58 protein-coding genes (2 of these 58 running past the window's edge) are annotated in these 54652 nt (G+C 73.2%); 34 read left to right on the top strand and 24 right to left on the bottom strand.

Annotated elements, in window-relative coordinates; translation table 11 throughout:
* The 3 genes in view from AMK31_RS28390 to AMK31_RS40075 are tightly spaced (at most 26 nt apart) and all read left to right on the top strand, a layout consistent with a single transcriptional unit that may run on beyond the window.
* Positions 1-1405: the 3' portion of a PASTA domain-containing protein gene (locus AMK31_RS28390; RefSeq protein WP_079186960.1), read on the top strand. The gene continues 98 nt to the left of window position 1, outside the view; the window shows 1405 of its 1503 coding nt (coding positions 99-1503); its start codon lies beyond the left edge, outside the window; the stop codon is at positions 1403-1405.
* Positions 1406-1431: 26 nt separating this feature from the next.
* Positions 1432-3249: a serine/threonine-protein kinase gene (locus AMK31_RS28385; RefSeq protein ID WP_073943524.1), complete on the top strand. Its 1818-nt coding sequence runs from the start codon at positions 1432-1434 to the stop codon at positions 3247-3249.
* A gap of 13 nt (positions 3250-3262) precedes the next feature.
* Positions 3263-3433, top strand: coding sequence for a hypothetical protein (locus AMK31_RS40075; protein ID WP_107468745.1), 171 nt, complete (start codon positions 3263-3265; stop codon positions 3431-3433).
* A 15-nt stretch (positions 3434-3448) separates the two neighbouring features.
* On the opposite strand, the gene AMK31_RS28380 is transcribed toward AMK31_RS40075, so the two are convergent.
* The 4 genes from AMK31_RS28380 to AMK31_RS28365 are packed head-to-tail and all read right to left on the bottom strand — an operon-like array spanning position 3449 to position 7500.
* Complete coding sequence (locus AMK31_RS28380; protein WP_073943523.1) at positions 3449-4654, bottom strand: histidine kinase; 1206 nt, start codon at positions 4652-4654, stop codon at positions 3449-3451.
* On the bottom strand, positions 4651-6363 hold the full coding sequence (locus AMK31_RS28375) for a sodium/solute symporter (protein WP_073943522.1): 1713 nt from the start codon (positions 6361-6363) through the stop codon (positions 4651-4653). The genes AMK31_RS28380 and AMK31_RS28375 overlap by 4 nt, the downstream gene beginning before the upstream one ends.
* Positions 6364-6381: 18 nt before the next feature.
* On the bottom strand, positions 6382-6741 hold the full coding sequence (locus AMK31_RS28370; protein WP_073943521.1) for a hypothetical protein: 360 nt from the start codon (positions 6739-6741) through the stop codon (positions 6382-6384).
* Positions 6742-6744: 3 nt separating this feature from the next.
* Positions 6745-7500, bottom strand: a complete 756-nt coding sequence (locus AMK31_RS28365; RefSeq protein ID WP_073943520.1) for a LytR/AlgR family response regulator transcription factor — start codon at positions 7498-7500, stop codon at positions 6745-6747.
* 111 nt (positions 7501-7611) lie between these two features.
* On the opposite strand from AMK31_RS28365, the gene AMK31_RS28360 reads away from it, so the two are divergent.
* The 5 genes from AMK31_RS28360 (at position 7612) to AMK31_RS28340 (ending at position 12175) form a co-directional block, all read left to right on the top strand.
* Positions 7612-8121, top strand: a complete 510-nt coding sequence (locus AMK31_RS28360; protein WP_073943519.1) for an Lrp/AsnC family transcriptional regulator — start codon at positions 7612-7614, stop codon at positions 8119-8121.
* A 118-nt stretch (positions 8122-8239) separates the two neighbouring features.
* On the top strand, positions 8240-9064 hold the full coding sequence (ddaH, locus tag AMK31_RS28355) for a dimethylargininase (protein ID WP_073943518.1): 825 nt from the start codon (positions 8240-8242) through the stop codon (positions 9062-9064).
* Positions 9061-10287 (top strand): ornithine--oxo-acid transaminase, encoded by a 1227-nt coding sequence (rocD, locus tag AMK31_RS28350; protein ID WP_073943517.1) that lies wholly within the window; start codon positions 9061-9063, stop codon positions 10285-10287. Before ddaH ends, rocD begins: the two co-directional genes overlap by 4 nt.
* A gap of 72 nt (positions 10288-10359) precedes the next feature.
* The gene (locus AMK31_RS28345; RefSeq protein ID WP_073943516.1) at positions 10360-11079 is read left to right on the top strand and encodes a lysophospholipid acyltransferase family protein; all 720 of its coding nucleotides are present in this window, start codon (positions 10360-10362) and stop codon (positions 11077-11079) included.
* A gap of 58 nt (positions 11080-11137) precedes the next feature.
* Positions 11138-12175, top strand: a complete 1038-nt coding sequence (locus tag AMK31_RS28340) for an NAD-dependent epimerase/dehydratase family protein (RefSeq protein WP_198948588.1) — start codon at positions 11138-11140, stop codon at positions 12173-12175.
* 59 nt (positions 12176-12234) lie between these two features.
* Here AMK31_RS28340 and AMK31_RS28335 read toward each other — a convergent pair whose 3' ends face one another.
* The 8 genes from AMK31_RS28335 to AMK31_RS28300 form a co-directional block, all read right to left on the bottom strand.
* A complete protein-coding gene (locus AMK31_RS28335) occupies positions 12235-13863 on the bottom strand; it encodes an alpha/beta hydrolase (protein WP_073943514.1) in 1629 nt (542 codons plus the stop codon).
* 131 nt (positions 13864-13994) lie between these two features.
* Entirely contained in the window at positions 13995-14756 is a 762-nt protein-coding gene (locus tag AMK31_RS28330) for an urease accessory protein UreD (protein ID WP_073943669.1), read from the bottom strand.
* Complete coding sequence (gene ureG, locus AMK31_RS28325; protein ID WP_073943513.1) at positions 14753-15430, bottom strand: urease accessory protein UreG; 678 nt, start codon at positions 15428-15430, stop codon at positions 14753-14755. Before ureG ends, AMK31_RS28330 begins: the two co-directional genes overlap by 4 nt.
* Positions 15431-15587: 157 nt before the next feature.
* Complete coding sequence (locus tag AMK31_RS28320) at positions 15588-16262, bottom strand: urease accessory protein UreF (RefSeq protein WP_073943512.1); 675 nt, start codon at positions 16260-16262, stop codon at positions 15588-15590.
* Positions 16262-17983, bottom strand: a complete 1722-nt coding sequence (locus tag AMK31_RS28315; protein WP_073943511.1) for an urease subunit alpha — start codon at positions 17981-17983, stop codon at positions 16262-16264. Before AMK31_RS28315 ends, AMK31_RS28320 begins: the two co-directional genes overlap by 1 nt.
* Complete coding sequence (locus AMK31_RS28310; RefSeq protein WP_073943510.1) at positions 17976-18287, bottom strand: urease subunit beta; 312 nt, start codon at positions 18285-18287, stop codon at positions 17976-17978. The genes AMK31_RS28315 and AMK31_RS28310 overlap by 8 nt, the downstream gene beginning before the upstream one ends.
* Before the next feature lie 10 nt (positions 18288-18297).
* Positions 18298-18600, bottom strand: coding sequence for an urease subunit gamma (locus tag AMK31_RS28305; protein ID WP_010355509.1), 303 nt, complete (start codon positions 18598-18600; stop codon positions 18298-18300).
* 135 nt (positions 18601-18735) lie between these two features.
* The gene (locus AMK31_RS28300) at positions 18736-19365 is read right to left on the bottom strand and encodes a TetR/AcrR family transcriptional regulator (protein ID WP_073943509.1); all 630 of its coding nucleotides are present in this window, start codon (positions 19363-19365) and stop codon (positions 18736-18738) included.
* 111 nt (positions 19366-19476) lie between these two features.
* On the opposite strand from AMK31_RS28300, the gene AMK31_RS28295 reads away from it, so the two are divergent.
* On the top strand, positions 19477-20481 hold the full coding sequence (locus tag AMK31_RS28295; RefSeq protein WP_073943508.1) for an ABC transporter permease: 1005 nt from the start codon (positions 19477-19479) through the stop codon (positions 20479-20481).
* Positions 20482-20512: 31 nt separating this feature from the next.
* On the opposite strand, the gene AMK31_RS28290 is transcribed toward AMK31_RS28295, so the two are convergent.
* A complete protein-coding gene (locus AMK31_RS28290) occupies positions 20513-20800 on the bottom strand; it encodes a type II toxin-antitoxin system Phd/YefM family antitoxin (RefSeq protein WP_073943668.1) in 288 nt (95 codons plus the stop codon).
* A 72-nt stretch (positions 20801-20872) separates the two neighbouring features.
* Here AMK31_RS28290 and AMK31_RS28285 point away from each other — a divergent pair, with 72 nt between their 5' ends.
* The 3 genes from AMK31_RS28285 to AMK31_RS28275 all read left to right on the top strand — a co-directional run bounded on the left by AMK31_RS28285 (position 20873) and on the right by AMK31_RS28275 (position 22866).
* Positions 20873-21520: an ATP-dependent Clp protease proteolytic subunit gene (locus AMK31_RS28285; RefSeq protein ID WP_073943507.1), complete on the top strand. Its 648-nt coding sequence runs from the start codon at positions 20873-20875 to the stop codon at positions 21518-21520.
* 7 nt (positions 21521-21527) lie between these two features.
* Positions 21528-21836, top strand: coding sequence for a hypothetical protein (locus tag AMK31_RS28280; RefSeq protein WP_073943506.1), 309 nt, complete (start codon positions 21528-21530; stop codon positions 21834-21836).
* 556 nt (positions 21837-22392) lie between these two features.
* The gene (locus AMK31_RS28275; RefSeq protein ID WP_073943505.1) at positions 22393-22866 is read left to right on the top strand and encodes a C40 family peptidase; all 474 of its coding nucleotides are present in this window, start codon (positions 22393-22395) and stop codon (positions 22864-22866) included.
* A gap of 68 nt (positions 22867-22934) precedes the next feature.
* Here AMK31_RS28275 and AMK31_RS28270 read toward each other — a convergent pair whose 3' ends face one another.
* A complete protein-coding gene (locus AMK31_RS28270; protein ID WP_073943504.1) occupies positions 22935-23393 on the bottom strand; it encodes an ATP-binding protein in 459 nt (152 codons plus the stop codon).
* A 213-nt stretch (positions 23394-23606) separates the two neighbouring features.
* Between AMK31_RS28270 and AMK31_RS28265 the strand changes: the two genes are divergently transcribed.
* A complete protein-coding gene (locus AMK31_RS28265; protein ID WP_073943503.1) occupies positions 23607-24467 on the top strand; it encodes a helix-turn-helix domain-containing protein in 861 nt (286 codons plus the stop codon).
* A gap of 10 nt (positions 24468-24477) precedes the next feature.
* Complete coding sequence (locus AMK31_RS28260; protein ID WP_073943502.1) at positions 24478-24699, top strand: DUF397 domain-containing protein; 222 nt, start codon at positions 24478-24480, stop codon at positions 24697-24699.
* Between the two features lie 42 nt (positions 24700-24741).
* Here AMK31_RS28260 and AMK31_RS28255 read toward each other — a convergent pair whose 3' ends face one another.
* A complete protein-coding gene (locus AMK31_RS28255) occupies positions 24742-25869 on the bottom strand; it encodes an 8-amino-7-oxononanoate synthase (RefSeq protein WP_073943501.1) in 1128 nt (375 codons plus the stop codon).
* A gap of 147 nt (positions 25870-26016) precedes the next feature.
* Between AMK31_RS28255 and bioB the strand changes: the two genes are divergently transcribed.
* The 4 genes from bioB to AMK31_RS28235 all read left to right on the top strand — a co-directional run bounded on the left by bioB (position 26017) and on the right by AMK31_RS28235 (position 30085).
* Positions 26017-27252: a biotin synthase BioB gene (gene bioB, locus AMK31_RS28250; protein ID WP_073943500.1), complete on the top strand. Its 1236-nt coding sequence runs from the start codon at positions 26017-26019 to the stop codon at positions 27250-27252.
* A complete protein-coding gene (locus AMK31_RS28245; RefSeq protein WP_073943499.1) occupies positions 27245-28525 on the top strand; it encodes an adenosylmethionine--8-amino-7-oxononanoate transaminase in 1281 nt (426 codons plus the stop codon). The genes bioB and AMK31_RS28245 overlap by 8 nt, the downstream gene beginning before the upstream one ends.
* 1 nt (position 28526) lies before the next feature.
* Positions 28527-29249, top strand: a complete 723-nt coding sequence (gene bioD, locus AMK31_RS28240; protein ID WP_073943498.1) for a dethiobiotin synthase — start codon at positions 28527-28529, stop codon at positions 29247-29249.
* A 155-nt stretch (positions 29250-29404) separates the two neighbouring features.
* Complete coding sequence (locus AMK31_RS28235; protein WP_073943497.1) at positions 29405-30085, top strand: class I SAM-dependent methyltransferase; 681 nt, start codon at positions 29405-29407, stop codon at positions 30083-30085.
* Between the two features lie 15 nt (positions 30086-30100).
* Here the strand turns inward: AMK31_RS28235 and AMK31_RS28230 are convergent, their stop codons facing one another.
* Entirely contained in the window at positions 30101-30475 is a 375-nt protein-coding gene (locus AMK31_RS28230) for a fic family toxin-antitoxin system, toxin component (RefSeq protein WP_073943496.1), read from the bottom strand.
* Positions 30476-30478: 3 nt separating this feature from the next.
* Complete coding sequence (locus tag AMK31_RS28225) at positions 30479-30697, bottom strand: antitoxin (protein WP_073943495.1); 219 nt, start codon at positions 30695-30697, stop codon at positions 30479-30481.
* Positions 30698-30859: 162 nt separating this feature from the next.
* On the opposite strand from AMK31_RS28225, the gene AMK31_RS28220 reads away from it, so the two are divergent.
* The 9 genes from AMK31_RS28220 (at position 30860) to mug (ending at position 41152) form a co-directional block, all read left to right on the top strand.
* Positions 30860-31684, top strand: coding sequence for an ABC transporter ATP-binding protein (locus AMK31_RS28220; protein WP_073943494.1), 825 nt, complete (start codon positions 30860-30862; stop codon positions 31682-31684).
* A 3-nt stretch (positions 31685-31687) separates the two neighbouring features.
* Positions 31688-34255: an ABC transporter permease gene (locus AMK31_RS28215; protein WP_073943493.1), complete on the top strand. Its 2568-nt coding sequence runs from the start codon at positions 31688-31690 to the stop codon at positions 34253-34255.
* Positions 34256-34303: 48 nt separating this feature from the next.
* Positions 34304-35194, top strand: a complete 891-nt coding sequence (locus tag AMK31_RS28210) for an LLM class F420-dependent oxidoreductase (RefSeq protein ID WP_073943492.1) — start codon at positions 34304-34306, stop codon at positions 35192-35194.
* 56 nt (positions 35195-35250) lie between these two features.
* Positions 35251-35679, top strand: coding sequence for a GNAT family N-acetyltransferase (locus AMK31_RS28205; RefSeq protein ID WP_073943667.1), 429 nt, complete (start codon positions 35251-35253; stop codon positions 35677-35679).
* A 198-nt stretch (positions 35680-35877) separates the two neighbouring features.
* A complete protein-coding gene (locus AMK31_RS28200; RefSeq protein WP_073943491.1) occupies positions 35878-37203 on the top strand; it encodes a hemolysin family protein in 1326 nt (441 codons plus the stop codon).
* A complete protein-coding gene (locus tag AMK31_RS28195) occupies positions 37200-38213 on the top strand; it encodes a hemolysin family protein (RefSeq protein ID WP_073943490.1) in 1014 nt (337 codons plus the stop codon). The genes AMK31_RS28200 and AMK31_RS28195 overlap by 4 nt, the downstream gene beginning before the upstream one ends.
* Positions 38214-38276: 63 nt before the next feature.
* Positions 38277-39074 carry an SGNH/GDSL hydrolase family protein gene (locus AMK31_RS28190; RefSeq protein WP_073943489.1) on the top strand — a complete coding sequence of 266 codons (798 nt, stop codon included), beginning with the start codon at positions 38277-38279 and terminating at the stop codon, positions 39072-39074.
* Between the two features lie 73 nt (positions 39075-39147).
* Positions 39148-40590, top strand: a complete 1443-nt coding sequence (gene purB, locus AMK31_RS28185) for an adenylosuccinate lyase (RefSeq protein WP_073943488.1) — start codon at positions 39148-39150, stop codon at positions 40588-40590.
* 13 nt (positions 40591-40603) lie between these two features.
* Positions 40604-41152, top strand: coding sequence for a G/U mismatch-specific DNA glycosylase (gene mug, locus AMK31_RS28180; RefSeq protein ID WP_073943487.1), 549 nt, complete (start codon positions 40604-40606; stop codon positions 41150-41152).
* 11 nt (positions 41153-41163) lie between these two features.
* Here mug and AMK31_RS28175 read toward each other — a convergent pair whose 3' ends face one another.
* Genes AMK31_RS28175 through AMK31_RS28165 form a run of 3 tightly spaced genes read right to left on the bottom strand, consistent with a single transcriptional unit; the run spans position 41164 to position 43285 of the window.
* A complete protein-coding gene (locus AMK31_RS28175; RefSeq protein WP_073943486.1) occupies positions 41164-41595 on the bottom strand; it encodes a hypothetical protein in 432 nt (143 codons plus the stop codon).
* A gap of 41 nt (positions 41596-41636) precedes the next feature.
* The gene (locus tag AMK31_RS28170) at positions 41637-42362 is read right to left on the bottom strand and encodes an ABC transporter permease (protein ID WP_073943485.1); all 726 of its coding nucleotides are present in this window, start codon (positions 42360-42362) and stop codon (positions 41637-41639) included.
* A gap of 2 nt (positions 42363-42364) precedes the next feature.
* Positions 42365-43285, bottom strand: coding sequence for an ABC transporter ATP-binding protein (locus AMK31_RS28165; RefSeq protein WP_073943484.1), 921 nt, complete (start codon positions 43283-43285; stop codon positions 42365-42367).
* A gap of 108 nt (positions 43286-43393) precedes the next feature.
* Between AMK31_RS28165 and AMK31_RS28160 the strand changes: the two genes are divergently transcribed.
* The 3 genes from AMK31_RS28160 to AMK31_RS28150 all read left to right on the top strand — a co-directional run bounded on the left by AMK31_RS28160 (position 43394) and on the right by AMK31_RS28150 (position 46490).
* Entirely contained in the window at positions 43394-44548 is a 1155-nt protein-coding gene (locus tag AMK31_RS28160; RefSeq protein WP_073943483.1) for a sensor histidine kinase, read from the top strand.
* Between the two features lie 14 nt (positions 44549-44562).
* Positions 44563-45231 (top strand): response regulator transcription factor, encoded by a 669-nt coding sequence (locus AMK31_RS28155; RefSeq protein WP_073943482.1) that lies wholly within the window; start codon positions 44563-44565, stop codon positions 45229-45231.
* A 101-nt stretch (positions 45232-45332) separates the two neighbouring features.
* A complete protein-coding gene (locus AMK31_RS28150) occupies positions 45333-46490 on the top strand; it encodes an ROK family transcriptional regulator (protein ID WP_073943481.1) in 1158 nt (385 codons plus the stop codon).
* 99 nt (positions 46491-46589) lie between these two features.
* Here AMK31_RS28150 and AMK31_RS28145 read toward each other — a convergent pair whose 3' ends face one another.
* Together AMK31_RS28145 and AMK31_RS28140 are read right to left on the bottom strand one after the other, a co-directional pair.
* Positions 46590-47351 (bottom strand): GntR family transcriptional regulator, encoded by a 762-nt coding sequence (locus AMK31_RS28145; protein WP_073943480.1) that lies wholly within the window; start codon positions 47349-47351, stop codon positions 46590-46592.
* Positions 47352-47597: 246 nt separating this feature from the next.
* A complete protein-coding gene (locus AMK31_RS28140) occupies positions 47598-48479 on the bottom strand; it encodes an RNA polymerase sigma-70 factor (RefSeq protein ID WP_073943479.1) in 882 nt (293 codons plus the stop codon).
* Between the two features lie 165 nt (positions 48480-48644).
* Here AMK31_RS28140 and AMK31_RS28135 point away from each other — a divergent pair, with 165 nt between their 5' ends.
* Complete coding sequence (locus AMK31_RS28135; RefSeq protein WP_073943478.1) at positions 48645-49475, top strand: alpha/beta fold hydrolase; 831 nt, start codon at positions 48645-48647, stop codon at positions 49473-49475.
* Positions 49476-49690: 215 nt separating this feature from the next.
* Here AMK31_RS28135 and AMK31_RS28130 read toward each other — a convergent pair whose 3' ends face one another.
* Positions 49691-50572 carry an esterase/lipase family protein gene (locus tag AMK31_RS28130; RefSeq protein WP_073943477.1) on the bottom strand — a complete coding sequence of 294 codons (882 nt, stop codon included), beginning with the start codon at positions 50570-50572 and terminating at the stop codon, positions 49691-49693.
* Positions 50573-50585: 13 nt separating this feature from the next.
* On the bottom strand, positions 50586-51092 hold the full coding sequence (locus tag AMK31_RS28125; RefSeq protein WP_073943476.1) for an SRPBCC family protein: 507 nt from the start codon (positions 51090-51092) through the stop codon (positions 50586-50588).
* Between the two features lie 416 nt (positions 51093-51508).
* Here AMK31_RS28125 and AMK31_RS28120 point away from each other — a divergent pair, with 416 nt between their 5' ends.
* From AMK31_RS28120 to AMK31_RS28110, 3 genes are all read left to right on the top strand, one after another.
* On the top strand, positions 51509-52162 hold the full coding sequence (locus tag AMK31_RS28120) for a hypothetical protein (protein WP_073943475.1): 654 nt from the start codon (positions 51509-51511) through the stop codon (positions 52160-52162).
* Positions 52163-52208: 46 nt separating this feature from the next.
* Positions 52209-54029, top strand: coding sequence for an NAD(P)/FAD-dependent oxidoreductase (locus tag AMK31_RS28115; protein ID WP_241842739.1), 1821 nt, complete (start codon positions 52209-52211; stop codon positions 54027-54029).
* 218 nt (positions 54030-54247) lie between these two features.
* A protein-coding gene (locus AMK31_RS28110) for an RNA polymerase sigma factor (protein ID WP_241842738.1) crosses the window boundary here: on the top strand, positions 54248-54652 show its 5' portion. It continues 45 nt past the right edge of the window; only the first 405 of its 450 coding nucleotides appear in the window; its start codon is at positions 54248-54250; the stop codon falls past the right edge of the window.

Genomic DNA, 54652 nt, shown 5'->3' with positions numbered 1-54652 from the left:
GGCGGTGGCGGCGGGTGTGCCGTCCACCGCGCCGTTCTTCGACGAGGACGCGGGGCTCGGGCATGACGCCGACGTGCGTTCACGACCGGCGCCCGGCGGGCTTCAGCAGGGGGACGCACCGGGTCTGTACGGCGGTACGAAACAGCCGGAGATCTGTGATGTGGAGCGGCTGGAGGAATTCCTCACCGACCCCGGTAATGACCGCAAGGCACAGGCCTGGGCAACCGCGCTGGACCTCACCACCGGCGAGATACCGGATTTTCTCGACCGGCTGACACCGGTTCTTCTCCGTACCGACACGCTCGTGAAGAACCACGACTACAAGAAGGAAAAAGCGGTTCCCTTCGACGCGCTCCTCCAGGCCGGAATAGCGATCCTCGTCGATGAGCGGGGACTTCCGGCGGTGAAGTGCTCGTGCGGTAATCCGCTGCGGCCCTTCGAAGGAGACGCCCGGAAGATATCGGTCCGCTTCGAGGACGGCAACGACGAGTGGCGGGACTTCGACCGCTCGTCGGTGGTCGCCGTCCGGCCCGCTCCACAGGTGCTGGACCGGCTGGTGCTCGTCGACGTCGAGGACCCCGGCCGGGGCATCCACCGGCCCGCCGGCACCACCGGCGAGGACGACTCCTCCTTCGACGCGCGGGGCTCGCGCACCGTGCCCGACGTGTCCGGGACGACCTTCGGGCGGGCGAGCCGGCTGCTGGCGGGGGCGGGGCTCGCGGTCTCGGTCGGCGGGGGCGGGGGCGGGCTGCCGCCCGGCGACGCCCGGGTGACGGGGTCGGACCCGGCGGCGGGGACGAGGCTGCCGTTCGGGGAGTACGTGACGCTGAGCGTGGCCGGGGGCGGTACGGGGAGCGGACCCGGTACGTCCCCGGCGGCACCGGACTCGCCGACGGACTCGGCACCCGGCTCGGCGCCGGGCTCGCCGCAGGAGCCGGGGGTCACGGGTTCGGGCGGCTCCGCGCCGGCGGGGGGATCGTCCGGCCCGGTGTCGACGCCCCCGTCGGAACCCGGGTCCCCGTCCTCGTCCGGGCCTCCGGCGTCCTCGTCCTCCACGGCCCCGCAGGAGCCGCCGTCACGGCCGCCGTCCTCGCCGGACCCGGCGGACCCGTCGTCACCGCCGCCGTCCACCGACGACCCGGCGCCGAGCGATCCGCCCGCAAGCCACAAGCCCACAAGCCAGGCGCCCACGAGCCAGGCACCCACGAGCCAGGCACCCCCCAGTCAGCAGCCCACGAGCCAGGCACCCCCGAGCCAGCCGCCGCCCAGCCAGCAGCCCACGAGCCGGCCGCCGCCCGGCCAGGCCTCTTCCCCCGCCCCGCCGAGCGGCCCGGGGACCAGCGGTGTGCCCGTGCCGGGCACCCGGCCCGGCACCGCCGGACCCACCGCCACCGCCACTCCGTAGTCCTCCGCCAAACCGGGAGTCACCGGATGCCCTCAGGATCACCGACGCCGGGAGTGGGCCGGGTCATCGCCGGCCGTTATCTGCTGCTGCACCGGCTGGGCAGCGGCGGGATGGGACATGTGTGGCTGGCCCACGACCAGAGACTGGTCTGCGAGGTGGCGCTCAAGGAGATCGTGTTCCGGGATCCGGCCGAGGCGGACCACGAGCGGGAGGCGCGGGTCGCCCGGGCGCGGGCGGAGGCCCGGCACGCGGCCGGGCTGCGGGGACATCCCCACGTGGTGACCGTGCACGACGTGCTGGAGCACGAGGGGCTGCCGTGGATCGTCATGGAGTACGTGGCGGGCGCCGTCGACCTGCGGGACCTGGTCGCCCGGCGCGGGCCGCTCGCCCCGGCGGAGTGCGCCCGGATCGGCCTGGCCGTGCTGGACGCGCTGACCGCCGGGCATGAGCGCGGCGTCATGCACCGGGACGTGAAACCGGCGAACATCCTGCTCGCGCCGGACCGCACGGGGGCGCCGTACGGGCGCGTCCTGCTCACCGACTACGGCATCTCGGTGCAGCCGGACGCCGGTGAACCGCGCTACACGCTGGCGTCCGCGCTGGTGGGCACCGCGGGCTATCTGGCGCCGGAACGGGCCACCGGCGGGCCGCCCACTCCGGCGGCCGACCTGTTCTCGCTGGGCTGCACGCTGTACCACGCCGTCGAGGGGTGCGGGCCCTTCGAGCGGGAGTCACAGCTGGCGGAGCTGGCCGCGGTCGTCGCCGAGGAGCCGCGGCCGCCGGTGCGCGCGGGCGCCCTGGAGCCCGTACTGCGGGAACTGCTCGCCAAGGATCCCGCGCGGCGGACAGGGGCACCGGAGGCGGAGGCGGCGCTCGCCCGGATCGTCACGCCGGAGCCGGCGGGGTACGGCCGGACGCAGACCGATCTCGGATCGCAGCCACCGTGGAGCCCGGCGCCGGACGGCCCCGGGTCCGGGCCCGCCGAGCCGGCGCCGCCCGCCCCGTCCGCTGCGCCGCGCAGGCCGCTCCCCCGGGCCCTGCGGGCGGCGCTCGCGGGCGGGCTGGGGACGGTGCTGGCGCTGGGCGGGGTCTGGTACGCGACCGCCGACCGGTCCGCCGCGGGACCGGGCACGGCCTCGGCGCCGTACGGCGACGCCGTGGGGCTCGCGCGGGCGCTGCGGGACGGGGACTGTGTGCTCGCGGACTGGCCCGGCGCGCGGTTCACCGGCACGCCCCGGCTGGCGCTGGACCCGAGCTGCCGGGACTCGGTTCCGGACGGGCAGGTGATGGGGTTCGTCCCGGCCGCGTCCGCCGCCGAGGCGCGGGAGCTGGGGCCGCAGCGGTGCGAGGAGCTGACCCGGGAGACGCGTCAGCGGCTGGCGGACGTGCGGAGCCTGGCCGTCGTACCGGCCGAGGACGGGTTCGAGGCGGCCGGGCGGCGCACCGCGTGTCTGCTGCTGGGGGCGCACGGGCCGGTGTACGGGCCGATCGGCGGGCACCGGAAGCCCGGGGCGGCGTTCACGGACACGGCGACCATGCAGAAGCGGGACTGTCTGCGGGTCCGCTCGCCGCGCGACGTGCGGCTGGTGGCGTGTACGGGGCGTTACGACGAGCAGGTGCTGGGATTCACCCGACTGGACGAGGGCGTCACGCTGGCCCAGGCCCGCACCCGGTCGGACGCCGCATGCGCCCGGGACGTGCCGCCGAGCGACTACGGCTTCGACCCGTCGGCCTACGAGGCGGGGTCGTGGACCGGCCAGGGAGCCTGGAAATCCGCCACTCATTTCGTCGTCTGCACCGTACGGAAGCAGAACGGGGGCACCATGGAGGGGGACGAACCATGAGGAGGGTGTTGCGATGCCCGGTTCAACGGACGGCTCCACGAAGACCATGGGGGTGCTCACCGTCGGTGGGCTCGTCATGGTGACGGCCTACACGGTGGCGCTCGGCAGCAACGGCTGGCTGTGGTTCGGCTGGGTCGTGCTGGGCCTGATCACCCTGGGCATGGTGGCCACCCGCAGCACCTGACCCCGACCCGCTTCCCTACTCGCGGGCCAGGCCGCCCGCCGAGTGGACGCCCGGCTGGTACTTCGGCAGCCGGGCGGTGACCTTCATGCCCGCGCCGACCGCGGTCTCGATCACGAGGCCGTGGTCGTCGCCGTACACCTGGCGGAGCCGGTCGTCGACGTTGGACAGTCCGATGCCGCCGGACGGGCTGACCTCGCCCGCGAGGATGCGGCGCAGCAGTTCGGGGTCCATGCCGGCGCCGTCGTCCTCGATGACCACCAGGGCCTCGGCGCCCGCGTCCTGGGCGGTGATGCCGATGCGGCACCGGCCCGCCTTGCCCTCCAGGCCGTGCTTGACGGCGTTCTCCACCAGCGGCTGGAGGCAGAGGTAGGGCAGGGTGACGGTCAGGACCTCGGGGGCGATCTGGAGGGTGACGGAGAGCCGGTCGCCGAAGCGGGCCCGGACCAGCGCCAGATAGTGGTCGATGGCGTGGAGTTCGTCGGCGAGGGTGGTGAAGTCGCCGTGCCGGCGGAACGAGTAGCGGGTGAAGTCGGCGAACTCCAGGAGCAGTTCGCGGGCGCGCTCGGGGTCGGTGCGGACGAACGAGGCGATCACCGCGAGCGAGTTGAAGATGAAGTGCGGGGAGATCTGGGCGCGCAGGGCCTTGATCTCGGCCTCGATCAGCCGGGTGCGGGAGCGGTCGAGGTCGGCGAGTTCGAGCTGCACGGAGACCCAGCGGGCGACTTCGGCGGCGGCCCGGACGAGCACGGCGGACTCGCGCGGGGCGCAGGCGACGAGGGCGCCGTGCACCCGGTCGTCGACGGTGAGGGGGGCGACGACGGCCCAGCGCAGCGGGCAGTCGGGGGTGTCGCAGCCGAGCGGGAAGGCCTCGCCGCGGCCGGTCTCCAGCGGTCCGGCGAGCCGCTGGAGGACCTCGGCGCGGTGGTGTGCGCCGAGGCCGTCCCAGGCGAGCACCCGGGTGTCGTCGGTGAGGCAGAGGGCGTCCGTGCCGAGCAGGGTGCGCAGCCGGCGGGCCGACTTGCGGGCCGTCTCCTCGGTGAGCCCGGCGCGCAGCGGGGGCGCGGCGAGGGAGGCGGTGTGCAGGGTCTGGAAGGTGGCGTGCTCGACGGGTGTGCCGAGGCCGCCGAGGTTCTGGGTGCGCGCGGTGCGCCGCCCGAGCCAGTAGCCGGCGGCGAGCAGCGGCAGGATCGCCACGCACAGCCCGGCGAGGAATCCGCTCACGCCTTCACCTCCGTGCGCAGCTGCTCCGGCAGGTGGAAGCGGGCCAGGACGGCCGCCGTGCCGGGTGGGACGCGGGCCGGGGTCGCCAGCGACACCAGGATCATGGTGAGGAAGCCGAGCGGCACGGTCCACAGGGCGGGCCAGGCGAGCAGGGCGTGCAGCGGGCCGCCGCCCGGGAAGCCCGCCATGGTGGCGGCGACGGCGGCGAACGCGGAGCCGCCGCCGACCAGCATCCCGGCCGCGGCACCGGGCGGGGTGAGCCGCCGCCACCAGATGCCGAGGACGAGCAGCGGGCAGAACGAGGACGCCGAGACGGCGAAGGCGAGTCCGACCGCGTCGGCGACGGGCAGTCCGCCGACCAGGACGCTCGCCGCGAGCGGGGCCGACATGGCGAGCAGCGTGCCGAGCCGGAAGTGCCGTACTCCGCGGGTGGGGAGCACGTCCTGGGTGAGCACTCCGGCGACGGCCATGGCGAGTCCGGAGGCGGTGGACAGGAAGGCGGCGAAGGCGCCTCCGGCGAGCAGCGCGCCGAGGAGGTCGCCGCCGACTCCGCCGATCATGCGGCCGGGCAGCAGCAGGACGGCCGCGTCGGCGTCGCCGGTGAGGGTGAGTTCGGGGGCGTAGAGACGGCCGAGGGCGCCGTAGACGGGCGGCAGCAGGTAGAAGGCGCCGATCAGGGCGAGGACGGCGACCGTGGTGCGGCGGGCGGCGACGCCGTGCGGGCTGGTGTAGAAGCGGACGACGACGTGCGGCAGGCCCATGGTGCCGAGGAAGGTGGCGAGGATCAGCCCGTACGTGGCGTACAGCGGGCGGTCCTCGCGGCCCGCGGCGAGGGAGGTCGACATGCCGCCGTTGCTGCCGCGGTCGGCGGCCGGGACCTCGGTGCCGGGCGCGAAGGTGAGGCGGGTGCCCTGGTCGATGCGGTGGGTGCCGGCGGGCAGGCGGGCCTCGGTGTCGTCGTAGGCGCGGCCGTCGACGGTGCCGTCGACGGTGACCGTGAGGGCGCGGTCGAGGCGCAGGTCGAGGGTGGCGTCGACGCGGACGGCGCGTTGTTCGCGGAAGGCGGCCGGTTCGTCGAAGGCGCGGTGCGGGCCGCCGTCGGCCTGCCAGGCGAGGACCAGGAAGAAGGCGGGGACGAGCAGGGCGGTCAGTTTCAGCCAGTACTGGAAGGCCTGGACGAAGGTGATGCTGCGCATGCCGCCCGCGGCGACGATGGCCACCACGACGACGGCGACGATGATCCCGCCGAGCCAGTCCGGCGCCCCGGTCAGCACGGTCAGGGTGAGTCCGGCGCCCTGCAGCTGGGGCAGCAGGTACAGCCAGCCGACGCCGACGACGAAGGCGCCCGCGAGCCGTCGTACCGCCTGCGAGGCGAGCCGGGCCTCGGCGAAGTCGGGGAGGGTGTAGGCGCCGGAGCGGCGCAGCGGGGCGGCGACGAAGAGCAGCAGGACGAGGTAGCCGGCGGTGTAGCCGACCGGGTACCAGAGCATGTCGGGGCCCTGGACGAGGACGAGGCCCGCGATGCCGAGGAAGGAGGCGGCGGACAGGTACTCGCCGCTGATGGCGGCCGCGTTCAGGCGGGGGCCGACGGTGCGGGAGGCGACGTAGAAGTCGGAGGTGGTGCGGGAGATGCGCAGGCCGAAGGCGCCGACGAGGACGGTGGCGAGCACGACGAGGGCGACGGCGGGGACGGCGTAGGAGGAGTTCACGGCAGGTGTTTCCCGGTCTCAGCGGTCCTCGACCAGGCGCACGAAGTCCCGTTCGTTGCGTTCGGCGCGGCGCACGTACCAGAAGCCGAGCAGGACCAGGGGCGCGTAGAGGCAGAAGCCGAGCACCAGCCATTGCAGGCGGCCGGCGTTCGGGGCCGAGGCGAAGACCAGGGGCAGCGGGCCGACGAGCAGGACGAGGGCGGCGCACACGGTGAGGGCGGCGCGCAGCTGGCTGCGCATCAGGGAGCGGACGTAGGTGTGGCCGAGGGTGGTCTGCTCGTCGATCTCGGTGCGGGGGCGGTAGGAGGCGGGGACGCGGCGTGCGCGGCGGGGCGGGCCGGTGACGACGACCCGGCGGTCGGCGGGGCTCTGCGGCACGGCTCACGGCCTCCTCATCAGCAGGTCCCGCAGCTCACGGGCGTGGCGGCGGCTGACCTGGAGTTCCTCGGAGCCGACCAGGACGCTGACCGTGCCGGCGTCGAGACGGAGTTCGCCGATGTGGTGGAGGGCGACCAGGTGGCGGCGGTGGATGCGGACGAAGCCGCGGGCGCGCCAGCGTTCCTCGAGGGTGGACAGCGGGACGCGGATCAGGTGGCTGCCGCCCTGGCCGGTGTGGAGGCGGGCGTAGTCGCCCTGGGCCTCGACGTGGGTGATGTCGCCGACGGCGACGAAGCGGGTCACGCCGCCGAGCTCGACGGGTATGTGGTCGGGGTCGGGTTCGTGCACGGGGATGCGGGGGGCGGCGCTGCCGCGCTGTTCGGCGGCGCGGCGGACGGCCTCGGCGAGGCGTTCCTTGCGGACGGGTTTGAGGACGTAGTCGACGGCCTTGAGGTCGAACGCCTGGACGGCGAAGTCCTCGTGGGCGGTGACGAACACGACCAGCGGGGGGTGGGCGAAGCCGGTGAGCAGCCGGGCGAGGTCGAGGCCGTCGAGGCCGGGCATGTGGATGTCGAGGAAGACGACGTCGATCGCCTCGGGCCCGTCGGGGCCGGACTCCAGGGCGCGGTTGATGCGGCGCAGCGCCTCGGTCGCGTCGCCGGCCCCCTCGGCGCTGCCGATGCGGGGATCGGCGTGCAGGAGGTAGAGCAGTTCCTCCAGCGAGGGGCGTTCGTCGTCGACAGCCAGGGCGCGCAGCATGAACCCGGAGTGTAGGAGTAATTCGTACGCCTGCACACGGGCCGTCGCACGGACGTTCCCGGGAGCTTCCCGGGACGCTCGCGGGACGTTCGCGCTGGATACAGTGCCGCCATGAACAGCAGGGCGGCGTCCTTCGACGATCTCGACCGGAAGATCGTCACCGCGTTGATGGCGAACGCGCGGACCAGTTTCGCCGAGATCGGCGCGGCGATCGGGCTGTCCGCGACGGCGGTCAAGCGCCGGGTGGACCGGCTGCGGGAGACCGGGGTGATCACCGGGTTCACGGCGACGGTGAAGCCGTCGGCGCTGGGCTGGCGTACGGAGGCGTACGTCGAGGTGTACTGCGAGGGCGCGGCGCCGCCGCGGCGGCTGGCGGAGGTGGTGCGCAACCATCCGGAGATCACCGCGGCGATGACGGTGACGGGCGGCGCGGACGCGCTGCTGCATGTGCGGGCGCGGGACGTGGAGCACTTCGAGGAGGTGCTGGAGCGGATCCGCACCGAGCCGTTCATCCGCAAGACGATCAGTGTGATGGTGCTGTCCCATCTGATCCCGGAGAGTCCTGAGGCGGGTGCGAACCAGCCCGCTCCGGACGGCGCAGGAGACGTGCGTCTGAGCTGATCACAACGCAGCGATCCTGCGTGAACACGCAGCTTTCGTTTCTTGTCGACCGTCCGGGGCCCTTTCTACCGTGGTGTCAACCCCCAGTCGACACCGCAGGAAGCGGAGGAACCCCTCTGTGTCCGAAAGCCGTGTGCCGCGCCGGCGGCGCTTCCTCGTCTGCGAACCCAGACACTTCGCCGTGCAGTACGCGATCAACCCCTGGATGCATCCCGACGTCCGGGTCGACGTCGACCTCGCCCAGGAGCAGTGGCGGGCGCTGATCGGCGCCTACCGGAGCCATGGCCACACGATCGACACGGTGGAGCCGGTGCCGGGCCTGCCGGACATGGTCTTCGCCGCGAACTCGGCGGTCGTCGTCGGCGGCCGCGTCTTCGGCTCCCTCTTCCACGCCCCCGAACGCCGCCCGGAGTCGTCGCACTACGAGACCTGGTTCAAGACGGCGGGCTACGCCGTGCACCGGCCGGAGTCGGTGTGCGAGGGCGAGGGCGACCTGGTCTGGACGGGCCGGTACATGCTGGCCGGCACCGGGTTCCGGACGACCCGTGAGGCGCACCGCGAGGCGCAGGAGTTCTTCGGCCACCCGGTGATCAGCCTGACGCTGGTGGACCCGTACTTCTACCACCTGGACACGGCGCTGTTCGTCCTCGACGACTCCGCCGACGGCAACAACGTCGTGTACTACCCGGAGGCGTTCTCGCCGGGCAGCCGCGAGGTGCTGAAGCGGCTGTTCCCGGACGCGGTGCTCGCCACCCGTGACGACGCGCTGGCGTTCGGCCTGAACTCGGTGTCCGACGGCCGTCACGTCTTCATCGCGCCGCGCGCCGAGGCGCTGGCCGCGCGGCTCGACGACCACGGCTATGTCCCCGTCCCCGTCGACCTGTCGGAATTCCACAAGGCCGGCGGCGGCATCAAGTGCTGCACTCAGGAGATCCGTTCATGACCGCACCCGCCCGCACCACCCGTGATTCCGCCGAGCTGATCGCCGCGGAGCGGCCCGTCCTCGCGCACAACTACCACCCGCTGCCCGTGGTCGTGGCGCGCGCCGAGGGCTGCTGGGTGGAGGACGTCGAGGGCCGCCAGTACCTGGACATGCTGGCCGGCTACTCGGCCCTCAACTTCGGCCACCGCCACCCCGCCCTCGTCGAGGCCGCGCACCGCCAGCTGGACCGCCTCACACTCACCTCCCGCGCGTTCCACAACGACCGGCTCGCCGGGTTCGCCGAGCGGCTGGCCGCGCTGACCGGCCTGGACATGGTGCTGCCGATGAACACCGGCGCGGAGGCGGTGGAGAGCGGCATCAAGGTGGCGCGGAAGTGGGCGTACGACGTCAAGGGCGTCCCCGCCGACCGGGCGACGATCGTCGTCGCGGCGGAGAACTTCCACGGCCGTACGACGACGATCGTCAGCTTCTCCACGGACGAGACGGCCCGCACCGGCTTCGGGCCCTTCACGCCGGGCTTCCGGATCGTCCCGTACAACGACCTGGCGGCGCTGGAGGCGGCCGTCGACGAGACGACGGCGGCGGTGCTGATCGAGCCGATCCAGGGCGAGGCGGGCGTGGTCGTCCCCGACGACGGCTACCTGGCGGGGGTGCGCGAGCTGACGGAACGCGCGGGCTGCCTGTTCATCGCCGACGAGATCCAGTCCGGCCTCGGCCGCACCGGCCGCACCCTCGCCGTGGAGCACGAGGACGTCGTCCCGGACGTGGTCCTGCTCGGCAAGGCGCTGGGCGGCGGCATCGTGCCGGTGTCGGCGGTGGCGGCCCGCCGGGAGGTGCTGAGCGTCCTGCGCCCCGGCGAGCACGGCTCCACCTTCGGCGGCAACCCGCTCGCCGCCGCCGTCGGCACGGCCGTCGTCGACCTGCTGGAGAGCGGGGAGTTCCAGCGCCGGGCCGCCGAGCTGGGCGTCGTCCTGCGGGGCGCGCTCACCGAGCTGACCGGCAAGGGCGTGGTCGGCTTCCGCGCCCGCGGGCTGTGGGCGGGCGTCGACATCGACCCGGCCATCGGCACCGGCCGGGAGATCAGCGAACGCCTGATGCGGGAGGGCGTCCTCGTCAAGGACACCCACGGCTCCACGATCCGCCTGGCGCCCCCGCTGACCATCACCGGCGAGGAACTGCGCTCCGCGATCGGGGCGTTGGAGAAGGTACTGGCACAGGGCTGAGTGCGGGGCTCTTCCCTTGGGTCGCCGTCTCTTCAAAAATGCGGGGAGCCCCTGACAGGGAGGAGCATCCCGTTGTTCTACCACCTGCTCAAGTACGTCCTGCTGGGCCCGCTGCTGAGGCTGGTGTTCCGGCCCCGGATCGAAGGGCTGGAGCATGTCCCGGCGTCGGGGGCGGCCATCGTCGCCGGGAACCACCTGTCCTTCTCGGACCACTTCCTGATGCCGGCGGTGCTGAAGCGGCGGATCACCTTCCTGGCGAAGGCGGAGTACTTCACGGGGCCGGGTGTGAAGGGGCGGCTCACCGCCGCGTTCTTCCGCAGCGCCGGGCAGATCCCGGTGGACCGCTCCGGGAAGGACGCGGGGCAGGCGGCGATCCGGGAAGGGCTCGGAGTGCTGGGGAAGGGGGAACTGCTCGGGATCTACCCGGAGGGGACCCGGTCGCACGACGGGCGGCTGTACAAGGGGAAGGTCGGGGTCGCGGTGATGGCGCTGAAGGCCGGGGTCCCGGTGGTGCCGTGCGCGATGATCGGCACCTTCGAGGCGCAACCGCCCGGCCGGAAGGTGCCCCGGATCCATCCGGTGGTGATCCGCTTCGGTGAGCCGCTGGACTTCTCCCGCTACGCGGGCATGGAGAACGAGAAGGCGGTCCTGCGTGCCGTCACGGACGAGATCATGTACGCGATCCTCGGGTTGTCCGGGCAGGAGTACGTCGACCGGTACGCGGCCGTGGTGAAGGCGGAGCACGAGGCCGCGGCCAGGGAACGCAGGTTCCGGCGGCTGCCGTTGAGCTGACCTCTGCTGTCGGCGAAGCCGCTGTGGCGTCCGGTCGTCCGGCGCGTACGGTCGCCGCATGAAGCGTGCTGTGGTGATCGGAGCGACAGGGCAGATCGGGCGTCCGGCGGTGGCCGCGCTGGCGCGGGACGGCTGGCAGGTGACGGCCGCGTCGCGCGGCGGCGGCCGGGACGCGGGCTGGCCCGACGGGGTGCGGCCGGTGCGGCTGGACCGCGAGGACGACGCCGCGCTGGCCGCGGTGGTCGGCGACGGCTGCGACCTGGTGGTGGACGTCGTCGCGTACGGCGCGCGTCACGCACGGCAGTTGACGGACCTGTCGGGGCGGATCGGCTCCGCCGTGGTGATCTCCACGGTGTCGGTGTACGAGGACGGCGAGGGCCGCGGCTTCGACACGATGGACCAGCCGGACGGCTTCCCCGAGTACCCGGTGCCGATCCGCGAGGACCAGCCGACCGTGGCGCCCGGCGACACCTCCTACAGCACGGGCAAGGCGGCCCTGGAGCGCGACCTCCTCGCGGCGGGCGACCGGCTGCCGGTGACGCTGCTGCGCGCGGGCGCGGTGCACGGCCCGTACAGTCCGCTGCCGCGCGAGCTGTACTTCGTGAAGCGGAACCTCGACGGGCGGCGCCGGCGGGTGCTGGCGTTCGGCGGGGAGAGCCGGTTCCACGGCGCGCAGGTGCGCAACATCGCCGAACTGGTGCGGCTGGCGGCGGCGCGGCCCGGTTCGCGGGTGCTCAACGCGGTGGACCCGGACGCGCCGACGGTGGCCGGGATCGGGGCGGCAGTCGACGCGGTGATGGGGGTGCGGACCGAGACGGTGTCCTTCGACGGTCCGCCGCCGGGCCCTGCCGTCGGCAAGTCGCCATGGTCGGCCGAGCGGCCGGTGGTGTGCGACATGTCCGCCGCCGAACGGGAGCTGGGCTATCGCCCGGTGGTGTCTTCCTACGCCGAGGGCCTGCCCGAGACGGTCGAGTGGCTGGCGGGGCGGCTGGCCGGCGGACGGGACTGGCGGGAGGCGTTCCCGCTGCTGGCCGGGGTCTACCCGGACCTCTTCGACTACGCGGCGGAGGACGCCTGGCTGGCGGCCCGCGCGTGAGCGGCGAGGGGCGGGCCGCATCTGGCGCCGGCCCGCCCCTCACCTCGTACGCGTGCCGTCTACGGCTTGGGCGTGGCGTGCGGTGCGCAGGTCACGTCCTCGGCGTCCAGCTCGCCGGTGAGCAGGTAGGCGTCCACCCGCTCGTTGACGCAGGAGTTGACGAGGCTGGTCACACCGTGCGAACCGGCGTTCTTCTCGGTGATCAGGCGGGAGCCCTTGAACCGCTTGTGCAGTTCCAGCGCGCCGCCGTAGGGGGTGGCCGCGTCCCGCTCGGCCTGGACGATCAGCACCGGCGGCAGGCCCTTGCCGGTCTTCACGTCCACCGGGGTGCGCTGCTTGACCGGCCAGGTGGCGCACGGCAGGTTCATCCAGGCGTTGGACCAGGTCAGGAACGGGTAGTCGCGGTGCAGCCGGGTGTTGTCGCGGTCCCAGCGCTGCCAGCTGGTGGGCCACTTGGCGTCGGCGCACTCGACGGCGGTGTAGACGGCGTTGCCGTTCTCGGAGGCGGCGTTGCCCGCGGTGTCGGACAGGTCGGGGGCGGCGGCGTCGACGAGGGCCTGGGTGTCACCGGCGACGTACTTGCTGAACACGGTGGCGACGGACACCCACGCGGAGTCGTAGTACGGGGCGCTCTGGAAGAAGCCGATCAGCTCGGCCGGGCCGACGACCCCGCCGATGGGCTCCTTCTTCGCGGTGGCGCGCAGTTCCAGCCACTCGGCCTGGACCTCGGCGCGGGTGGTGCCGAGGTGGAAGGTCGCGTCGTTCTTCGCGACCCAGTCCTGCCAGTCCCGCCAGCGCGTCTCGAAGGCGACGTCCTGGTCCAGGTTGGCCTGGTACCAGATCTTCTCGCGGGACGGGTTGACCACACTGTCGGTGATCATGCGGCGGACGTGGCCCGGGAAGAGGGTGCCGTAGACGGCGCCGAGGTAGGTGCCGTAGGAGACACCGAGGAAGTTGAGCTTCTTCTCGCCGAGCGCGGCGCGGATGACGTCGAGGTCGCGCGCGGTGTTCGGGGTGGTCATGTGCGGCAGCATCTCGCCGCTGCGCTCGTAGCAGCCCTCGGCGTACTCGCGGGCCAGCTTGCGCTGGGCGAGCTTGTCGGCCTCGGAGTCGGGCACCGGGTCCATCTTGGGCGCCTTGACGAACTCCTGCGGGTCGACGCAGGAGATGGGCGCGGACTTGCCGACGCCGCGCGGGTCGAAGCCGACGAAGTCGTACGCCTTGGCCACGTTCTGCCAGACCGGGGCGTTGGTGGTGACGCGGCGCGGGAAGCGCAGGCCGGAGCCGCCGGGGCCGCCCGGGTTGTAGACGAGGGCGCCCTGCCGCTCTGCCTTGCTCCCGGTGTTGCCGATGCGGTCGACGGCTATCTCGATCTGCTTGCCGTACGGCTTGGCGTAGTCGAGCGGCACGGTGACCCAGCCGCACTGGATCGGCTTCTCCAGGCCCCAGTCGGCCGGGCAGTCCCGCCAGTCGACGCCCTTCTTCGCGGCGCGGGCGGCGGCGATCTCGACGCCGCGCGCCTCACGGTCCTGACCGTGGCGGGCCTCGGCGGCGCCGCGAGCCTCCACGCCGGCGGTGCTCGCGCTGGCCGAGGGCGCCGCGACGGCGCCGGCGATCAGGGTGGCCGCGACGAGCACACCGGCCGATCCGAGCGCAGCCGTCCGCCTGTTCGGTCTGTTGTCCCTCAAGTGGGGCCTCCCCCTGCGTGGTTGCGTGGTCAGGGGGGATCCTGACTGCTGCGGGGTGGCCGGGAACAGGGGTGGCGGGGCTTTCTTTGCCAATCCGATAACCGGATAAGCCCATCCCGCTGAGCGGGGCGCTATCCCAGCTCGGCCAGCGCCCCGTCCAGCAGCCGCCGCAGCCGCAGCGCGTCGGGCGCGACCGCCGTCACCAGCGCGGCGGGCCCGGCGAGCGGCATCAGCGCCGCCCCCTCCCCCAGCATCCGCGCCACCACCGGCCGCACCGCGAACTCCGGCCGCACGACGACCAACTGACCCACGGCCCGGTGACCCCCGAGCCCCGCCGGACCGTCCCACCCCCCAGGCGCACCGGGCCCGCAGGCAAGCTCCTGGTCGAGCACGGCCCGCCCCCCGACCCGCACGGTCAGCCGGCTGGTCAGCCGCCCGGGCTCCTCCCCCACCCGCCCCAGCACCTGCTCCTCACGCAGCACCAGCCGGCTCGTCACACCCAGGTCGACGCTCGTGCGCACGGTCAGCTCACTGCCCGCCGCGCAGATCAACTGCTCGGGCAGCCAGTGCAGTTCGGCGTCCTCCGCCACCGTGAGCCGCACGTCGTAGCGGGCCTCGCCCTTGGCCTGGCCCGGCAGGGCGATGGTCGCCGCGGCCGAGCCCACACACAGCCGGGCGTTCGCGGCCACGTCCGCCTCGACGGCGAGGTGGTCGCCGCCCAGCGGCCCGCTCATCGCCCCGACGAGCATGACGCGGGCCTCGGCACCGCTCCCCCGGGTGCGCCGCAGCGCCAGCGGGCCCTCACCCGCCAGCACCGGCAGCGCCGTACCGCCCCGCCCGTCGTCGACGGCCCGGATCCGCGCCGTGGCCCGCACGCCGGCGGCCGGGCTCATGCCGTCCACTCGGCGAGCCGTGCCCGCACCCAGCCGGCCACGTCCGCGACCCCGGTCTCGCCGCGCAGCGACTGGAGGACGACCGGCAGCTCGCCCCGCTGTGCCTTGGCGTCCGCCGCCATCCGGGCGAGGTCGGAGCCGACGTGCGGCGCCAGGTCGGTCTTGTTGACCACCAGCAGGTCGGCGGTGGTGACTCCGGGTCCGCCCTTGCGCGGGATGTCGTCGCCGCCCGCCACGTCGATCACGAAGATCTGCGCGTCCACGAGCCCCTTGGAGAAGGTCGCGGTGAGGTTGTCGCCGCCGGACTCCACCAGGATCAGGTCCAGCGGCCCGACCTCGTCCTCCAGGTCCTCGACGGCCTCCAGATTGGCGGAGATGTCGTCCCGGATCGCGGTGTGCGGGCATGCGCCCGTCTCGACGGCGGTGATCCGCTCCGGCGGCAGCACGGCCTCCCGCAGCAGGAACTCGGCGTCCTCACGGGTGTAGATGTCGTTGGTGACGACGGCGAGGGACAACTCGTCGCGCAGGGCACGGCAGAGCGCGGCGACGGTGGCGGTCTTCCCGGACCCGACGGGCCCGCCGAGCCCGATCCGCAGGGCCCGCCGAGCCCCGTCGGGCCGACGCGCGTCGGCGCTGACGGCGGTGGGGCCGGGGTGGGAGTGGTCGAGATGCATGGCAGCTCCAGTTCTAGAGGGTCCCTTGTCAGCCCGGCCGGGCATCTCTCAGCCCGTCCGGCGCTTGAGGACGAGGCCGTTCAGGCCGATAGGGGGGTCTGGGGGGCAAACCCCCCAGGGTCGGGAACGGGAAGGGGCGGCGGGGGCGAGACCCCTCTCAGGACGCGAACAGCCGCACAGGCCACCCGGCATGCGCTTCCGCGGAGATCTCCAGCAACGGCGCCGACACGGCCGGCAGCACGTCGACCCCCTCGTCGGCCACCCTGAGAGCCGCCCGGACCGCCTGATCCACGACACGATCCAGCTCCGGCGCCAGCCGCGCCAGCACCCCGCTCGCGTCGAACGGATCCAGACTCAGCAGCCGCACCACCGCACTCGCGGGCCCGCTCACACTCTCGTACGCCGCACAGTACGCCGCGTCGACAGCCTCCAGCCCCGCCGCCCGGGCCGCCAGCCCGAGCACGACGGGCTGGTGCGCGCCCTTGGGGAACTCCAGCGCGACGGCGTCGAGTTCACCGGACGGCCAGGTCGCCCGGGCCGCCCGCATGAGCTGGCGCCCGAGCTTGCGCGCCGCGCCCCGCAGCGCGGGCGACGGCGTGCGCGCGTCCGCGGCGGCGTCGAGCGCCGCGGGGTCCACGCCGAGCACGGCGGCCGCGGCCAGGGCCGCGGACACCAGACCGGTCGTGTGCAGCCGCCCCCGGCAGAACTCCGCCAGGCTCCCCGCTTCCGTGATCCGCCCGGCCTTGACGGCGGCCTCGGCCCCGCCGGAGTGCGCGTGCCCTCCGGCGGGGAACCGGCCGTCCGCGAGGACGAGCAGTGCCGCGCGCGACATCAGAAGAGGAAGTAACGCTGGGCCATGGGCAGTTCGGCGGCCGGCGTCGCCTCGACCAGCTCCCCGTCGACGTACACGGCGAAGCTGTCGGGGTCGACCCGCACGGCGGGCCGGGCGTCGTTCTCCCGCATGTCCGCCTTGGTCACGCCGCGCGTCGACTCGATCGCCACGAACCGCTTGCCGAGTCCGAGCCGTTCCGGCAGCCCGTCCTCGAGGGCGAGCGGCGCCACGAAGTTGACCGAGTTGGCGGCCGGCGCCCGTCCGATCGCCCCGTACATCGGGCGAGGCAGGATCGGCTGCGGGGTGGGGATGGAGGCATTGGCGTCGCCCATCTGCGCGTAGGCGATCTGCCCGCCCTTGAGGACGAGGAGCGGTTTGACGCCGAAGAACGCCGGTTCCCACAGCACCAGGTCGGCGAGCTTGCCGCTCTCGACGGAGCCGATCTCGTGGGCGAGGCCCTGCGCGAGCGCGGGGTTGATCGTGTACTTGGCGACGTACCGCCGCACCCGGTGGTTGTCCGCGCGCCCGTCCCCGGGCAGGGCTCCCCGGCGTCGCTTCATCACGTGCGCGGTCTGCCAGGTCCGCAGGATCACCTCGCCGATCCGGCCCATGGCCTGGCTGTCCGAGGAGATGATGGAGATCGCGCCCAGGTCGTGCAGGACGTCCTCGGCACCGATGGTGGAGGGCCGGATCCGGGACTCGGCGAAGGCCAGGTCCTCGGGGACGGCCGGGTTCAGGTGGTGGCACACCATCAGCATGTCGAGGTGTTCCTCGGCGGTGTTGACGGTGTAGGGGCGGGTGGGGTTGGTCGAGCTGGGCAGCACGTGCGGCTCGGACACCACGGTCATGATGTCCGGCGCGTGCCCGCCGCCCGCGCCCTCGGTGTGGTACGCGTGGATGCCGCGCCCGCCGATCGCGGCGAGCGTGTCGCCGACGAACCCGGCCTCGTTGAGGGTGTCCGTGTGTATGGCGACCTGGATGCCCGTCCGGTCGGCGACGGTCAGCGCGGCGTCGATGACGGCCGGGGTGGATCCCCAGTCCTCGTGCAGCTTCAGGCCCAGCGCGCCGCCCCGGATCTGGGACAGCATCGCCTCGTGGGAGACGGTGTTGCCCTTGCCGAGGAAGCCGATGTTGAGCGGGTACTGCTCCATCGCCTCCAGCATCCGGGCCAGATGCCAGGGCCCGGGGGTGACGGTGGTGGCCTTGGAGCCCTCGGCGGGGCCGGTGCCGCCGCCGACCAGCGTGGTCACGCCGGAGGCGAGCGCCTCGTCGGCGACCTGCGGGCAGATGAAGTGGACGTGCGCGTCGACGGCGCCGGCGGTGACGATCCGCCCGTTGCCGGCGATGATCTCGGTCTCCGGGCCGATCACCAGGTCGGGGTGGACCCGGTCCATGGTGTCGGGGTTGCCCGCCTTGCCGATGCCGGTGATGCGGCCGTCGCGGATGCCGATGTCGGCCTTGACGACGCCCCAGTGGTCGACGATCACGGCGCCCGTGATGACGGTGTCCGGGGTCCCCTCGGCCCGCGTGGCCCGTGACTGCCCCATGGACTCGCGGATGACCTTGCCGCCGCCGAACACCGCCTCGTCACCGGCGAGTCCGGGTCCGCCGGAGCGGTCCTGCTCGATCTCGATCAGCAGATCGGTGTCGGCGAGCCGGATGCGGTCGCCGGTGGTCGGGCCGAACAGGTCGGCGTAGGCGGCGCGTGAGATCTCAGCCATCGAGGGCTCCTCCGGTCTCCCCGCGCAGCCCGGGCACCACGCGGGCGCCGGCGATCGGGACGAGTCCGACGTCGACGGGGATGCCGGGCTCGAAGCGCACGGCGGTGCCGGCTGCGACGTCGAGCCGCTTGCCGCGCGCGGCGGCACGGTCGAACTCCAGGCCGGGGTTGGCCTCGGCGAAGTGGTAGTGGGAGCCGACCTGGACGGGCCGGTCGGCGGCGTTGAGGACGGTCAGCCGGGTGACCTCACGGCCTTCGTTGCAGGCGATCGGGTCCTCGGCGAACAGGATCTCCCCGGGAATCATCGACGCCCCCTCAGACGATCGGGTCGTGGACGGTGACCAGCTTGGTGCCGTCCGGGAAGGTCGCCTCGACCTGGACGTCGTGGATCATCTCGGGGATGCCCTCCATGACGTCGTCCCGGGTGAGCAACTTGCGTCCGGAGGCCATGAGTTCGGCGACCGTACGGCCGTCCCGGGCGCCTTCGAGGATGTGCGAGGTGATGAGGGCGACCGCCTCGGGGTGGTTCAGCTTGAGGCCGCGGGCCCGGCGCTTCTCGGCGACGTCGGCCGCCACATGGATCAGCAGCCTCTCCTGCTCGTGCGGGGTCAGTTGCACGTCCCACCTCATTCCTCGCTCCGGGCCGTGCGGGACCCGGTTGCCGCGGCCACCTGCGTAGAAAAACCCCTGGTGGCGTGGATGGGCAGGCTAGTTCGCCGGAGTTTCAACGACGTTAACCAGACTTTGAACGCCTCATGACCCGGCGCTGGGCTGCCCCATGCTCATCAGCGCCCGAAGTCCGTTGCGCAGCACCTCGACCGGCACCGGCCCGAACAGCGACTGCTGCACGATGAATCCCTGCACGGTGGCGATCATCGTGCGGGCCACGTCGTCCGCGGGCAGGTCGGCCCGCATCATCCCGGCCTCCTGGTAGGCCTCGACGACCTTGGTCCAGGCGGCGCGCACCGCGCCGTAGCCTTCCCTGAGGACACCCGCCAGCTCCTCGTTGCGCACGATCTCCGTCCAGACCGTGACGATGAGGCGCGGGAAGGCCGGTTCCCCGTCGACCGAGAGGTACCCGCGCGCCTCCAGAGTGTGACCGAGCACCGAGGCGACCAGGGCGTCCGGCGGCGGGGGCGGGCTCTGCCGGGTGGCCTCCTCGAAGGCGGCCCTCACCTCCCCCAGCACCTCGGCGACGATCGCGGCGATCAGCTCGTCCTTGCCGCGGAAGTAGCGGTAGACCGCGCCCGCCGACAGGTCCACCTCCTTGAGCACGTCCTGCATGGAGGTGGCGTGGAAGCCGTTGCGGGCGAAGCAGAGCGCGGCGCCGTCGAGGATCTGCCGGCGGCGGGCGTCGAGGTGTTCCTGGGATACGCGGGCCATGGCCCAGAACGTAAAACGAACATTCCTTCTTGACAAGGCGGGGCCGCGGCGGGACGGTGGTGGCGAGCTTAAAACGAACGATCCTTCTTTTTACCGCCCCGGGAGACCCCCATGTCCGCCACGCGCCCCATACCCACGGCGCGCCGCCTGCTCGCGGTCGTCGTCCTCGTCCCGCTTCTCGCGGCTCTCGCGCTGTGGGCCTTCGCCTGGCCCGCCGCCCGCACGGCACCGCGCGACCTGCCGCTCGGCGTCGCCGGGCCCGCCGCCGCGGCCGCGCAGGTCGAAGAGCGGCTGAGCCGGCGGGACGGCGCCTTCGAGATCCACCGCTACGCCGACGAGACGGCCGCCCGCGACGCGATCGAGGACCGCGAGGTCTACGGCGCGGTCGTGGTCACCGAGCAGGGGCCCCGGCTGCTCACCGCGTCGGCGGCCAGCCCGACGGTCGCCCAGCTGCTGCGACAGGCGGTGAACGGGCAGGCGGCCGCCGAGGGCACGCAGGTCCCGACGGTCGACGTGGTGCCCGCCCCGGAGAACGACCCGCGCGGCGCGGCCCTGGGCGCGAGCGTGCTGCCGCTCACCATGGCCGGGATGGCCGCCGGCGCGGCGGTGACCCTGCTCGGGATGCGCGGCACGCGTGCCGTGACCGCGCTCGTCGGCGCCTCGGCGCTGGTCGGCCTCGCCGCGGCCGCGATCGCGCACAGCTGGCTGGGGGTCCTGACCGGCGACTGGTGGGCGGAGGCCGGGGTGCTCGGGCTGGCCACGCTGGCGGTGTCCGGTGGGGTCGCCGGGCTCGCCGCCCTGCTGGGCCCCGCCGGGATCGGCCTCGCGTCGGCCGTGGTGATGCTGCTCGGCAACCCGTTCTCCGGCGCCGCGGGGGCGCCGCAGCTGCTGCCGGAGCCGGCCGGGGCGATCGGCCAGTGGCTGCCGCCGGGCGCCGGGGCGTCCCTGCTGCGCTCGGTGTCCTACTTCGACGGAGCCGCGGCGACCGGCCCCCTCCTGACCCTCGTCTGGTGGGCGGCGCTGGGCCTGGGGGCGGTGCTGCTCGGCGCGGCGCTGAAGTCCCGTGCCCGCGAGGCCGAACCGGCCGCCGGCCGGGAGCCCGCGCTCGCCGGCTGACCACCCGCCTCCCAGGGGCCCGCTCTCGTCGTCACGACGGGGCGGGCCCTCGGTGTTCCGCGGCGATGCCGAACCGCTGCTGTTCGCGGGGAGCGGACGCGACCTCGTGGACCCGGGAGACGGCGCTGATCACCTGCTCCTCCTCGGGCTCCCCGGACTCCTTGGACTCTTCGAGTCGCTGCAGGTCAGCGGCGGAGACGAGGGCGACGAGGGGCTTGCCGTGACGGGTCACGACGACACGCTCGCCGCCGTAGACCACCCGGTTGATCAAATCGGCGAGCTCAGCCCTGGCTTGCGTCACCGGAATCTCGTAGGCCATGGTCTCCACATTACGTCATGTACGTCCTGTACATTTTTTACGGAGACAGCTCCGCTGTGAGGAGGGGTCCGTATGACCCGAGAGCCCGCCCCGCCGTCCGCCCGTCACGTCCTGCCCGAGTTCACCGAACGCACCAGCCTCGGCCGCCGGACGACGGATCCGTACTCGAAGCTGCTGGAGGAGCGCATCGTCTTCCTCGGCACCCCGCTCGACGACGCCTCGGCGAACGACGTGATCGCCCAGTTCATGCACCTGGAGTACCAGGCTCCGGACCGGGACATCTCGCTGTACATCAACTCCCCCGGCGGCTCGTTCACCGCCATGGCGGCGGTCTACGACACCCTCCGGTTCGTGACCTGCGACGTCGAGACGATCTGCCTCGGCCAGGCCGGCCCGTCGGCCGCCGTACTGCTGGCCGCGGGGACCCCGGGCAAGCGCTGTGCCCTGCCGGGCGCCCGGGTGATGATCCATCAGCCCGCCGTGCCCGAACCGGTGCACGGTCAGGCGAGCGACCTCGCCGTCCAGGCCGAGGAACTGACCCGCGTGCGGGGCCGCCTGGAGGAGATGCTGGTACGGCACACCGGGCGCACTCCGGAGCAGGTGAGCGCCGACATCGAGCGGGAGAAGATCCTCACCGCGCGGGAGGCGCTGGAGTACGGCCTGGTGGACCGGATCGTCACCGGCCGCAAGACGTCGGCCGCCGCGCCCGGCGCGAGGTGAGCCGCCGATGCTGCCGCCGGAACTGCCGCCGCTGCCCGCGCTCACCCGGGCCGAGAGCGAGTTGATCGACCGTTACCTGGAGGCGGTGGACCTGCTCGGCCGGATCAACCCCGGCCGGGAGGGTCACACGTATGGCGGACTGCGCGCCGCCCAGGCGCTGGTGGCCAAGGCCGTGGCCCTGCGGGACGCATTGGCGCTGATGCACCAGCGGGGCGAGACCGAGCTGCACGCGCCGACTCTCGCGCGGGCGCTGCGCGTGCTCGACGGTGAACGCCGGACGGCGCGCGTCAGCCTTCCACCGCTCTCCGACAGTTGACGCACGGCGTGCTTGGCCCGCGTCTCCGGCGCAGGTGACGGGGCGTCCGCGGCGGGGTTGAAACGGACTGAACGGATTACCCACCATCGGCGTATCCAAGGGTCCTTTTTCGGGGTGGCCCAGGTTGCGCCGAGGGGGGACCTTCAGGGCGGAATCGAGCGTTCCGCCGCTGGTCCGGGGGGCTTTGACGGTCTTGACACCCGACGCGTCGTCAGGGTGTCCACCCGAACGGATGAGTGGTGAGGAAGACCACAAATCCCCGGTTCCGTTGGGATTTTCGGACATGTGTGAGTCAAGATCCCTGTCTGACGACAAGACCCCGCCACCGCGGCGGGGCGATCCGGGCGGACGCCGAGTCCTGCCGCCGCCCGGATGACCGGTCGACAGGAGTGGATCGGCAGGAGTGGAGGACCCAAGCACGACGGGTCGCCGGAACGGTCACGCCACGACCGGGCCGAGCGGTCCTTGGGGTGAAGCCGCGGCAACGCGGCCGGGCAACTTCGCCAGCCCGAATCCGACAGGTCATCCTTCACAGGCGGCTGACGAAGGGTTGCGCATGACCGCGCTCAATCGTGTCCCGTCACTCATGGCCCGGGCCGGTACGGCCTCGGCCCTCACCCTCGCCGCGGTGGGCGGCTCCATGATCGCCCCTGGCTTCGCCCAGGAGGCCGCGGCCGCCACGCCGGCGAAGAAGGCGCTCCAGGTCGCCGCCTCGAAGAAGGGCTCCCCGTACAAGTGGGGCGCCACCGGACCGTCGAGGTTCGACTGCTCGGGACTCACGCTCTACTCGTACAAGAAGGCGGGCAAGACCCTGCCGCGTACGGCCGCTCAGCAGTACAACAAGACGCGCCACGTCTCGGCCGCGAACCGCAAGGCCGGGGACCTGGTGTTCTTCCACTCGGGGTCCAGCGTGTACCACGTGGGCATCTACGCCGGAAAGGGGAAGATCTGGCACTCCCCGAAGACCGGGGACGTCGTGCGGCTGCAGAAGATCTGGACGAAGAGCGTCTGGTACGGCCGGGTGAAGTAGTGACGGTCGACTGATCACGAGCCGGGTCCGACCGCGTACGCGCGTGCGGGCCCGGCCGCTTTCCGGGGTCAGGGCTCCGGCTGCCCCGCGACCGGCACCGGCCGGGACGGGACCGTCCACGGCAGTTCGATGGCGACGGTCTTGCCGCCCTCCCGGGTGGGACGGACTCTCAGCCGGCCGCCGCACTCCGCGGTCAGCCAGCGGATGATCACCATGCCCCGCCCGTTGTCCTGCTGCACGGCGGCCGGCAGCCGCTTCGGGAAGCGCGGGTGACTGTCGGTCACGCCGATCCGCAGATGTTCGTCACGTTCGAGCTCCACGTCCACCGTGAAGGTGGGTGACTGCCCGAAGGTGTGCTGTACGGCGTTGGTGGCGAGCTCGGAGACGATCAGCCGGACGGTGTCGGCCACCTCCGTGTCCGACGGCAGACCCCACTCCGCCAGGGTGCCGACCACGAAGACGCGGGCCGCGGAGACCGATGCGGGATCGCTCGGCAGAGTGACGGATGCTTCCAGATGGTCTGCCATGGCGATGTCGTCCCTTTCCCAGGGGACCGCGGACCGACACGAAGGCGGATGGTTCGAGTACGGTCCCGGACTGGTGCTTCGCCGCCAGACTGCCACCAGTGCACCGATCCAGGTGGCGATCCACCAAGATATGCATATATCTGTCGCTCGAAGCGGTGAACTCTGCGACGGGAAACCGTGCTCGGACGGCTCGGTTGGAGTAAGGAGGAGCCCATGCAGCACGGTCCCGCGGTGCGCCGCCGGAAACTGGGCGCCGAACTGCGTGCGCTGCGCACGAACGCGGGGCTCACCAGTGGCGAGGCGGCCCGGCTGGTGGGCTGGCACCAGTCCAAGGTGAGCCGGATCGAGACCGGCGCGAGCGGGGTGAAACCGGCCGATGTGCGGATACTGCTCGACGCCTACGGGGTGCGGGACCCCCGGCTGCGCGAGCTGCTGCTGGCCCTGGCCGGGTCGGGCGGCGTGCAGGGCCGGGACCACTGGTGGCACGCCTACCGCGGGGTGCTGCCGCCCACGTACCGGGACTTCATCAGCCTGGAGTCCCAGGCGAGCGCGATGCGCACCCTGGAGACCTCGGTGGTCCCCGGCCTGCTCCAGACCCCCGACTACGCCCGCGCGGTGACCCGGGCGGCCGTGGAGGGGCTCGACGAGGACGGGCTGGACGCGCTGGTGGAGGTACGGCTGGCCCGGCAGGACGTGCTGCGCTCGCAGCCGCCGCTGAGGCTGTGCGCGGTGCTGGACGAGGCCGTGCTGCGGCGCGAGGTCGGCGGTCCGGACGTGATGCGGCGGCAGCTGCACCGGCTGCTGGAGGCGGCGCGGCTGCCCCAAGTGCGGCTTCAGGTACTGCCGTTCTCAGCCGGGGCCCACATCGGAGTCACCGGCCCTTTCGTTGTTTTCTCATTTTCGAACACTTCTGATCTGGATGTTGTTGTTCTCGACCACTTGACGAGTAGCCTCTATCTGGAAAGGAAAGAAGATGTTGAGGCCTACACCGAGGCCTTCGACGCTCTTCGCAGGAATGCCCTGTCACCCGAGGAATCGTTGGACTACATCGCCGTGATAAGTGACGGCGCGTAGGGAGGCATCCATGACCGCACTGCCTCGGAACGTACCTTCCGGCACCGATCTGCACGACGTGCGCTGGCTGCGCAGCAGCTACAGCACGGGAGCCAACAACTGCGTGGAGACGGCCAGGCCCCGCTCGGGCGCCGGCGCCGGGCTGCTCGCCGTGCGCGACTCCAAGGACCCGGCCGGGCCCGCGCTGCTCTTCTCCCCCGAGAGCTGGGCGTTCTTCACGGCCGCCGTCTGACCCACCGTCCGCCAGGTGCGACGCACGGCCGTGGACGCCGACTTACGGCCGCGTTTCGCCGATGACCCGTACAGCGCGTTCGATCTGGTCCCCGGAGAGGTCCGCCCGGGCGGTCAGCCGCAGCCGGGACACACCGTCGGGCACGGACGGAGGGCGGAAGCAGCCCACCGCGAGCCCGGCGGCCCGGCAGTCGGCCGCCCAGCGCACGGCGCTCTCCGGGGACGGCGCGCGCACCGAGACGACCGCCGCGTCCGGACGGACCGCCGCGTGGCCGGCCGCCGTCAGCCGGGCGTGCAGCTCGCCCGCCACCGCGCGCGCCCGCTCCGCCCGCTCCGGCTCGCGGCGCAGGAGCCGCAGGGCCGCCAGGGCGGCGCCCGCGGCCGCGGGGGCGAGGCCCGTGTCGAAGATGAACGTCCGGGCCGCGTTGACCAGGTGGTCGATGACCCGGGCCGGGCCGAGCACCGCGCCGCCCTGGCTGCCCAGCGACTTCGACAGCGTGACCGTCACGACCACGTCGTCGGCGCCCGCGAGGCCCGCCGCGTGCGGGGCGCCGCGGCCGCCCGATCCGAGCACGCCGAGGCCGTGCGCGTCGTCGACCACCAGGCCCGCCCCGTGCTCCCGGCACGCCGCCGCCAGCTCCGCCAGCGGAGCCGCGTCGCCGTCCACCGAGAAGACCGTGTCGGAGACCGCCACGGCGGGTCCGTCGTGCGTCCGGAGCGCCTTGCGCACCGCGTCCGGCTCGGCGTGCGCCACCACCTGGGTGGTGCCCCGGGCCAGCCGGCAGCCGTCGATCAGGGACGCGTGGTTGCCCGCGTCGGACACGACCAGCGAGCCGTGCGGGGCGAGCGCGGTGACCGCGGCGAGGTTGGCCGCGTAGCCGGAGGAGAAGACCAGGGCCGCCTCGAAGCCGCAGAAGTCGGCCAGCTCGCGTTCGAGTTCGTGGTGCAGTTCGGTGGTGCCGGTGACCAACCGGGAGCCGGTCGAGCCGCCGCCCCAGACGCGCGCCGCGCGGGCGGCGCCCTCGGTGACCTCCGGATGCCGGGCGAGGCCCAGGTAGTCGTTGCTCGCGAGGTCCAGCAGCGGCGAGTCGGCGGGCCGGGGCCGCAGCGTCCGTACCAGCCCGGCCCGGCGGCGCAGCTCCGCCTGGTCGTCGATCCAGCCGAACGCCATGGGTCCTCCGGGGATTTTGTAGGCAGTGCACAGACACTAGCGGCCTGGCCCGTCGGCCAGGATGTGGCAATCCACACACGGCGAAGTGGCGCTCTTGTCCGAACTCTCCTTGGCCCGGAGCACCTCCGTAGGACAGGATCGGCTTTCATGGACCTGCTGAACACGCTGGTGGACAAGGGGCTTCGGCGCGAGCTGCCGACCCGCGAGGAGGCGCTGGCCGTCCTCGCGACCTCCGACGACGAACTGCTCGACGTGGTGGCCGCGGCCGGAAAGGTACGCCGTCACTGGTTCGGCCGACGGGTGAAACTGAACTATCTCGTCAACCTGAAGTCCGGGCTGTGTCCGGAGGACTGCTCCTACTGCTCCCAGCGGCTCGGCTCCAAGGCCGACATCCTGAAGTACACCTGGCTCAAGCCCGACGAGGCCTCCCAGGCCGCCGCCGCGGGCCTGGCCGGGGGTGCCAAGCGGGTCTGCCTGGTGGCCAGCGGGCGCGGGCCGACGGACCGGGACGTGGACCGGGTCTCCGAGACCATCAAGGCCATCAAGGACCAGAACGAGGGCGTCGAGGTGTGCGCCTGCCTGGGCCTGCTCTCCGACGGCCAGGCCGAGCGGCTGCGCGAGGCGGGTGCCGACGCCTACAACCACAACCTCAACACCTCCGAGGGCACCTACGGGGACATCACCACCACGCACACCTACGCCGACCGTGTCGACACCGTGCAGAAGGCCCACGCGGCGGGTCTGTCGGCGTGCTCCGGTCTCATCGCGGGCATGGGCGAGAGCGACGAGGACCTGGTCGACGTCGTCTACTCGCTGCGCGAACTCGACCCGGACTCGGTACCGGTGAACTTCCTGATCCCGTTCGAGGGCACCCCGCTGGCCAAGGAGTGGAACCTCACCCCGCAGCGCTGCCTGCGGATCCTCGCCATGGTCCGGTTCGTCTGCCCCGACGTCGAGGTGCGGATCGCGGGCGGCCGCGAGGTGCACCTGCGCAGCATGCAGCCCCTCGCGCTGAACCTGGCCAACTCGATCTTCCTGGGCGACTACCTCACCAGTGAGGGCCAGGCCGGCAAGGCCGACCTGGAGATGATCGCGGACGCCGGGTTCGAGGTGGAGGGCGCCGGCGAGGTGACGCTGCCGGAGCACCGGGCGGCGGCCGGAGGCGGCTGCGGCTCGCACGCGGGCGCCGGGTGCGGTTCGCACGAGGGCAGCGGGTGCGGTTCGCACGAAGGTGCCGGGTGCGGGTCGCACGAGGGCGGCGGGGTGTGCGGTACGGCCGGTACGGCCGGTACGGCCCCCGAGGTGCCGGCCAACGAGCCGCGCACCGATCTGGTCGCGGTGCGCCGCCGGGGTGCCGGAACGGACCTCGCGCCCAATGCGTGAGCTGACCGCGCCGGAGCTGCTCGACCTCGACCGACGGCATGTCTGGCACCCGTACGGCCCGATGCCGGGCCGGCAGGAACCGCTCGTCGTGGAGTCGGCGAGCGGGGTGCGGCTGAAGCTCGCGGGTGGTTCCGACGAGCTGGTCGACGGCATGTCGTCCTGGTGGTCGGCGATCCACGGCTACAACCACCCCGTGCTGAACGAGGCGGCGCGTGAGCAGCTGGCGCGGATGAGCCATGTGATGTTCGGCGGGCTCACCCACGAGCCCGCCGTCCGGCTGGCGAAGCACCTTGTCGACATGTCGCCGGACGGCCTGGAGCATGTGTTCCTCGCCGACTCGGGCTCCGTGTCGGTCGAGGTCGCGATCAAGATGTGCCTGCAGTACTGGCGTTCTCTCGGCCGTCCCGGGAAGCACCGCATGATGACCTGGCGGGGCGGCTACCACGGGGACACCTGGCAGCCGATGGCGGTGTGCGACCCCGACGGCGGCATGCACGAGCTGTGGACCGGGATCCTGCCCCGCCAGGTGTTCGCGGACCCGCCGCCCACGGAGTACGAGGAGTCGTACGCGGACCGGCTGCGCGCGCTGATCGCCGAGCACGCGCACGAGCTGGCCGCGGTGATCGTGGAGCCGGTGGTGCAGGGCGCGGGCGGGATGCGGTTCCACTCCCCCGCGTATCTGCGGGTGCTGCGCGAGGCGTGCGACGCGCACGACGTGCTGCTGGTGTTCGACGAGATCGCCACCGGGTTCGGCCGTACCGGCGCGCTGTTCGCGGCGGAGCACGCGGCGGTGACGCCGGACGTGATGTGCGTGGGCAAGGCGCTGACCGGCGGCTATCTGACGATGGCGGCGACGCTGTGCACGGCGCGGGTCGCCGACGGGATCTCCCGGGGCGAGGTGCCCGTGCTCGCGCACGGTCCGACCTTCATGGGCAACCCGCTGGCCGCGGCGGTGGCCTGCGCGTCGATCGAACTGCTGCTCGGCCAGGACTGGCTCGCCGAGGTCAAGCGGATCGAGGCGGGGCTGCGGGACGGGCTCGCCCCGGCCGCGGAACTGCCGGGCGTGCGGGACGTGCGGGTCCTCGGCGCCATCGGGGTCGTCCAGCTCGACCATCCGGTCGACATGGCGGCGGCCACGGCGGCGGCCGTCCGCGAGGGCGTGTGGCTGCGGCCGTTCCGGGATCTGATCTACACCATGCCGCCGTACGTCACGGGCGACGCGGACGTGGCGCGCATCGCGCGCGCGGTGTGCGCCGCCGCACGGGAGGGATGACATGCCGATCCTGGTGATCACTGGAACAGGCACGGAGGTCGGCAAGACCGTCACGACGGCCGCCGTCGCCGCGGCGGCCGTCGCGGCCGGGCGGTCGGTGGCCGTGCTGAAGGCCGCGCAGACCGGCGTACGGCCGGACGAGCGCGGGGACGCCGACGAGGTGGCGCGGCTCGCCGGCGCGGTCACGGCCGGCGAGCTGGCCCGCTATCCCGAGCCGCTGGCTCCGGGGACGGCGGCGCGGCGGGCCGGGCGGGCGCCGGTGCACCCGCGGGACATCGCCGAGGCGGCCGCCAAGCTGGCCACCGAGCACGATCTGGTGCTGGTGGAGGGCGCGGGCGGGCTGCTGGTCCGCTTCGACCCGGCGGGCGGCACGCTGGCCGACGCGGCGGAACTGCTGGGGGCGCCGGTACTGGTGGTGGCCTCGGCGGGCCTGGGCACGCTGAACACGACCGAGCTGACGGCCCGTGAACTGCGCCGTCGCGGAGTCGAGCTGACCGGCGTGGTCATCGGCAGCTGGCCCGCCGAGCCGGACCTCGCCTCCCGCTGCAACGTCGCGGACCTCACGGACGTCTCCGACGCCCCCCTGCTCGGCGCCGTTCCCGAAGGCGCCGGCGCCCTCGCCCCCACCGACTTCCGCACGACGGCCCCGAGCTGGCTGGCCCCCCGCCTGGACGGCACCTGGGACGCGGAGGCGTTCCGGGTACGGGCGGCGGCGGGACGGTAGGGCTCCGCTTGCGCCGGTGGCGGATGAGGTCTCGCCCCGCCACCGGCCGCAGGGCCCCCGCCTCGGCGATCCCGGCCTCTCTGTTCCGGTGAGGGTGCATGACGGGCCGGGCGGGGGAGAATCCCGGGAGGAGCTGTCCGCCTAAGGAGGTCTCCATGGCCCTGCGGTTCGCCGGTGCCGGCAAGGTCGCGCGGGATGCCGTGCACCATCCGCTGTTCGCCCGCTACTACGCCCGGATCAGCGTGTCCGCCGAGACCCGGATGGGCATGGCGCAGGTGCGCGAGCGGCTGCTCGCGGGGCTGTCGGGACGAGTGCTGGAGGTCGGGGCGGGCAACGGCCTGAACTTCGCGCACTATCCGGGGACGGTCGCGGAGGTCGTCGCGATCGAACCGGAGCGGCTGCTGCGGCAGTTGGCCGTGGAGGCCGCGCTGCGCGCCGAGACGCCGGTGGACGTGGTGCCGGGGGCGGCGGAGGCGCTGCCGGTGAAGAGCGAGGGCTTCGACGCGGTGGTGCTGTCGCTGGTGCTGTGCAGTGTGCGGGACGTGCCGCGGGCGCTGGGCGAGGTGCGCCGGGTGCTCAGGCCGGGCGGCCAGGTGCGGTTCTTCGAGCACGGCCGGGGCGGCGGCCCGGCGATGCGGCTCTCGCAGCGCGCCCTGGACCGTACGGTGTGGCCGCGGCTGAACGGCGGCTGCCACCTGGGCCGGGCCCCGGTCGCCGCGCTGCGCGACGCCGGGTTCGAACTGGGCCCGTACCGGCAGCTGCTCATGCCGGAGCGGGGCCCGGTGCTGCCCGCCTCGTACTGCGTCCTGGGCACGGCCTGGCGGCCGACGGCGTAGGTCCGGCCCGGTTGCCTACCGGCACCACTGGCGCAGTTCGCGGGCGATCTCGTGGACCGACGCGTCGCCGTTCTTCACCAGCCGGGCCAGGTCGCGGACCTGTTCGGGTGAGGTGACGACCTTGAAGCCGCTGGCGATCAGGTAGGCGTAGGCGACCGCGGACGCGAACAGGGCGTTCGAGCGCTCCAGGGCCGGGATGTGGATCAGCTGCTGGAGCAGCGCGGCGGCGCGGGCGTGCGGGGTGTCGTAGACGGGGACGTCGAATATCTCGGCCTGGTGCCGGGCGACGGCGGCGACGAGGGCGCCCCAGTCGGTGACCTGGGGGTCCCCGGGGGTCTGCCGCTCGGCGAGCATCAGCAGCCAGGCGAGGTCGATGCGCAGGTCGCTCAAGGGTCAGCGACCGCCCTCGCCGAACTCCTCGGCGAACACCTTCTCGTACTGCTGCATGAAGTCGGCGGCGGCCTCCACGAAGGTGTGGCCCACCTCGCCGGCGTCCTGCCGGACCAGTTCCTCGATGTAGCGGTTCACGCTCATCCCGCGGGCCAGGGCGCGCTCGCGGGCGGCCCGGGCCGTGTCCTCGTCCACCCGCACGTTCAGCTGGGTCTTCGCCATACCTCGACGCTAGCGCCGAGCCGCTAGCACCGGCAAGGGCGCACTTGGCGGATACCAGGTGTGGGCCGGATCACATTACGCTCGGCCGGGACGAGGAAGTGCGCTCGGCCGGCACGGGGAACCGCGTTCGTCCGAGCTCGGAGACCGAGCCAGGAGGCAGTCGTGTCCACACCAGCCGCGGAGCACGCCCCCGGTCTCGCGTCCACCGACGGGGTCGCGGCCCGCGCCCGCGGGCTGACCAAGGCGTACGGCTCGGGCGAGACGACGGTGCTCGCCCTGGACTCGGTGGACGTGGACGTCGTACGCGGCCGCTTCACGGCCGTCATGGGGCCGTCGGGCTCCGGCAAGTCCACGTTGATGCACTGCCTGGCCGGGCTCGACACGGTCTCCGCCGGGCAGGTGTGGCTCGGCGACACCGAGATCACCGGGCTGAAGGAGCGGGAGCTGACCCGGTTGCGCCGGGACCGGATCGGGTTCATGTTCCAGTCGTTCAACCTGATCCCGACGCTCGACGCGCTGGAGAACATCACCCTGCCCATGGACATCGCGGGCCGCGCACCGGACCCCCGCTGGCTGGACCAGGTCATCGACACGCTCGGCCTGCGGGACCGGCTGAGGCACCGGCCGTCGCAGCTGTCGGGCGGGCAGCAGCAGCGCGTCGCCTGTGCGCGGGCGCTCGCCGCGCGCCCGGAGCTGATCTTCGCGGACGAGCCGACCGGGAACCTGGACTCGCGGGCGGGGCTGGAGGTGCTGGGGTTCCTGCGGGAGGCCGTCGACGACCTCGGGCAGACCGTCGTCATGGTCACCCACGACCCTGGCGCCGCCGCCCACTCCGATCTGGTGCTGTTCCTCGCGGACGGCCGCATCGTCGACGAGATGGCGCGGCCGACGGCGCAGAGCGTGCTGGAGCGGATGAAGCGCTTCGACGTCACCCGCGGCCCGGCCGACCGGGCTCCCGACCCCGGCCGGGCTCCCCGCGAGGGCTGACCCGTGCTCAAGGCGACGCTCAGAAGCTTCCTCGCGCACAAGGGCCGGCTGCTGCTCTCGGCGCTCGCCGTGGTCCTGTCCGTGGCGTTCGTCGTGGGCAGCCTGATCTTCTCGGACACCGTCGGCCGCACATTCGACCGGCTGTTCGCCTCCACCGCGGCCGACGTCACCGTCAGCCCCAGGGAGACCCTCAACGAGACGGTGCCCTCCGGTGCGACGGCCTCCCTGCCCGCCGCGCTCGCGGACCGGGCCGCGCGGATCGACGGGGTGGCCGCGGCGCGCGCGGAGGTGGAGGTCCACAACCTGACGGTCGTCGACGCCGCGAACAAGTCGGTGAGTCCCACGACCGGCGCCCCCACCATCGGCACCGCCTGGAACCCGACCGACCGCAGCCCCGTGGAGCTCACCTCCGGGCACGCCCCGCGCGGGCCCGCCGAGGCGCTGCTCGACTCGGAGACCGCCGACCGCGCCGGCGTCTCCATCGGCGACACCCTGACCGTGATCGCGCCGCCGGGCTCGTTCAAGGTGGAGGTCGTCGGCATCGTCACGTTCACCACCACCAACCCGGGCGCCGCCCTGCTGTTCGTCGACACGCCGACCGCCCAGACCAGGCTGCTGGGCCGTCCGGGCGCCGCCACCAGCATCACGGTCGACGCGGCGGAGGGGGTCGCCGACTCGACGCTGAAGGGGCGGGTGGCCGCCGCGCTGGGCGCCGACCGCTACGACTACCGGACCGCCGCCGAACAGGCCAAGTCCGACGTGGAGCAGCTGGGCGGCTTCCTGGACGTCATCAAGTGGGTGATGGTCGGCTTCGCGGGGATCGCCGTGCTCGTCGGCGTGTTCCTGATCGTCAACACGTTCTCCATGCTCATCGCCCAGCGCACCCGCGAACTGGGGCTGCTGCGCGCGCTCGGCGCCGACCGGCGGCAGGTGCGCCGCTCGGTGCTGACCGAGGCGCTGCTGCTCGGGCTGGTCGGCGCCACCCTGGGGCTGGTCACGGGCATCGCCCTGGCCGCCGGGCTGATCGAGCTGATGGGCCTGCTCGGCATGAACATCAAGGCCACCGAGATGGTGATCGGCTGGGTGACCCCGGTGACGGCGTACGTCGTCGGCCTCGGCGTCACCTTCGTCGCGGCCTACCTGCCGGCCCGGCGGGCGGCGGCCGTGTCGCCGATGGCGGCCCTGTCGGACGCGGAGGTCGCCGGGGTGGGGCGGCCGCTGCGGACGCGGGCGGTGGTCGGCGCGGTCGTCGGCGCGGCCGGGGCGGCGGCGCTCGCGGGGTGCGTGGTGTCGTCCGAGACCGGGTCGGCGGCCTCGCTGCTGGGTCTCGGGGTGGTCCTGACCCTGATCGCGACCGTGATCGCCGGTCCGCTGCTGGTGCGGCCGGTGATCCGGGTGCTCGGCGCGGCCTTCCCGGCGCTGTTCGGCCCGGTGGGGCGGATGAGCCAGCGCAACGCCCTGCGCAATCCGCGCCGGACGGGGGCCACGGCGGCGGCCCTGATGGTGGGTCTGGCGCTGGTCGGCGGGATCTCGGTGGCCAGCGCCTCCATGACCGAGTCGTTCGACGGGCAGATCGACAGGACGCTGGGCGCCGACTTCGTCGTGCAGAACACCAACTTCTCGCCCTTCCCCCGGGAGATCACCGACGCGGTGCGCGGCACCGAGGGCGTCGGGCTGGTGGTGCGCTCCAAGCTGACCCCGCTGGCGGTGCGGCTGCCGGACGGCGACCGGGTGGAGACGACCGCCGCGGCCTTCGATCCGGGGCTCGACGAGGTCGCCAACATCACCTATGCGCGGGGCGGCACCGCGGCCGCGCTCGCCGACGGCGGGATCGCCATGGACGTGGACTTCGCGCGCGACCACGGGGTGCGGATCGGCAGTGTGCTGCCGGCCGAGTTCCAGGGCGGGCGGACGACCGGGCTGACGGTGCGGGCGCTGACCGACCAGGACGCCGCCGAGGGGTTCGGCACCACGGGCGGGATGTACTTCGGGATGGGCACGGCCGGGCGGTACGCGCCGGGCGGCCAGGACTCCGCGGTCTACGTGAACGCCGCCGCGGGCACCGACGCCGGCGAGCTGCGGGCGGCGCTGGAGCGGACCCTGGAGCCGTATCCGCAGGTCCAGGTGCGGGACGTGGCGGACTACAAGCAGCTGGTCCGGGACCAGATCGCCGTGCTGCTGTACCTCGTCTACGCCCTGCTCGGGCTCGCGATCGTCATCGCGGTGCTCGGCGTGGTCAACACGCTCGCGCTGTCGGTGGTGGAGCGGACGCGGGAGATCGGGCTGCTGCGCGCGATCGGGCTGGGGCGGCGGCAGCTGCGCCGGATGATCCGGCTGGAGTCGGTGGTGATCGCGGTGTTCGGGGCCGTTCTCGGGCTCGCGCTGGGGCTGGTGTGGGGCCTGTGCATGCAGCAGGTGCTGGCGTTGCAGGGCATGACCGCGCTGGCGATCCCCTGGGGCACGATCGTCGCCGTCGTGATCGGCTCGGCGGTGGTGGGGGTCGTGGCGGCGCTGCTGCCGGCGTTGCGTGCCTCACGTATGAACGTACTGGCGGCCATCGCGCACGAGTGATGGCATCGTGGCCCGTGCACTCAAGTCGTCGTCCACCGAGGAGAGTTCATGCCGCGCCCGTTCCGTTTCGGTGTCAATCTGCTGACCGCGGCGCCCGCCGCCGAGTGGCGGGCCAAGTGCCGCCGGGCCGAGGAACTGGGCTACGACGTGCTGCTCGTCCCGGACCATCTGGGGATGCCCGCGCCCTTCCCCGCCCTGGTCGCGGCGGCCGAGGCGACCGAGCGGCCGCGTGTGGGCACGTTCGTGCTCAACGCGGGGTTCTGGAACCCGGCGCTGCTCGCCCGTGAGGTGGCCACGACGGACGCGCTGACCGGCGGCCGCCTCGAACTGGGTCTCGGCACCGGCTATGTCCGCGCGGAGCACGAGACGGCCGGGCTGCCGTGGGGCTCGCCCGGCGAGCGGGTGGACCATCTTCGGCGCACGGTCGAGGAGCTGGACCGGCTGCTCGGTTCGGAGGAGCACCAGCCGCGGCCGGTGCAGCGGCCCCGCGTGCCGCTGCTGATCGGGGCGGGCGGCGACCGGATGCTGCGGCTGGCCGCGCGGCACGCGGACATCGCGGCGTTCACCGGGGCGCGCGCGGTGCCCGGGAGCACGTCCGGGGAGCTGCTGCCGGTCACGGCGGACGAGCTGGACGAGCGGGTGGGCCTGTACCGGCGGCTCGCCGGGGGCCGGAAGGAGCCCGCCGAGCTGAACCTGCTGATCCAGCTGGTCGCCGTCACCGAGGACCGGGAGGCGGCGCTGAAGCCCTTCCTGCCGTACGTGCCGCATCTGAGCGCCGAGCAGGCGCTGGAGCTGCCCGTCGTGCTGGCGGGGAGCGTGGAGCACATCGTGGAGCAGGCGCTGGAGCGGCGCGAGCGGTACGGGTTCTCGTATCTGACGGTCCTGGAGCCGTCCATGGAGGCGTTCGCCCCGGTGATGGCGGCGCTGCGCGGCCGCTGAGCGTCCGCATCCTGGAATCCGCCGTGCCGCCCGCCGGACCGTGGTGGGATCACGGCATGACCGACCTGCGGATTCGGGCCGCGACGCCCGACGATCTCGACACCGTCCTCGGCTTCTGGAAGACCGCCGCCGAGGGCACCAGCATCAGCGACGACCGGCAGGGGGTGGAGCGGCTGGTCGCCCGGGACCCGGAGGCGCTGCTGCTGGCCGAGCGGGCCGGTGAGCTGGTCGGCACGGTGATCGCCGGGTTCGACGGATGGCGGTGTCATCTGTACCGGCTGGCGGTGCACCCCGAGCGGCGCCGGCAGGGCATCGGCTCGGCGCTGCTCGCCGCGGCGGAGGAGCGGTTCGTGCGGCTCGGGGGGCGCCGCGGGGACGCGATGGTGCTGACCCGCAACGAGACCGCGCACCACGCCTGGCGGGCGGCGGGGTACGGGCCCGAGGAGCAGTGGCGGCGCTGGACGAAGCCGCTGAGCGGGGACTGAGCGACCGCCCACCCATTTTGCCCACCCTTTACCCTTGGAGGGTTACTCGGTCCTCGTACACCGCCGGATCCCCACCGGATCCCGCCGGGGCCGAACCTCCGAGGAAAGGTGTGAACGTCCGCCCATGGGCGAGCCTCCCAGTGCCCGACACCGCGCGATCCTTCCGGCCCTGCCCGACCATGGGACGGAGGTGAACCGATGATCGAAGTGCTCCTCCTGCTGGTGGCCGTCGTGCTGTCACTGATCTGCGGCGCCTTCGTCGCCGCGGAGTTCTCGCTGACCACGGTCGAGCGCGGCGAACTGGAGAGCGCCGTCGAGCGCGGCGAGCGCGGCGCGGCCGGCGCCCTGAAAGCCGTCCGCAACCTGACGTTCCAGCTCTCCGGCGCGCAGCTCGGCATCACCGTCACCAACCTGGTGGTCGGCATGCTCGCCGAGCCGTCGATCGCCCGGCTGATCGCGGGCCCGCTGCGCGCCCTCGGCGTGTCCGCGTCCGCGGCCTCCTCGATCGCCCTGGTGATCGGTACGGCGCTGTCGACGGTGTTCCTGATGGTCGTGGGCGAGCTGGTGCCGAAGAACTGGGCGATCTCCTCCCCGCTGGCCGTCGCCAAACGGGTGGGCAACGCGCAGCGCTGGTTCAGCGCGCTGTTCCGGCCGTTCATCACCCACCTCAACAGCACCGCCAACCGCGTGGTGCGCCGCTTCGGTATCGAGCCCGCCGAGGAACTGGCCTCCGCGCGCGGTCCGCAGGAGCTGGCCGCGCTCGCCCGGCACTCCGCCCGCGAGGGCGCGCTGGAGCCGGACACCGCCGAGCTGTTCGTGCGGACCCTGAACCTGGCCGACCTCACCGCGGAGAACGTGATGACACCCCGCGTCCAGGTCATCGCCCTCGACGCCCAGGCGACCTGCGAGGACGTGGCCAACGTGACCCGGGCGACCGGTCTGTCCCGGTTCCCGGTCTTCCGCGGCAGCCTCGACTCCGTCGTGGGCACCGCGCACGTCAAGGACATCCTCGCCGTCCCCGCCGCGCGGCGGCCCCGCGTGCCCGTCTCCGAGCTGATGCGCGAGCCGCTGCTGGTGCCGACGACGCTGACCGTGGACCGGCTGCTGGACCGGCTGTCGGGGCGGCGGACGATGGCCGTGGTCATCGACGAGTACGGCGGTACGGCGGGCGTCGCCACCCTGGAGGACATCGTCGAGGAGGTCGTCGGCGAGGTGCGGGACGAGCACGACCCGCACGAGACCCCGGACCTCGCCCCCGCCGGGACCGACGAGGACGGCCACGCGCTGTACTCGGCCGACGGGGCCGCCCGCACGGACCAGCTGGTGCGCGTGGGCCTGCGGACGCCGGAGGGGCCGTACGAGACGCTGGCCGGGCTGGTCGCCACCGAGCTGGGCCGCATTCCCGCCGTGGGCGACACGCTGGAGGTCGCCGGCTGGCGGCTGGAGGTCGTGGACGCCTCCGGGCGCAGGGCCGCCCGGGTGCTGCTGCACGCGCCGCTCGACGACCAGGGAGCCCGGACATGACCGCCGTACAGCTGCTGATCGGTCTGGCGACGCTCGTCGTCAACGCGTTCTTCGTCGGCGCCGAGTTCGCGCTGATCTCGGTGCGCCGCTCGCAGATCGAGCCGTACGCCGAACAGGGCGACCGGCGCGCCAAGGTCGTGCTGTGGGGGCTGCGGCACGTGTCCGCGCTGATGGCGGCCGCGCAGCTCGGGATCACCCTGTGCACGCTGGTGCTCGGTGTGGTCGCCGAGCCGGCGATCGCGCATCTGCTGGAACCCGTCTTCCACGCGATGGGCGTGCCGAGCGGGGCCGGACACGCGGTGTCCTTCGTGATCGCGCTGACCCTGGCGACGTATCTGCACATGCTGCTCGGCGAGATGGTGCCGAAGAACATCGCGCTCGCGGAGCCGGTGCGCAGCGCGCTGCTGCTCGGGCCGCCGCTGGTCACGCTGTCGCGGACGCTGCGGCCGGTGATCTTCACGGTCAACGCCTTCGCGAACGCGCTGCTGAAGATGCTGCGCATCGAGACCCGGGACGAGGTGACGGCGACCTTCTCCGACGCCGAGCTGGCCCGGCTGGTCAAGGACTCCGGCGCGGCCGGCCTCATCGACGACCGGGCGCAGGAGCGGCTGCGCGACGCCCTGGAGCTGGGGCGCCGCCCCGTGCGCGACGTCGTCCTGCCGCTGGAACGCGTGGTCTACGCGCGCGTGGGCGTCACCCCCGAGGAACTGGAGCGCCTCTCCGCCGAGTCCGGCTTCTCCCGCTTCCCCGTGGTGGACGAGGGACGCCGGATCGTCGGCTACCTGCATGTGAAGGACGCCCTGGACGCCGCCTCGCGCGACGTGCCGTTCCGGCTGCGCGACATGCGCCGCATCGCCCGCGTCCGCGAGACGACCCCCCTCGACGACGTCCTCACCGCCATGCGCGGCAGCCGGACCCACCTGGCGGCCGTCCTGGGCTCCGACGGCCGGCTGGCCGGGCTGGTGACGATGGAGGACGTGCTGCGGGAGCTGTTCGGGCAGCGGGCGTGACGGGCGGCCGATCCGGGGGGACCGACCGGCGGGTATGTGCTTCGGGATACCATCTGTGGCGTCATGCAGAAGAATGCCTCTCCCACGCACGCCAGCCTGGTCGCCGTCGGTGATTCCTTCACCGAGGGCATGTCGGATCTGCTGCCCGACGGTTCCTACCGGGGCTGGGCCGATGTGCTCGCGGCGCGGATGGCCGCCCGTACGCCCGGCTTCCGGTACGCCAACCTCGCCGTGCGCGGCAAGCTGATCGGGCAGATCGTCGCCGAGCAGGTGGACGTGGCCGCCGCGATGGGCGCCGACGTCATCACCCTGGTCGGCGGCCTCAACGACACCCTGCGTCCCAAGTGCGACATGGGCCGGGTGCGGGGGCTGCTGGAGGAGGCCGTGGAGCGGCTGGCGCCGGCCTGCCGACAGCTGGTCTTGATGCGCAGCCCCGGCCGCCAGGGGCCCGTCCTGGAGCGGTTCCGCCCGCGCATGGAGGAGCTGTTCGCCTGCGTCGACGAGCTGGCCGCCCGGCACGGCGCGCTCGTCGTCGACCTGTACGGCGCGCCCTCCCTGGCCGACCCCCGGCTGTGGGACGTGGACCGGCTGCACCTGACGGCCGAGGGCCACCGCCGGGTCGCCGAGGCCGTCTGGCAGACCCTCGGCTACGAGCCCGAGGACCCGGACTGGCACGTCCCGCCGCCCCCCACCGCACCGCCCGGCTGGGTCGGCCGCCGCGTCGCCGACGTCCGCTTCACCCGGCAGCATCTGCTGCCGTGGATCGGACGGCGGCTCACCGGGCGCTCCTCGGGGGACGGCCGCCCGGCGAAGCGGCCCGAGCTGCTGCCGTACGAGGCGGTCGCCGACGCCGGCGCGTGACGCCCGTCTCGTAGCTTCCGCCGAACGGTCCCTTGGCGCTGGCCTGCACGAACCGCCAGTAGAATCTGGACACGTGACTTCTGCGCCCGCCAAGCCCCGCATCCCCAACGTCCTCGCCGGACGCTACGCCTCCACCGAGCTCGCCACGCTCTGGTCGCCCGAGCAGAAGGTGAAGCTGGAGCGTCAGCTCTGGCTCGCCGTGCTGCGGGCCCAGAAGGACCTCGGCATCGAGGTGCCGGACGAGGCGATCGCCGACTACGAGCGTGTCCTCGACACCGTCGACCTGGCCTCCATCGCCGAGCGCGAGAAGGTCACCCGGCACGACGTGAAGGCACGGATCGAGGAGTTCAACGACCTCGCCGGGCACGAGCACGTGCACAAGGGCATGACCTCCCGCGACCTCACCGAGAACGTCGAGCAGCTGCAGATCCGGCTCTCGCTGGAGCTGATGCGCGACCGCACGGTCGCCGTGCTGGCCCGCCTCGGCAAGCTGTCCGCCGAGTACGGCGAGCTGGTCATGGCCGGCCGCTCCCACAACGTCGCCGCCCAGGCCACCACCCTCGGCAAGCGTTTCGCGACCGCCGCCGACGAGCTGCTGGTCGCCCACGCCCGCGTCGAGGAGCTGCTGGGCCGCTACCCGCTGCGCGGCATCAAGGGCCCGGTCGGCACCGCCCAGGACATGCTGGACCTGCTCGGCGGCGACGCCTCCAAGCTCGCCGACCTGGAGGGCCGGATCGCCGCCCACCTGGGCTTCTCGCAGGCCTTCACCTCGGTCGGCCAGGTCTACCCGCGCTCCCTCGACTACGAGGTCGTCACCGCGCTGGTGCAGCTGGCCGCCGCGCCGTCCTCGCTCGCCAAGACGATCCGGCTGATGGCCGGGCACGAGCTGGTCACCGAGGGCTTCAAGCCGGGCCAGGTCGGCTCGTCCGCGATGCCGCACAAGATGAACACCCGCTCCTGCGAGCGCGTCAACGGCCTCATGGTCATCCTGCGCGGCTACGCCTCGATGACCGGCGAGCTGGCCGGCGACCAGTGGAACGAGGGCGACGTGTCCTGCTCGGTGGTGCGCCGCGTCGCGCTGCCGGACGCGTTCTTCGCGCTGGACGGCCTGCTGGAGACGTTCCTGACCGTGCTGGACGAGTTCGGCGCCTTCCCGGCGGTCGTCGCCCGGGAGCTGGACCGCTACCTGCCGTTCCTCGCCACCACCAAGGTGCTGATGGGCGCGGTGCGCGCGGGCGTCGGCCGTGAGGTCGCCCACGAGGCCATCAAGGAGAACGCCGTCGCCTCCGCGCTCGCGATGCGCGAGCAGGGCGCCGAGCGCAACGAGCTCCTCGACAAGCTCGCCCTCGACGAGCGCATCCCGCTGGGCCGCGCCGAGCTGGACGCGCTGATGGCCGACAAGCTGTCCTTCACGGGCGCCGCCGCCGACCAGGTCGGTGTGGTGGTCGGCCGGATCGAGGAGATCGTGAAGCAGCGCCCGGAGGCCGCGGGCTACACGCCCGGGGCCATCCTCTGACGCCCGTCACAGGATGACCCGCTTCACCCCGGCGGAACTGGAGGCCGCCCGCGACCGTCTGGTACCGGACGTCGTCGCGGACGGCCTCCACGTGCTGTTCTGCGGAATCAACCCCGGCCTGATGACCGCCGCGACCGGCCACCACTTCGCCCGCCCCGGCAACCGGTTCTGGCCGGTGCTGCACCTGTCCGGTTTCACGCCCCGGCTGCTGAAACCGGCCGAGCAGCCGGAGCTGCTGTCGTACGGGCTCGGCATCACCAACGTGGTGGCGCGGGCGACGGCCCGGGCGGACGAGCTGAGCGCGGACGAGTACCGCGAGGGCGGGCGGCAGCTGGCGGTCAAGGTCGCGCGGCTGCGGCCGCGGTGGCTCGCGGTGGTCGGCGTGACCGCCTACCGGGCCGCGTTCGACGACCGGAAGGCCCAGGTGGGGCCGCAGGAGCGGACCATCGGGGACACGCGTGTGTGGGTGCTGCCCAATCCGAGCGGGCTGAACGCGCACTGGACCGCGCAGACGATGGCGGAGGAGTTCGCCCGGCTGCGGGCGGCCGCCGCCGAGGGCTGACCGGTTCCGGGTCAGGGCGGGTCCGTCTCGGTGACCACCGCCAGCAGCCGTATCGCGTCGGACGGGTCCCGGTCGGCCACGCCGAGGGCGACCCAGCGGCCGGTCCCGTCCGCCTCCCAGACGTACGCCTCGTCCACCAGGTGACTGAGGCTGCCCCACGGCTCGGGTATCTCCTCGCCGCGCAGGCCGCGCACCCGTAACGTCAGCGTGCCCCATGGCCGCACCGGTCCCCACCGCCGGTGCAGCACCTGGGCCACGGCCTCCTTGTGCGCGTCCACGTCCTCGGCCGCCTGCTCCCGTGCCGCCGGCTCCCCCTCCCCCGCGAGCAGTTCCGCCATGAAGTAGCCCGGGCCCGCCCGGCCCGCGTCCGACCAGCCGTGCTCCGCGGGGAAGGGGCGCAGGCACAGCCGGTCGATCGTCTCCAGGCACCGTGCGATGTTCATGCCGCCCAGTAAACCCGCCCCCACTGACAATTGGCGTGGCGTCAGGCGTCCCTGCGCCGCACGCTCCACGCACCCGCCGCCACGACGGCCGCCGTCCACAGCGCCGTCACGGCGAGCCCGGTCCACGGGCCGAGGGAGCCGTCCGGGTCGGCGTGGAGGACGACTTGGCCGGCGCGGTCCGGCAGGTACTCGGGCAGACCGCCGGTGGAGGTCCCGATGACGAACGACACCACCAGCAGGAAGGGGACGAGGATGCTGAGCGCGCCGACGGCGCTGCGCAGCAGGGCCGTGAGTCCGGCCGCGAACAGGGCCATCAGCGCGAGGTAGACGCCGCAGCCGACGACGCCGCGCGCCTGGAGGCCCGCGGTGAGCCCGGCCGCCGCGTCGCCCATGCCCGCGCGGGCGACGGCGAGCGAGGCGGCGCCGGTCACGAGTCCGACGAGGAACACCGGTACGGCGACGGCGGTCAGCTTGGCCGCGAACCAGCGTCCGCGCCGTGGCACCGCGGTGAACGCGAGGCGCAGTCCGCCGCCCTGGAACTCGGAGGAGACGGCAAGGGCGCCGAACGCGATGGCCGCGATCTGGCCGGGCGCGGTGCCGAGGAACGCCGTGAACAGCGGGTCGAATCCGGGGTCCGTGGTGCTGCCGGTGGCGGCGATCGCGGAGAACGCGGTCGTCACGGCGAAGAGGGCGGCCAGTGCGCCGTACAGGGAGCGCAGGGTGCGGATCTTCAGCCACTCGGCGTGCAGGACGGGGGTGAACGCCACGGTCAGGCCTCCTGGGGCTGGGCGGTGAACTCGGTCTCGGCGGCGGTCAGGTCGAAGTAGGCCTGCTCCAAGGTGCCCTCCTGGGCGGCGAGTTCGAGGACGGGCAGCCGCGCCTCGGAGGCGAGGCGGCCGATGTCCTCCACGCGCGCGTGGTCCACGATCCAGCCGCCCGACTCGCCCGGGGCGGCCTCGTAGCCGTGGCGGGCGAGCAGGTCCCGCAGCGCGGTGTCGTCGGTGGTGCGCACGCGGACACGGGGCCGCACGCGCGCGTCGATGAAGTCGCGCATCGGCATGTCGGTGAGGAGCCGTCCCCGGCCGAGGACGACCAGGTGGTCGGCGAAGGACGCGGTCTCGTTCATCAGATGGCTGGAGACCAGGACCGTGCGGCCCTCGTCGGCGAGCCGGCGCAGCAGCCGGCGGATCCAGACGATGCCCTCCGGGTCCAGGCCGTTGGACGGCTCGTCCAGCATGATCACGGGCGGGTCGCCGAGCAGGGCCGCCGCGATGCCGAGGCGCTGGCGCATTCCGAGGGAGTACGTCCTCACCCGGCGGCGCGCTGCGCCGGCCAGGCCCGTCTCCGCCAGCACCGCGTCCACCCGCGACACCGGGACGCGGTTGCTCGCGGCGAGGGTGCGCAGATGGTCGCGCCCGGTGCGGGAGCCGTGCGCGGCCTGGGCGTCGAGCAGGGCGCCGACCTCGCGCAGCGGCTCGCGCAGGGTGGCGTAGGCGCGGCCGCCGACGGTCGCGGTGCCCGAGTCCGGCCGGTCGAGGCCGAGCACGAGCCGCATGGTGGTGGACTTCCCGGCGCCGTTGGGGCCGAGGAAGCCGGTGACCCGGCCGGGCTCGACGGTGAAGGTGAGGTGGTCGACGGCGCGCCTGCCGCCGTACTCCTTGGTGAGGTCTCGGACGTCGATGCTGGTCATGGCCCCAGACTGGCCGTCGTCCCGGCGGGTGCGCCTCCCCTGTGCGTGGAGGCCGTCTCCCCCGCCCGGGGGAGGCCGGTTGTCGGTGGCGGCTGGCACGATGAGGCGATGATCCGCTTGCTGCGCCCGCTCCTGCGCGGGACGACGTACACGCGCCTGCTGCATCTGTGGGTTCCGATGCTGCTGGTCGCCGTGTGGTTCTTCGTCGACATGGAGCGGTGGTGGATCCCCGCCCTGGCGCTGGTACCGGTCGCGATGATCCCCGCCGTGCGGCGCGGCGAGGGGCTTCAGGCGCGGTTCATGCTGCTGCAGGACGCGTCGGACTCGGGCATCTCCACCGCGCCGTCGGCGACTTGGGGCGACCGGTGGCGCACGGTCCTGTGGCTGCAGGCCCGGCTCGTCCTGGGGTCGGCGACCGCGTTCACGACCGTCTGGATGCCGGTCTGCGCCATCGACCTGATCGAGGCGTCGCTCGGCCGGGAGCAGCACGACACCCCGATCCTGCAGATCGACGAACCCCACTGGGGTTACGCCCTCCTGGCGCCCCTCCCCCTGATCGTCATGGCCGCGGTGGTGGTGGCACTCGGCGAGCTGATCACCGTGCTCGCGCGCGGGCTCCTCGGGCCGTCGGCGGCGGAGCGGCTGGCCGCGCTGGAGGAGCGCACCGAGCGGCTGCTGGAACGCAACCGGATCGCGCGGGAGTTGCACGACACGATCGGGCACGCGCTGACGGTGGCGGTGGTGCAGGCGGGTGCCGCGCGGGCGGCGGGCGATCCGGCGTTCACGGACCGGGCGCTCGCCGCGATCGAGGACACCGGGCGGGCCGCGCTGGAGGACCTGGACCGGGTGCTGGGCGTCCTGCGCGAGGCGGAGCGTCCGGTGAGCGCGCGTCCGACGCTCACGGAGGCGGACCGGCTGCTGGCGTCCGCGCGCGCCTCCGGGACGAAGGTCGACGCCGAGTTCGCGGGGCCGCTGGCGACGGTGCCCGGCCCGGTCTCGCGGGAGGGCTACCGCATGCTCCAGGAGGCGCTGACCAATGTGCTGCGGCACGGGGACGGGGCCGCGGCACGAGTCCGGGTCGCGGTCGCGGACGGCCGGCTCGACCTGGAGGTCCGCAATCCGCTGCCGGCGTCGAGACCCGGGCCCGGCCGGGGCAGCGGGCTGCGCGGCATCCGGGAGCGGGCCGCGCTGCTCGGCGGCCGGGTGCACACGGGCCCCGACGACGGCGACTGGCAGGTGCGCGTCGAACTGCCGCTCGGCTGATCTACGCTGGGCGGGTGCCGCCGATCACCGTTCTCCTCGTCGACGACGAACCCCTTGTCCGCGCGGGGCTGCGCGCGGTGCTGGAGGCGCAGCCCGACCTGGAGGTGGTCGGGGAGGCCGCCGACGGGGCCGCGGTGATCCCGCTGGTGCGGCGACTGCGGCCGGACGTGGTCGCCATGGACGTGCGGATGCCGCTGCTGGACGGGATCGAGGCCACCCGCGCGGTGCTGCGGACCGTGCCGGACCCGCCGAAGATCCTGGTGGTGACGACGTTCGAGAACGACGAGTACGTCTACGAGGCGCTGCGGGCGGGCGCCGACGGGTTCCTGCTGAAGCGGGCCCGGCCGGCGGAGATCGTGCACGCGGTGCGGCTGGTCGCCGAGGGCGAGTCGCTGCTGTTCCCGGCGTCGGTGCGGCAGTTGGCCGCCGAGTACGGCGGCGACGGCGGCGGGAACCCGGCGGCACGGACGGTGATGGACCGGGCGCAGCTGACCGAGCGGGAGGCGGACGTGCTGCGGCTGATGGCGCGGGGGCTGTCGAACGCGGAGATCGCCGGACAGCTGGTGGTCGGCACGGAGACGGTGAAGTCACACGTCAGCGCGGTGCTGGCGAAGCTGGGCGCGCGGGACCGCACCCAGGCGGTGATCGCGGCGTACGAGTCGGGGTTCGTCTCACCCGGCTGACCGGAAGCCGGGGGCGGCCGTCGGGGGCGGGCGCGCTCGCCGGGGTCGACGGCGCCGAGTACGATCCGGCCAACACGCGCACGAGCTGGGAGGACGGGACGTTGGCGGGGCTGACCGGCGGGGATCCCTCGCTGCTGCGAAGGATCAATTCCGCGGTGGTGCTGCACGCGCTGCGTGCCACGGACTGCGCGACGCTGACCGAGATCACCCGGGTCACCGGACTGTCCCGGCCCACGGTCGAGGGCGTCGTGGAAGGGCTCATAGAGGCCGGGCTGGTCGTCGAGAAGGCCGCCGAGGAGGGCGCCGCCCGGCGTCAGGGGCGGCCCGCGCGGCGGTTCCGGTTCCGCGCGGAGGCCGGTCATCTGCTGGGCCTGGAGATCGGTCCGCACCGGGTCGCCGCGCTCCTCGCCGACCTGGACGGCCGGGTGCTGGGCGCACAGGCCAAGGACGTCTCCGAGACCGCGCCGGCGGACGAGCGCCTGGAGCGGCTGCGCACGGCGGTCGCCGAGCTGCTGCGCCGGGCCGGGGTCGCCAGGGGCTCGCTGCGCGCGGTGGGGGTGGCCACGCCGGGCATCGTCGAGGCGGACGGCACGGTACGGCTGGGCACGGCGCTGCCCGGGTGGACGGGGCTGCGGCTGGGCGAGCGGCTCGGCCGGTCCTTCAAGTGCCCGGTGCTGGTGGAGAACGACGCGAACGCGGCGGTCGTCGCCGAGCACTGGAAGGGCTCGGCGACCGAGTCCGACGACGTGGTGTTCGTGCTGGCCGGGCTGAGTCCGGGGGCCGGCGCGCTGATCGGCGGGCGGCTGCACCGGGGGTACGGCGGGGCGGCCGGGGAGATCGGCGCGCTGCATCTGCTGGGCCGGGAGGCGAAGCCGGAGACGCTGCTGTCCACCACGGACGAGCCGCTGCACCCGCTGGACGAGCGGCAGGTCGCCGAGGTGTTCGCGCGGGCCCGCGAGGGCGACCGGCGGGCCCGCGCGGCCGTCGACCGGTTCATCCAGCGGCTGGTGCACGACGTGGCGGCGCTGGTGCTGGCGCTCGATCCCGAGCTGGTGGTGATCGGCGGCTGGGCGGCGGGCCTGGACGGGGTGCTGGAGCCGCTGCGCCGGGAACTGGCGCGCTACTGCCTGCGCCCGCCGAGGGTGGCTCTCTCCCTGCTCGGGGAGGCCGCCGTGGCGACGGGCGCGCTGCGGCTCGCCCTCGACCATGTGGAGGAGCAGCTCTTCGCGGTCGAGGGGACGGTGACGGCACGGCGCTGACGGCGACCTGCCGTCGGCGACCGTGCCGTCGTGTGCCGTGCCGTCGTGTGCCGTGCCTTCGCTGACCGCGCCCAGGCGCCGCGGGATGGTGCGGCGGGCTCAGGAGGCGCGGCGCTCCGGGTCCTCGTGGATCTCGACGGCGCCGAAGTCCCCGAAGGTCAGCCGGCAGGTGTCCGCGCGGTAGGTGGCGACGGAGAGCGCGGCGGTGCGGCCCTCGGCGAAGAAGCGGGTGGTGACGACGAGGACGGGCGCGCCCGGCAGCCGGTCCAGTTCCTTGGCGTCGTCCGCGCGGGCCGAGCCCAGCTCGACCGCGCTGTCCCGCCCCTCCAGTTCCAGCCGCTGCAGCTCGCGCAGCACCGCACGCGCGCGTGCCGCTCCGGAAGGGGCGTCGATGGCGGTCAGGTCGGGCACCGAGGACGCGGGGATGTAGAGCAGTTCCGCGGCGACCGGCTGCCCGTGGGTCATCCGGGTGCGGCGGACGGTGTGCACGGGTTCGTCACGGCCGGTCTCGAGAGCGGCGGCGACGGCGGCCGGCGGGGCGGCGGCAGTGCAGTCGGCGGCCTGCCAGGCGTCGTCGCCCGCGCCGGGCCAGGAGTGCCGCTCGGTGCCGACGGCCACTCCCACGCGGGGCGGCGCCACGGTCGTGCCGACGCCGCGGCGGCGCTGGAGCCTGCCCTCCAGTTCGAGCTGCTCCAGGGCCTGGCGCAGGGTCGCGCGGGCGACGCCGAAGCGGGCGGCGAGCTCGCGCTCGTTGGGCAGGATCTCGCCGACGGAGAACTCCGAGTCCAGTGCCTCGGTGAGCACGGTCCTGAGATGCCAGTACTTAGGTTCCGGCACCGATTCCAGCTGCGTGGTCCCCACCCTGTCCTCCGCAATCGCCGGTGATCCCGCGGCGTTTTAGCGCCCTTGTTTATTAAAGGTTGTTGCACTTGTCTGCGACCATAGGGCGGCCCTCACCCTTGGTCAAGACCAATCCTCGATCCCCGGCACGGCGCGCGGGAGCGCCGCGGTGGAGCGTTCATGAAGCGTTCGTACGGGCGCGTGTCCGTGACATGACGGCAAAGCCCCCGTCGCGGGACGGGGGCTTCGGCGGTGGTGCGGGAGCGGTCAGCCGGCGGCCACCGACCGCAGCTTGTCCGGGTTACGGATGATGTAGACGGCCTGGACGCGTCCGTCGAGGACGTCGAGCTGGAGGACGGAGTCCGGTCGGCCGTCGTCCGTCACGAGGACCGCGGGGCCGCCGTTGACCTCCAGGAAGCGGAAGGACACGGAGCCGGTCTGCGCCGCCGCGCCGATGAGGAAGCGGCCCACCTTGTCGGCGGTCTCCAGCTCCCGCAGGGGCGCCCGGGACTTGCCGCCGCTGTCGCCGACGAGCCGGACGTCGGGGGCGAGCAGCGCCATCAGGCCCTCCAGGTCGCCCTCCGCGGCGGCGTTGAGGAACCGTTCGGTGAGGTCGCGGCGCTGGGCGGGGTCGACGTCATAGCGCGGCCGGCGTTCGTCGACGTGCTTGCGGGCCCGGCCGGCCATCTGCCGTACGGCCGGTTCCCCGCGGTCGAGCAGGGCGGCGATCTCGGCGTAGGGGTAGCCGAAGGCCTCGCGGAGCACGAAGACCGCGCGTTCCAGCGGCGACAGCGACTCCAGGACGACGAGGACGGCGAGGGAGACGGAGTCGGCGAGCACGGCTCGTTCGGCGGTGTCCGGAACCGCTTCCTCGTGGGCGGTGACGTACGGCTCGGGCAGCCAGGGGCCGACGTAGGTCTCCCCGCGTGCCTTGATCTGGCGGAGGCGGTCGATGGCGAGGCGGGTGGTGATGCGCACCAGGTAGGCGCGGGCTTCGCGCACCCCGCTCCGGTCGGCGCCGGCCCAGCGCAGCCAGGCGTCCTGGACCACGTCCTCGGCGTCGGCCACGCGGCCGAGCATGCGGTAGGCGACTCCCAGGAGGAGCGGGCGGTGCTCTTCGAAGACGTCCGTGGCGGTGTCGGTGGTCACGGGCCCATCCCAGCCGACGCGCGCGGTGGTGTCCAGGCGAAATCCGGTGCGACGCGCGCCGTTCGCGCGGGGGCGCGCGATCGGGCGCATTCGGGGGCTACCCGTCGGTAGCAATTGCTGACAGGGTGTCTACGCAAAGTCCCCGGCGCAACCACGAGGAGCAGCATGTCCGCCTCCGTCTCCTTCACGGTCCCCACCCCCACCGGGCCGCGGCAGTTGACCGTCTCCTACGCGCGCGAGGGCGACGGCGAACCGTTGCTCCTGCTGCACGGCATAGGCCACCACCGGCAGGCCTGGGACCCGGTGATACCCGTGCTGGCCAAGGAGCGTGACGTGATCGCCGTGGACCTGCCCGGGTTCGGCGAGTCGCCGGCGCTCCCGGACGGGCTGCCGCACGACCTGCCGACGATGACCACCGTGCTCACCGCGCTGTGCGAGGCGCTGGGCGTCGAACGGCCCCATGTGGCGGGCAACTCGCTGGGCGGGCTGCTGGCGCTGGAACTCGGCCGCGCGGGCCGGGTCCGCTCGGTCACGGCGCTGTCCCCGGCGGGGTTCTGGTCCGAGGCCGAGCGGCGCTACGCGTTCGGGGTGCTGCTGACGATGCGGGAGATCGCCCGCCGCACCCCCTCGTCGGTGGTGGAGCGGCTGGCGCCGTCGGCGGTCGGCCGGACGCTGCTGACGAGCACCATCTACGCCCGCCCGGCCCGGCGCGCGCCGGAGGCCGTGATCGCCGAGACCCGGGCGCTCGCGCACGCCGAGGGGTTCTCCGAGACGCTGCGCTCGGGCCGGGGCGTGCGGTTCAGCGAGGACGTGCCGGGGCTGCCGGTCACCGTCGCCTGGGGCAGCCGGGACCGGCTGCTCGTGCCCCGGCAGGGCGTCCGCGCCAAGACCGTCATCCCGCGGGCCCGGCTGGTCCGCCTGCCCGGCTGCGGACACGTCCCGATGAACGACGACCCGGCACTGGTCGCGCGCGTGCTGCTGGACGGCAGCCGGTAGCGGGCCCTAGAGGGTGTCTCGCCGATCATGCCGGGCTCGCGGCGTCTGGCACCGCGCCTCGCCGCGTTGTCGTCGGTCCCCGATTCCCCCAAGCTCTCGGCTCCGCTCGAGCAGGGGGGACCCCCATCGCATCGGCTCCCTCCTCCGCCTTGCGATGCACGGCACCAGACGCCGCTCCCTGATCCGGCCTGATCGACGAGACACCCCCTAGGGGTTCAGTCCGCCAGTGCCGTCAGCATCAGGTTCAGCACGGTGGGGTTGTACGGCATGCTCGCGTGCGGGGTGCGGTCCTCGGGGTCGAAGTCCTGGAGGACCAGGTTCCGCACGTAGTGCCCCGGTGTCTCCTTCAGGGCGCACGACTCGTACGGGGTGACGACGTCGTCGTACCGGGTGGCGATGACGGTGTAGCGGACGCTTTCGCTGGTCTCGCCGAGTTCGCCGAGTTCGCGGATGAACTCGCTGTCGGACTGGAGCTGCGGCCAGGCCGGCACGGTCAGGTGGACGGGGCCCTGCTCGACCAGTTCCCTGGCGCCGGGGATCTGGCGGGCCAGCCGCATCAGGCCCTGCGCGGTGACGCCGCGGGTGCCGGGCGCGATGCCGACGAGGTGGTGCACCTTCGGGGCGCCGCCCAGGGCCTGGATGTAGTAGCGGGGCATCATCCCGCCCTGCGAGAAGCCGACCATGTCCACCTGTGCGGCGCCGGTGCGCCGCAGCACCTCGTCGACGAACTCGCTGAGCTGCTGGGCGGACTGCCTGATGTCGCCGAGTCCGAACAGCACGGGGTTGAGGTGCTGTCCGTAGTCGGGGCGGAAGATCCGGTAGCCGTGCTGCCGCAGCAGCGGGGCGGCCTGGGTCCAGGTGTAGCCGCGGTTGCCGAAGGTGCCGTGCACGAGCACTACCGGACGCGGATGCTCCGGCAGCAGCGGCAGGTCCCAGTCGTCCAGTCCGGCCTGCACGTCGACCGCGGCGATGATCCCGGCGGTGCCGGCCTGGCCCAGGGCGGACAGCCGGTCGGGCGTCGCGGCGATGTCCGTGAAGACGTTCTCGGAGTTCAGGCCGGGGATCTTGGGCAGCTCGGGGTTGGGGAACATGCTCATGGCGGTTCTCCTTTCAGACGGCCGGCCGGGGTACCAGCCGGGCGCTCGCGGTGCGCAGCAGTCGTACGTACGGCCCCCAGCGCACGGGACGCGCCACCCGCCCGGTCAGGGCGTGCTCGGCGCGGTCGAGGCTTCCTCGGAACGCGGCGTCGTGCAGCGGGCGGAAGAACAGCAGCCAGCCCAGCCAGCGCACTCCGCGCGGGCGCAGCACGAGGGTGTTGCGCAGCACGGTGCGGTGGTCGTCGAGGCGTTCGACGCTGAACTCGTGGAAGCCTTCGAAGCCCTTCGGACCCGTGAAGCGGAAGCGCACCCACTGCCCCGGAACGTAGTGGCTCACCACGTACCGCACGGGGCCGTGTCCGCCGGAGACACCGACGGCGAGCGGCCCTTCGAACCGCACGGGCGGCCACTCCGGCGGCCACAGCCGGTCCTTCTCGCCGCCGAGGGAGTCGATCAGCGCGCCGACGGCCTCGGGCGGGGCGGGGAGCGGGCGTTCGTGGACGTTCAGGACAGTGAGCATGACTTCGTGCCTCGATGGTGCGGGGTCGGGGAGCGCGTGTGGCGCTGTCCCGAGGCTGCCAGCCTCCCTGGCGCCGGGGCACTCCCCCGATCGAAGCCTCTCGGGGCACTCGGATGTGCGCGGGACGGGTGGCGTGCCGCACGTGCTCCGTGCCTTCGCGACAACGCGCGTGCGGGAAAGCGGAGTCGGTCGCGTATCGGCGGCCCGGTGGCCGCCAACGGCCGGTAATACTCCCTCTTCTGTGGTCCGCCTAGGTGAATTCCCCTGGTTGCAGGGCGAGTTTGCGACCTGTTCGTAGACGAAGACCGGCCAAGGTGCGAACCGGCCGCGGGACACGGGAGGGGAAGCGGAATCCGGAGCGTAAAGAGAGATGAGACAGGCGCAACCAGCACGCCGCATATGCGAGGGGGTGGGGTATGTCCACGTGGCTGCCCGACGCGGATGGGTCCGGGCCCGGTCAGGGCGACCGGTGCGACGATCCGGCCGGGCCGCTGCCGGACGCCTGGCGTCCGCTGATGGCCGAGCCGGGCCTGGCGGAGCTGTGGGGGGACCCGCTGGCGGACGCGACGCTGCGGGAGCTGCCCCGGCTGGTGCCGCCGCGCGGCGCGCTGCACTCGCTGCGGACGTTCCTGCTGGCCGACGCGTGGGCCCGGGCCCGCGGGACCGGCTACGACCGGGCCGGGCTGCTGGCCGCCGCGGCGTTCCACGACACCGGGCTGACCGACGGCGCGCCCCGGGTGCGGGGCGGGTTCCCGTGCCGTTCGGCGGCCTCGCTGGACCGGTTCCTCGCCGGGCACGGGGTGGCCGAGGCGCGGCGTGCGGCGCTGACCCGCGCGGTGCGCGAGCACATGCGGCCCTTCCCGGCCCGGGACGCCGGTGCCGAGGCGCGGCTGCTGCACTTCGGTGCCTGGCTGGATGTCACCGGGCGCGGCTTCCGCCGGCTGCCCGGCGAGCGGGGCCGGCTGGCCGCACTGGCGCCGACCCCCTGGTTCGCCGTCTCGTTCTCCGCCCGGGTGGCCGTCTGCGGGCTGCGCCGGGTCCTGCCGGACTCCTCGGCCGTCGCGGGCTGAACTCCGGCTCGGCCACTCGCTCCTCCGTCGCGAAAGGACCGTAGACATGACCGTAGACACGACCGCCGGCATGACCGACGACAGGCAGGACGACCAGCGTGTGTTCGACGTCGCCATCATCGGGGGCGGCATCGGCGGGACCATGCTCGGGGCGATCCTCGCGCGCCACGGCGTGCGGGTGCTGCTGCTGGAGGGCAGCGGTCATCCCCGGTTCGCCATCGGGGAGTCCACCGTTCCGGAGACCACGTTCGGCCTGCGGGTACTGGCCCGCCGCTACGACGTCCCGGAGATCGAGCACCTGGCGACCAACGGGGCGCTGCGCCGCCATGTGTCGTCGAACTGCGGGGTGAAGCGGAACTTCGGCTTCGTCTACCATCGGGAGGGCGAGCCGACCCGGGCGAAGGAGTGCACCCAGTACCCGACGTGGGGGCCGCCGCTCGGTCCCGACTCGCACTACTTCCGGCAGGACGTGGACGCGTACATGTTCCACGTGGCCGTCTCCTACGGCGCGACCGCGTACACCCACACCCTCGTCGACGACGTGAAGTTCGAGGAGGACGGGGCGACCGTCGTCACCCGGGAGAAGGGCACCTTCCAGGCGTCGTACGTGGTGGACGCCGGCGGGATGCGGGCGCTCCTGCCCGAGCGGCTGGGGCTGCGGCAGGAGCCGCCGTACCGCACTCGGTCGCGCACGATCTTCACGCACATGGTGAACGTGCGCCCCTTCGACACCGTCGCGCCCCCGCGCGAGGAACACAAGATGCCGAGCCCGTTCAGCCAGGGCACGCTGCACCACCTCTTCGAGGGCGGCTGGTTCTGGGTCATCCCCTTCGACAACCACGCGAACGGCACCAGCGAGCTGTGCAGTGTCGGCGTCAACCTGGACCTGGAGCGGTACCCGCGGCCCGACGGGATGTCCGCGGAGGAGGAGTTCTGGAGCCACGTCCGGCGATTCCCCAGTGTGGCCCGGCAGTTCGAGCACGCGCGGTCGGTACGGCCGTACGTCTCCACCGACCGGACCCAGTTCTCCTCGCAGACGGTGGTCGGCGACCGGTGGTGCCTGCTGCCGCACGCCAGCGACTTCATCGATCCGCTGTTCTCCAGCGGCCTCGCGGTGACCGTCATGTCGCTCAACGCGCTCGGCCACCGGCTGATCGACGCGGTGCGGCAGGACGACTTCGCCACCGAGCGGTTCACGTACCTGGAGACGTGGATCAAGCGGATGTTCCGGTTCTACGACGACCTGGTGTCGTGCAGCTACATCTCCTTCGACGACTTCGAGCTGTGGAACGCCTGGAACCGGGTGTGGACCATCACCACGCTGTACGGGACGAACGCGCAGAACCAGGTCGCGGTGAAGTTCGAGAAGACGCATGACCGGGCGGTGTTCGACGCCTTGGAGCAGCCTCCCTACCGGGGCCTGCAGGGGATCGACAACCCGTGGGTCGAGCGGCTCTTCAACCAGTCGCGGGACGCCGTACTCGCCTACCGCGACGGTCAGTTGACGAAGGATGAGACCGTCGCGCGGATCTTCGAGCTGCTCCGCGAGAGCGAGCTGTGCCCGGACGTGTGGGGCACCCTCGACCCCGAGGACCGCTGCCCGGCGGGCGTGTTCACGCTCTGGCCGCTGATGCGGATCCTGCTGTGGGGCAAGTTCCGCTCCCCACGGCACGTGCGGGGCGCCTACTTCACCGGCGGGGCCCGGATGATCGGCCGGGAGGCGGTCGAGGCCGGCGCCACGGACCTGCGGCGCGGCACGTCGCTCGTGCAGCAGACGGTGCGGGACATGTGGGTCAACTGGAACCGGGACTGGACCCGGCGGCCGGCTCCGCGCACGGTGGAGCCCGAAGGGCGGCAAAGCAAATGAAAAATCATTCCTGCTGATTCGGAAACGCACCGTTCCGGTTTGCCGCCCCGGAGCCTCGGGTAGGAAAACCATACGGCCGAGAGAAAATGGAATCCGGCTGCCATTCCCCCTGCCTGATCGAGAGACAACGGGCTGCAATTCCCATGGTGCTACATTCCACCTGCCAATCGCCCGCAGCTTGCTCCTGGGAAGACATCTTCCAGCATCAGGACCGCCTCATGCGGCTGGTTCGACGCAGACTTCCGAGTTATCAGGACGCCGAGGACTGCGTTCAGGAAACGATGGCCCGGGCCGCGGCGCACACCGCCCTGGACCGTAATCGCCTGGGCCCCTTCCTGACCTCCGTGGCCCTCCGCCTCTGCATCGACTTCTACCGTGACATGGAGCGACGCAGGCGTCTGCTGCAACGTACGGCCTTTCTGGACGATCCCGGCACGACCGAGGAAGACGTCTGCGACGAGGATTTCGGCCGGTGGTTACTGACCCAGGTCCACCAGCTTCGCGGCCGCGAACAGGAAGTGATACTCGCCCGCGCGGCGGGAATTTCGACCGCTGAATTCGCGCGGATGAACAACATCTCCGTAAAAGCCGCCGAATCCGCATTCACCCGAGGTCGGGCGCGC

Source organism: Streptomyces sp. TSRI0107 (assembly GCF_001905845.1).
GTDB lineage: Bacteria > Actinomycetota > Actinomycetes > Streptomycetales > Streptomycetaceae > Streptomyces.
Note: the sequence above shows the minus strand (reverse complement) of the source record. Positions and strands in the feature narration are given on the sequence as shown.

What these genes read in the sequence shown, in the direction of transcription:
- ureG (WP_073943513.1), bottom strand. Translation starts at nt 15,430, where the DNA reads ATGCATCTCGACCACTCCCACCCCGGCCCCACCGCCGTCAGCGCCGAC.
- mug (WP_073943487.1), top strand. Translation starts at nt 40,604, where the DNA reads ATGACCCGCTTCACCCCGGCGGAACTGGAGGCCGCCCGCGACCGTCTG.
- AMK31_RS28300 (WP_073943509.1), bottom strand. Translation starts at nt 19,365, where the DNA reads ATGGCCCGCGTATCCCAGGAACACCTCGACGCCCGCCGCCGGCAGATC.
- AMK31_RS28245 (WP_073943499.1), top strand. Translation starts at nt 27,245, where the DNA reads ATGCGTGAGCTGACCGCGCCGGAGCTGCTCGACCTCGACCGACGGCAT.
- AMK31_RS28285 (WP_073943507.1), top strand. Translation starts at nt 20,873, where the DNA reads ATGACCCGAGAGCCCGCCCCGCCGTCCGCCCGTCACGTCCTGCCCGAG.
- AMK31_RS28290 (WP_073943668.1), bottom strand. Translation starts at nt 20,800, where the DNA reads ATGGCCTACGAGATTCCGGTGACGCAAGCCAGGGCTGAGCTCGCCGAT.
- rocD (WP_073943517.1), top strand. Translation starts at nt 9,061, where the DNA reads ATGACCGCACCCGCCCGCACCACCCGTGATTCCGCCGAGCTGATCGCC.
- bioD (WP_073943498.1), top strand. Translation starts at nt 28,527, where the DNA reads ATGCCGATCCTGGTGATCACTGGAACAGGCACGGAGGTCGGCAAGACC.
- bioB (WP_073943500.1), top strand. Translation starts at nt 26,017, where the DNA reads ATGGACCTGCTGAACACGCTGGTGGACAAGGGGCTTCGGCGCGAGCTG.
- AMK31_RS28385 (WP_073943524.1), top strand. Translation starts at nt 1,432, where the DNA reads ATGCCCTCAGGATCACCGACGCCGGGAGTGGGCCGGGTCATCGCCGGC.
- AMK31_RS28210 (WP_073943492.1), top strand. Translation starts at nt 34,304, where the DNA reads ATGCCGCGCCCGTTCCGTTTCGGTGTCAATCTGCTGACCGCGGCGCCC.
- AMK31_RS28130 (WP_073943477.1), bottom strand. Translation starts at nt 50,572, where the DNA reads ATGAGCATGTTCCCCAACCCCGAGCTGCCCAAGATCCCCGGCCTGAAC.
- AMK31_RS28125 (WP_073943476.1), bottom strand. Translation starts at nt 51,092, where the DNA reads ATGCTCACTGTCCTGAACGTCCACGAACGCCCGCTCCCCGCCCCGCCC.
- AMK31_RS28165 (WP_073943484.1), bottom strand. Translation starts at nt 43,285, where the DNA reads ATGACCAGCATCGACGTCCGAGACCTCACCAAGGAGTACGGCGGCAGG.
- AMK31_RS28225 (WP_073943495.1), bottom strand. Translation starts at nt 30,697, where the DNA reads ATGGCGAAGACCCAGCTGAACGTGCGGGTGGACGAGGACACGGCCCGG.
- AMK31_RS28295 (WP_073943508.1), top strand. Translation starts at nt 19,477, where the DNA reads ATGTCCGCCACGCGCCCCATACCCACGGCGCGCCGCCTGCTCGCGGTC.
- AMK31_RS28260 (WP_073943502.1), top strand. Translation starts at nt 24,478, where the DNA reads ATGACCGCACTGCCTCGGAACGTACCTTCCGGCACCGATCTGCACGAC.
- AMK31_RS28320 (WP_073943512.1), bottom strand. Translation starts at nt 16,262, where the DNA reads ATGTCGCGCGCGGCACTGCTCGTCCTCGCGGACGGCCGGTTCCCCGCC.
- AMK31_RS28310 (WP_073943510.1), bottom strand. Translation starts at nt 18,287, where the DNA reads ATGATTCCCGGGGAGATCCTGTTCGCCGAGGACCCGATCGCCTGCAAC.
- AMK31_RS28330 (WP_073943669.1), bottom strand. Translation starts at nt 14,756, where the DNA reads ATGAGCCCGGCCGCCGGCGTGCGGGCCACGGCGCGGATCCGGGCCGTC.
- AMK31_RS40075 (WP_107468745.1), top strand. Translation starts at nt 3,263, where the DNA reads ATGCCCGGTTCAACGGACGGCTCCACGAAGACCATGGGGGTGCTCACC.
- AMK31_RS28360 (WP_073943519.1), top strand. Translation starts at nt 7,612, where the DNA reads ATGAACAGCAGGGCGGCGTCCTTCGACGATCTCGACCGGAAGATCGTC.
- AMK31_RS28315 (WP_073943511.1), bottom strand. Translation starts at nt 17,983, where the DNA reads ATGGCTGAGATCTCACGCGCCGCCTACGCCGACCTGTTCGGCCCGACC.
- AMK31_RS28270 (WP_073943504.1), bottom strand. Translation starts at nt 23,393, where the DNA reads ATGGCAGACCATCTGGAAGCATCCGTCACTCTGCCGAGCGATCCCGCA.
- AMK31_RS28190 (WP_073943489.1), top strand. Translation starts at nt 38,277, where the DNA reads ATGCAGAAGAATGCCTCTCCCACGCACGCCAGCCTGGTCGCCGTCGGT.
- AMK31_RS28200 (WP_073943491.1), top strand. Translation starts at nt 35,878, where the DNA reads ATGATCGAAGTGCTCCTCCTGCTGGTGGCCGTCGTGCTGTCACTGATC.
- AMK31_RS28195 (WP_073943490.1), top strand. Translation starts at nt 37,200, where the DNA reads ATGACCGCCGTACAGCTGCTGATCGGTCTGGCGACGCTCGTCGTCAAC.
- AMK31_RS28255 (WP_073943501.1), bottom strand. Translation starts at nt 25,869, where the DNA reads ATGGCGTTCGGCTGGATCGACGACCAGGCGGAGCTGCGCCGCCGGGCC.
- AMK31_RS28205 (WP_073943667.1), top strand. Translation starts at nt 35,251, where the DNA reads ATGACCGACCTGCGGATTCGGGCCGCGACGCCCGACGATCTCGACACC.
- AMK31_RS28275 (WP_073943505.1), top strand. Translation starts at nt 22,393, where the DNA reads ATGACCGCGCTCAATCGTGTCCCGTCACTCATGGCCCGGGCCGGTACG.
- AMK31_RS28120 (WP_073943475.1), top strand. Translation starts at nt 51,509, where the DNA reads ATGTCCACGTGGCTGCCCGACGCGGATGGGTCCGGGCCCGGTCAGGGC.
- AMK31_RS28135 (WP_073943478.1), top strand. Translation starts at nt 48,645, where the DNA reads ATGTCCGCCTCCGTCTCCTTCACGGTCCCCACCCCCACCGGGCCGCGG.
- AMK31_RS28115 (WP_241842739.1), top strand. Translation starts at nt 52,209, where the DNA reads ATGACCGTAGACACGACCGCCGGCATGACCGACGACAGGCAGGACGAC.
- AMK31_RS28280 (WP_073943506.1), top strand. Translation starts at nt 21,528, where the DNA reads ATGCTGCCGCCGGAACTGCCGCCGCTGCCCGCGCTCACCCGGGCCGAG.
- AMK31_RS28235 (WP_073943497.1), top strand. Translation starts at nt 29,405, where the DNA reads ATGGCCCTGCGGTTCGCCGGTGCCGGCAAGGTCGCGCGGGATGCCGTG.
- AMK31_RS28365 (WP_073943520.1), bottom strand. Translation starts at nt 7,500, where the DNA reads ATGCTGCGCGCCCTGGCTGTCGACGACGAACGCCCCTCGCTGGAGGAA.
- AMK31_RS28265 (WP_073943503.1), top strand. Translation starts at nt 23,607, where the DNA reads ATGCAGCACGGTCCCGCGGTGCGCCGCCGGAAACTGGGCGCCGAACTG.
- AMK31_RS28175 (WP_073943486.1), bottom strand. Translation starts at nt 41,595, where the DNA reads ATGAACATCGCACGGTGCCTGGAGACGATCGACCGGCTGTGCCTGCGC.
- AMK31_RS28340 (WP_198948588.1), top strand. Translation starts at nt 11,138, where the DNA reads ATGAAGCGTGCTGTGGTGATCGGAGCGACAGGGCAGATCGGGCGTCCG.
- AMK31_RS28160 (WP_073943483.1), top strand. Translation starts at nt 43,394, where the DNA reads ATGATCCGCTTGCTGCGCCCGCTCCTGCGCGGGACGACGTACACGCGC.